The organism is Providencia sp. PROV252, from assembly GCF_033676005.1.
GTDB classification, from domain to species: domain Bacteria; phylum Pseudomonadota; class Gammaproteobacteria; order Enterobacterales; family Enterobacteriaceae; genus Providencia; species Providencia vermicola.
The window spans coordinates 519043-576713 of sequence record NZ_CP096294.1; the positions used below are offsets into that span (position 1 = coordinate 519043).

A 57671-nucleotide genomic window follows, 5' to 3' on the forward strand; every position below is an offset into this window, starting at 1 on the left:
GAAGGCTGTGTTGTTTTATCGTCTTTGTCTATTCGATAGAGCCCGACCAGTGCGGTGCCAATACCAATGCCCATTTCTGGGGTATAAAATGGGCCAGGCAAAATGCCCCAATCAATCGTTTTGCTTTCATCAAAGTGGTTTTCGCCCCCAAGCTCATTTAGCCAGCCATCGATTTGCGGGCGTTCGGGGAAAATATCTGCTTTTGCAGGAAAGAGCATAAAAAGGCTAGCGAGTGCCAGCCCCTGTATAAGAGCCAATCGCTTCATTAAAAACGAAATTCTCCTGAGACAAAGAAAGTATTGCGATTATTAAAACCAAACTCAGTGAGAACGTTAAAGTTACGTGTAAATTCGACGCGCGCTCCAACCGTATTATTCCATTTATGGGCAAGATGTTGTTTAACATCGAATTTCATGCCAGGCTCATCCATGGAGTCAATAATACCTTGGAATTTAGCAGGTAGGTTAAGTTTACTAATATCACCTTTAAATCGTTGAGTAATATCTTGATACATCGCACCTGTCCATATTTGAACTTTAGTGTCCCCTTGTCCTTCAATGAGCGGATTGAAAGTAAAAGTATAACCAACACGTGGAGAAATAATAAGTGCTTTGATATCCCCATCAATAATATCAAGATCGGTTTTTGTATAGTTTAAATCTAACGTGGTGAAAAAGTCGTTATAGCCGCCAGCTAAAGTAAAACCAGCACCGTAGGTTTTCCCTTTAAAATCTAAATCAAAAGGTTCACCTTTGAGGATAGGATCTAATGGGATAACAAAACCACCGCCAAAGTCCATACTCCCACCTTTTAGTGTGGTATGCGATTTACCTTTTGTGTGACCATATAAACCATAGATGTTTAGAAATGGGAACACCCATGAATCAAGCTTTAATGTGTGAGTTTCACTTTTTTGTCGAGTGTGGCCAGCTTCAATATGCAATGCATCTGAAAAACCAGGGTTTTCTGGGGTAATAAAACCGATTCTATCTACGACAATGTCTTGACGCATATTCATATACCCATAACTCACCCCAAAAGGTTCAGGTAAGTCATAACCTCTGGCACGGGCTTCATCCCCCCAAATAGGCAATACTCGTGACTCTGAGGAAGAAGAACGAGTAATACCCCCTTGGCCATTATTTTGAGGGACACCAGACTCACTCATGGTGACTGAAAATAAAGGGCGGTCACTGTCGGCAAAACTGGTAGAAATGCTTATAAAGGATGAAAGGATCAGCGCAGTGCTGAGTTGAATGCGTTTCATAAAGTTAACTCAATATTTAGGGAATCATGAAGTGTATAAAGCGGTTTATTGATAATCTCACAATATTAGTCGGAATTTTATCATTGATGTTGATTGTTCGGGTGGCGCTTAATGCTTTTTAAACCACGAAGTCAAGTTAACCCAAGTATGTTGAAGGAATATTTAAGATGGTTATTCTGTTGTAAAGAATAAGGCCGATATGAACCATATCGGCTTAAATAAAAAATGGGTTTATGGCTTATTTTGTTGGTGAAAACGGACACGCTCATGGAAATAGGCTTTTAGGTGATCTTCCATCTGATGGATTTTTTGCTCTAACGCATTTACAAATACATCGTCATTATTCATATCGAAAACACGCTGCATCGCGAGGTCATCAACGTATTCTTTTTGTTCTTTTGTTAAGTCAGCCATATTTTCATCACCTATATTGGAATGGAGTTATTTACCCGTTATTTTAAGGGAAATAAAAGAAAGAGCACTATTGTGCCTTAGCCAATAGCGTATGAAAAGTAGAATAAATCATTGTCGAATAATGATAATTTATCTACTTAGATGAAATGTGAGGGATCAAATCACAATCTGAATTGGTTAAGAATATTCACAATATTCTTAATGAATATAAGCTGATATCCTCGCCTCAGTCACTTATTAACGGGTCTGAATAATGAACAATAAACAATACTACCTTGATACAGCTGCAGGTGAAGGTGAAAAAGAAGCCTCCATGATGGTTGCTATTCCTGCATCTGAATTAACCTCTGCATTACTTGAACAGCGTTTAGAAGAACAAACCTATTTCACTGAAGGTGAAATTGATTATATTCCTGATGAAGACGGTTTTTTCTTTAATTGTAAAAAAGGGGAAGAAGAGCTGCGTTTTTATGTGGCGTTAGTGGATAGCGACCCAGATTATACAATTAATCCTTATTTTGCGACTGACCCCATTACCCCTGAACTCTATGCCGAAGCGAGTGCTGCGGCACAAGCGGTTATTGTCGAGTGTGTTTTCCGTGATCAACCGTTGGTTAATTACTTGCAGCAATTAAAAATCATCCAAATTCTAGTGCCCGATTTATTATTAGGGCTGGATATTTCAGCGGCAGGGAAAGTCTTTACTCGTGAGTGGTTAAATTTCCAATTAATTGATGATTTAATGCCAAGTATTGATTCTTTATATGTTGTTCATGCGATTTATGACCAAGACGATAACGAAGATAAACCTGAAGAAGAACGCGCGCCGACTATGTACTGGTTCCATACCCATGGTTTAGCGCGTTGTGGGTTATCCGAAGCTGAAATTATTATCCCGCATCCGATTTCTTCTTATTATGGTATTCCCGAACTGTTTTGGAGTTTTGTGAATAACAGCATCACCCACGGTAAAATTGTCTTTAATGAGCCAATTTTTATTGGGCAAACACAATCAGGTTATGAATACTTGGTGGCATTACCTTTTGAGGAAGGATTGTTGCACGTGGGTAAATCAACGCCAGTGGATGATTTAAAACCGCTGGAAGAGATGAATTTCGAATTTGGTGATGAAACATCTGAACGTTTTATGGGGGATTGGCATGATAGAGACGAGTCTCACCAGCACCCGTCCGCCATGTTATTTCGCGTAACGCAAGAAAACCCAACGCTGGAAAGTTTCTTTGAAGGGTTTGAAGAGCAAAATGCGATGATGTTTATGCGCACAGATGAAGAAACGGCGGATATGTCCCGTAAAGCGAAGCTGCGTTGGGAATATTTCACCCATATGTTGGATAACTATGGCCCGAAACCCGCGGTGCAGAAAAAAGGTTTCTTCGCTAAGTTCCTCGGTAAAAATGATGAAGAACAAGGGTCAGAATGGCGTTTCTTAGTGAAGTGTGGCATTGGTTATCACGATGCGGAAGAGGACTTTGATGGCCATGAACACATGTGGTTCGAGCCTGTCTCATGGAATGGGGATCAATTTGAAGGGCGCTTAATCAACCATCCTTTCTATGTGCAAACAATGCAAGAAGGGGAGGTTTATCCATTAACCCGTGATGACATTACGGATTGGACAATTTATTTCCAAGACGGCAGCTACACCCCTGACACGATTTACAAGTTGCTTAGTGGCGCACAAGTTCATTAGTCGCGTTTGGCATGATAGACTGGGCGCGCAATGCGCCCAATTGACAGTTAAAAGCTTAATTTGATGAATGAATCTGATCTTTACCAATACGCCCTGTTTATGCTTTCACGCCGTGATTATGGAAAAGCTGAGTTATTTGCTCGGATGAAACGGCGTATGTACGAAAAAAATGACGGCATCATTGATGAAACAGTGATTGAACAGGTGTTGGATAGATTAAGCGAGCAACATTTTCTCGATGATAACCGTGTGGTTGCTCTATTACTGCAAGGCTATGTACGTAAAGGTTACGGGCCGCTACGTATCAAACAAGAAATGCGCCAAAAGGGGTTTTCTCAAACACTTGTCGACCAACACCTTGCCAATATTGAGGTGGATTGGTTTGAAAAAGCAGCTGAAGTGCGCAACAAAAAATTTGGTGATGTATTGCCCGATGATTTTAAAGAGAAAAGTAAGCAAATTCGTTATCTACAATATCGCGGTTTTTTTGGTGATATGATTTACGAACTCTTTAATGGGTAAATTTACGTATTTAATTAGCGATGATAAACAGACATGTTGTTAAGTTGGCCTATCACGCTCATCATTTCCTTATGAATAAAAGCCTTATCCTCCAGTGTTCAAATAATAATCGATAAAATTATCTGCAAAGTAAGTTAGTAAAAAGATTTATTATTTATTTCTCTTGTATTTTTACTCATTTCTATATTAAAAAACATCTGCTGACATGATCATCGTCAGTGAATTTTGCTTAACTATTAGGCAGAGTAATTTTTTTTATAATTACAAAATAAGACAGGCAGGAGAAACAAATGATTGAGCTCTTAATCGGCGTCATTGTCGCCATTGGAGTTGGGCGTTATATCATCAAAGGGTATTCGGCAACAGGCGTGTTAATGACAGGCGGTATTTTACTGCTGATTATTACCGCTATTATGGGAAAAAGTATTTTACCTGGTTCTGTTCCAACGACGGGGTGGCGTGTAACAGACATTCTGGAATACATTAAATTCCTCCTAATGAGCCGAGGTGGTGACCTTGGTATGATGATCATGGTGCTTTGTGGGTTTGCGTCGTATATGACACACATTGGTGCCAACGATGTCGTGGTAAAAATCGCGTCGAAACCACTGAAAATGATCAACTCACCGTATTTATTAATGGTAGCGGCTTATATTGTAGCATGCTTGATGTCACTGGCGGTTTCATCGGCAACTGGCTTAGGGGTGCTATTAATGGCAACCTTATTCCCCGTGATGGTAAACGTTGGGATCAGCCGCGGTGCAGCTGCTGCAATTTGTGCTTCACCTGCTGCAATTATTTTGGCTCCAACATCGGGTGACGTGATCTTGGCGGCACAAGCTGCAGAAATGCCATTAATTGATTTTGCCTTTAAAACCACATTACCGATTTCCATCGCTGCGATTGTTGCGATGTCGATTGCACATTTCTTCTGGCAACGTTATCTCGATAAAAAAGAGCACGTTAAAACAGAAATGTTAGATGTGAATGAAATCAAAACTCATGCGCCTTCTTTCTATGCCATCTTACCTTTCACACCCATTATTGGCGTGTTAGTGTTTGACGGAAAATGGGCACCTGAATTGCACATTGTTACGATTATTGTTGGCTGTATTATTTTAGCTGCAATTATTGAATTTTTACGCAGTTTCAGTGCTAAACACGTCTATGGTGGTTTGGAAGTTTGCTATAAAGGCATGGCGGATGCATTTGCAACGGTGGTCATGCTGTTAGTGGCTGCTGGGGTATTTGCGCAAGGTCTAAGCACAATTGGCTTTATTTCAGGGTTGATTAACCTTGCACAATCTTTTGGGTCAGGCGCTATTGTGATGATGATTGCATTAGTGATTATCACCATGCTAGCGGCGATGACTACGGGTTCAGGTAATGCGCCATTCTATGCTTTTGTGGAATTAATCCCACACTTAGCAAAACAAATGGGAGTTAACCCTGCTTACTTGGTTATTCCAATGCTACAAGCATCTAACTTGGGACGTACTTTGTCCCCAGTTTCAGGGGTTGTGGTTGCAGTTTCTGGTATGGCAAAAATTTCACCGTTTGAAGTAGTGAAAAGAACTTCAGTTCCAGTCTTAGTGGGCTTGGTTGTTGTGGTTATTGCTACTGAAATTTTAGTCCCTATTCATCTGTAAATTTTTAATGATTGCCATAAATGGCTGGGTTAACTTTACCCAGCCATTTTTTTTGTTTGCATGAAATTAAATGCTTTATATATAAAAAATACTATTTTAATAACGTAGGAAAATATTTTTTAGCAGAACAATGACAACTCATTTTTTTGTTTAACGTTATTAACGAGATCTACGCCAAAAAGTTGAGTGAAATAACGCGATTAAATTAGGTACTGGTACGCATTTAATGCAAAATCGGCTCATCTTTTTTTAATAACGTTAATGATGAAAAATACACTATGAGCACAATTGAAAAAGCAGTGGTTGCTACGGATAAGCCAGTAAGTAAATGGACGTATAAGGATTTTACGTGGGTACTTTCTTTATTCGGTACCGCAGTTGGGGCAGGCGTTTTATTTTTACCTATCAAAGCGGGAGCGGGGGGGTTTTGGCCATTAGTCGTGTTGGCATTGATTGCAACGCCAATGATTTGGTTAGCGCATAAAGGGCTTGCACGTTTTGTTTTATCATCTAAAAATCCAAATGCAGATATTACCGATACCGTTGAAGAGCATTTCGGTAAAACAGGCGCAAATATTATTACTTTTGCCTATTTCTTTGCGATTTACCCAATTGTATTAATTTATGGTGTTGGGATAACAAATACGGTCGATTCTTTCCTCGTGAATCAAATCGGTATGGACCCGCTTCCACGTTGGTTATTATCGGGTGTTTTGATTGCAGCAATGACAGCAGGCGTGGTTTTTGGCCGTGATTTAATGTTAAAGCTGACCTCGCTTATGGTCTACCCGCTGGTATTTATTTTATTAGCACTATCTTTGTATTTAATTCCTGAATGGAATATGTCAATGCTAGAAGTCGCACCAGACTGGGGTTCAATGCCAGTTGTGGTGTGGATGGCGATCCCATTGATCGTATTCTCATTTAACCACAGCCCAATCATTAGCCAATTTACCAAAGACCAACGTCAACAATTTGGTGATAAGGCAATTATCAAAACTGATATGATCACTGGTGGCGCAGCTCTGATGCTCACGGGTTTTGTGATGTTCTTCGTTTTCTCTGTGGTGCTATCGTTGAGCCCAGCAGAACTGGCTATTGCCAAAGAACAAAATATCAGTGTGTTATCGCATATTGCGAATATTAATCCATCCCCGATTCTGTCTTATTTAGGCCCAATTGTTGCCTTCGCCGCAATCGTATCAAGTTATTTTGGGCACTTTTTAGGGGCTCATGAAGGCTTAGTGGGTTTAATCAAATCACGTTCTTCTTTCTCACTAAAGAAAATTGAAATGGTATCGATGCTGTTTATCGTGATTACTACATGGATTGTCACCATTCGTAACCCAAGTATTTTAGGCATGATTGAAACGATGGGGGCACCAATGATTGCTGCTATCCTGTTCATTTTGCCTGTAGTATCGATGAATATTATTCCTGCAATGAAGAAATTTAGCACATCAAAACTGGCGCAAATTTTTACCTTTATCTGCGGATTAGCTTCTATTACATCGGTTATTTACGGCGCGTTTCAGTAAATATCTGAGAAAATAACGTACAGAGAAAGCCACTGCCTTACGGGGCGTGGCTTTTTTTATATCAAGATGCAATAGGTTATAAGCATCGACATTGATATAACCTGATGGTTAAGATGAAGAGGATGAAAATCACGCACAGTTATAACAAAATGAACTAACTCATATGAAATAATTTCAAGTTCAGATAGTTGTCTATCAAAGAGTCTTAGGTAATATCTAGTGTTAACACAGCATCGAACCTCTTACTCGATACCTAATCTGGCAGTGTTTTTCCAGTGCATCATAACAAGGATAACAAATGAAATTAGAAACATTATCGATTCACGCCGGCTACTCTCCAGACCCGACAACGAAGTCTGTCGCCGTTCCGATTTACCAAACCACCTCTTATGCTTTTGATGATACGCAACATGGTGCGGATCTGTTCGATTTAAAAGTTGCGGGTAATATTTACACGCGAATTATGAACCCGACTAATGATGTGCTGGAAAAACGTGTTGCTGCACTGGAAGGCGGTGTCGCTGGGCTGGCGGTTGCCTCTGGGATGGCGGCGATTACCTACGCGATTCAAACTATTGCTCAAGCTGGGGATAACATAGTTTCTGTTGCAAAGCTGTATGGCGGAACTTATAACTTATTAGCTCATGCTTTGCCTCGCTTAGGGATTGAAACTCGTTTCGCAGAACACGATGATTTAGCGGCATTAGAAGCGCTGATTGATGAAAAAACCCGTGCAGTTTTTTGTGAGTCTATTTCGAACCCCGCTGGGTTTATTGTCGATATTGCTGCGCTGGCGGAAGTTGCACATCGTCATGGCGTACCACTCATTGTGGACAATACGGTCGCAACGCCGTATTTATGCCGACCTTTTGAACATGGCGCGGATATTGTTGTTCACTCATTGACTAAGTATATTGGCGGTCATGGTACATCACTGGGCGGTATGGTCGTTGACTCTGGGAAATTCCCATGGACACAATATCCAAATCGTTTCTCACTACTGATTGAGCCCGATGTGGCTTACCACGGAGTCAGTTATACTGAACACTTTGGTGCAGCAGCCTTTATTGCTCGTTGCCGTGTTGCCCCTTTACGTGGAACGGGGGCTGCATTATCCCCATTTAATTCATTCTTGATTTTACAAGGTTTAGAAACCTTGGCATTAAGAATGGACAGACACACAGAAAATGCGCTAAAAGTGGCTAATTTTCTTGAAAAACACCCTCAAGTAGAGTGGGTTAAATATGCGGGATTACCCAGTAATCCCGAGCACGCGTTAGCGCAGAAATATATGAACGGTAAGCCTGCGAGCATTATGTCGTTCGGTATTAAAGGCGGACAAGAAGCAGGGGCTCGTTTTATTGATGCACTGCAACTGATTGTTCGGCTGGTGAATATTGGTGATGCCAAGTCACTGGCGTGTCACCCTGCATCCACAACTCATCGTCAGTTAAATGATGCAGAGCTCGCCCAAGCAGGTGTTTCACGAGATATGATCCGTTTATCTATCGGGATTGAACATATTGACGATATTCTTGCAGACCTTGAGCAAGCCTTAGTCGCTGCAAAATAGTTGTTAGTTGTTATCAAGAAAAACCAGTTATGGGTAATACCATGACTGTTTTTTTTGTTTGAGCGTAAATAAAAAGGTTTTTATTTTAATTTTAAACATTAAGAATTAATTAATTTTTAAATATTAATAGAATCCCCCTTCGTGAATGAACTATTTTTTATATAACGAGTCTTAACACTCGATTCTTATCTCTTTTTTAAGATGAATAAAATGTGGTATTCATTCATTTATTGATTGTTTATAAATATCAATGTGAAAAACAGGGTAATCATTGATTTGTTTATGCGGGGTTTAATTGTCTCAATGATAATAACCTAATAGAAAATGGCAAGCGTTGCTTTCACGCTAACAGCTTAAAAGTATTAAATATTAATAACAAGAATGGTTGAGATGAGATGATTATGGCAAATAATAAAATTGCCTGCCTTAAGTGGTGTCTACTATTTGTATTTATTGTTGCAACCTATTTTTTGCCGTTAAACGGGCGGCTGTTATGGCAGCCTGACGAGCTCCGTTATGCTGAAATTAGTCGTGAACTAATCATCAGTTATAATTGGAGTGTGCCAGAACTGCTGGATGTTCGTTATTTCGAAAAACCCATTTTTGGTTATTGGGTTGGTGCTATTTTTCAAATGTTATTTGGTGAAAATAATGTTTCTGTTCGCCTTGGTGTTGTATTTAGTACACTAATCAGTGGGTTATTTGTTTACCTTAGCGCTAAAATGGCGTGGAAAAACCCACGTATCGCGTTTAATGCCACGTTTATTTACCTTTCCATGTTGATGGTGTTTACCATTGGCACTTATAACATTCTTGACCCTATCGTTACCGCATTTATCACGATGGTGATTTTCTTTTTCCAATGGGGGTTGACCACTAAACGATTTTCCCACCAGCTCTTGGCCTATATTTTACTGGGGGTGGCCTGTGGTTTAGGGGTATTAACGAAGGGGTTCTTAGTTTTAGTTTTGCCAGTGTTAGTGTGTTCAGTCGCTGGAATTTATTTTAAAAAATTTAAAGACGTTTTTGTTTTTTCATTTGTGTCGATTTTTACGGCCTTTGTGGTTTGCTTGCCATGGGCATTTGTGATTGCCAGCCGTGAACCTGATTTTTGGCGTTATTTCTTCTGGGTCGAACATATTCAGCGGTTTATGGCTGATAACGCTCAAAACAAATCCCCATTTTGGTTTTATATTCCTATCATGATGGCGGCAGTTTTGCCGTGGTTAGGTTACTTATTTGGTGCTTTGCGCCAAGCATGGCAGCAAAAAGGGATGCATTTTTATTTCTTATTATGGTTCCTTGCGCCGTTTATTTTTTTTAGCATCACTAAAGGTAAGCTACTCACGTATATTTTGCCGTGTATTGCACCCATCGCGATCTTAATGGCTGCGTATATTGAAAAAATGCTAACAGAGAAAAAAACACTCGCCATCCGTGCAAACGCGGTGATTAATATGGTGATTGGCGGGCTGGCTGCGGGCGTAATCATTGCATCACCATATATACCTAAAATTAATATTTATCAGGCAGATGAAAGCTATAAATTAGGGTTGGCGGCAGGGGCCTTTATTTTTTGGCTAGTGGTTGCTTTTATTTCAATGAAGCCGCGGTTTTGGTATTTAGCCGCTGTATGTACGGTAGCGATTAGTTTAAGTGTGGGCCATGTGATCCCAAATTATGTGGCAAGTAACAATACCCCTCAGAAGTTAGTCGCCAAGTATTCGCATCAACTGGAAAATAAATCGGTATTATTGACCAACAATGTGGGTTTAGGCACGGCACTAGCTTGGGTGCTAAAACGCAGTGATATTACGATGTTGCATCAAACGGGGGAATTAGGCTACGGGCTGCAATATCCTGATGCTGCAAACCGTTTTTATCGCTTGAGTCAATTACCTGCATTGTTAGAAAGCCATCAATACAAAAATGTAGCTGTCGTTGTGGAAGGCTCACAACATGAATTGGTTGATGCGCTTCCTGGTAATCCAATAATTATTCGAGAGGGCAATTTGATATTTGCCTTTTACGAAGGGTAGTGATGAAAAACCGCATAACTCATAATGAATTATGCGGTTTGGTTTGAAAAGGCTAATTAACGAGTTGGTTTAGTCGTCATTATTTCATTATCTGCAATGCTGGCCTTGCCTGTGTTAGTCGCTACCCCGTGGTAAATTAACAGCATTGCCATACTGTTACTCATCGTATTCATCTCTACAGTATGGGGCGTTTGGCGAAGGTTTTGCTTGTTACTTGCTGTATTTCTCATTGTGAAGTCTCCTGAGTTTCTTTGATCAGGCGATTGGCTTCAGCAAGCTCATAACGCCTAGGTGTCAATGTGGTAGCACTGTGATTGCGTGCTAATACTGAATAAATGGTTGGTAGAACAAATAACGTAAATAGCGTCCCAACTAACATCCCTGTGACAATGACTAACCCGAGGCCAAAGCGGCTGTTAGCACCCGCACCCGTGGCGAATAACAACGGCACCAAGCCAATCACCATGGCCGCTGTTGTCATTAAAATTGGGCGTAAACGAATTTGCGCGGCTTTTAAAATGGCATGACGGCGGTCTAATCCTTCATTAGCCTGTAATTCATTGGCAAATTCCACCATCAATATTCCATGCTTACTGATTAAACCAATCAAGGTCACAAGGCCGATTTGGGTATAAATATTTAGTGTGGCATAGCCCAAGGCTAGTGGGATTAGTGCACCACAAATCGATAATGGTACAGTGATAAGAATGATCAGCGGGTCGACCAAGCTTTCATATTGCGCTGCGAGTACTAAATAAATAATGATAAGCGCCGCCATAAAGGCGAAGGCGAGGGTGTTACCTTCTTGTTTATATTGGCGCGAATCGGATTGCCAGTCATGGCTAAAGCCAGCTGGAAGTTCATTGGCAATTTCATCAAGGTAAGCAACTGCCTGTCCTAAAGTAACACCAGGAGCAGGAATGGCTTGGAATATTGCCGCATTTTGTTGGTTAAATTGCGTGAGTTTGTTCGGCTCAACTTGCGTATGAATATCCACTACCGTAGATAACGGTATCATTGAGCCCGTTTCTGCTTTGACATAGTGGCGTGAAAGTGCTTCTGGCGTCAGGCGTTGGTTGCGCATACTTTGTGGGATCACATCGTAAGAACGGCCATCCATCCCAAAACGGTTAATATAGTTTTCGCCGACTAATAAAGTCAGGGATTCACCAATATCTTGCATGCGAATGCCTAAACTGTTGGCTTTAGAGCGGTTAATGCGTACTTCTACCACAGGGTTGTTATAGTCGAGGTCACTGTCCACGACCATAAATAAACCACTTTCCCGCGCTTGTTGTTTGATTTCTTCCATGGTTTTATATAGCACCGAGTAATCTTGTGGGCTTCTTAACACCATTTGAATCGGCAATCCGCCTGTTGAACCAGGTAAGGCTGGTAATTGGAAAACAAAAATACTGTTTCCTTCCACATCGCCAACGCGCCCCTGTAAATCCGTTTGAATAGCAGAAGCCGGTCTATCCCGTTCTTCCCAAGAAGACAAGTTGGTACCTCCAAAACTTGCGGAAGGGCCATCAGTTCCGTTAATAATCCACGTACTTTCGGTTTCAGGTAGTTCCGTGAAAACATCATGTAATTTACGAGAAAACCGTTCGACATACTCAAGGTTGGCATGTTGTGGGGACTTAATCGCGGTTAATACGCTCGATTGGTCTTCAACAGGGGCTAATTCGCGCGGTGCGGATTGGTAAAGCATTGGCAAGCTGATGAATACCGCCACGGCAATCACACCCGTTATCCAACGGTTTTTTAACGAAAAATTCAATAAAATGGTGTAATAGTGCGCCAGTGTGGTGAAGAATTTTTCTGCCATCCGTGCCATGCGGCCTTCATTCTGTTTTGAGTTCAGCATAAAGGAGCTCATGACAGGGGAAAGGGTCAATGCCACGATACCAGAAACAATCACCGCACCTGCAAGCGTTAGGGCGAATTCTTTAAATAACGCGCCCGTTAGGCCAGACATCAAGCCAATAGGCGCATAAACGGCGGCTAAGGTAATGGTCATCGCAATGACGGGCCCTGCCACTTCTCGGGCACCAATTAAGGCAGCTAATACAGGGGATTTCCCTTCTTCAATATGGCGATGGACGTTTTCTACCACCACGATGGCATCATCGACCACCAGTCCAATCGCTAAAACCATTGCTAGTAAGGTTAATAAGTTGATACTAAAGCCAAAAGCCATCATAAGAGCCGCAGCACCCAGCATGGATAAAGGAATGGCTAAGATAGGAATAATCACGCTGCGAATTGAGCCTAAACATAGGTAAATTACGGCAATAACGATCAGCAAAGCTTCGACTAACGTATTGATAACTTGGTCGATAGAGGCCTTAATAAACCGTGAAGTTTCAAAGGCCATTTCCACTTTCACTTCTGGTGGCAAAGTTTTATCAATATCTGGCATCAATTTATTCATGCCATCAACGATGACAAGTGGGTTGCCTGTTGGGGTTGCAAACAAACCGAGGTAAATTGCGGGTTCACCATTCATTAAGCCACTCGTTTCTGTCGAGGCGGCTCCGAGTTCAATGGTGCCAACATCTTTTAAGCGAACTAATCCATTACCATCATTGCGGATCACTAAGTCACGGAATTCATCCACATTAGTTAAGTCGGTATTCACATAGACATTAGAAATGACATATTCGCCTTTGACTTTACCTGGTGCAGCTTGGTAGTTATTTTGGCGAACGGCTTGTGCAACATCAGCAGCAGAAAGCCCGCGGCCAGCCAGTTTATCGGCATCAAGCCATAAGCGCATGGCAAGTTGTTGCCCACCAAATACCTGTACTTTCGCGACGCCTTCAATAGATGAATACATCGGCTCGACCACACGAGAAATATAGTCGGTTAGCGCAGGAATGGACAACTCGGTACTTGAAAACCCAATATAGGCAACCGCGGTTGATTCGCCAGAAGATAACTCGATGACTGGGTCATAAGCTTCTTTCGGCAACTTGTAGCGCACTTGGTTAACTTTCGCCATCACTTGCGCAAGGGCTTGAGTTGAGTCGCGGTTTAATTCCATACGCACGGTGACAAGGCTGCTACCTTGTACAGAAGATGAAGATAAATAATCGACGCCTTCAACTGAAGAAACGGCTTGGGCGATAGGCTGGGTGACAAACCCCTGCATCAGTTTTGCTGATGCGCCAGGATATTGTGTCGTAATCGTCACTGTGGCACTTTCTAGCTGTGGGTATTGGCGAATGGGTAATTTGCTCAGAGCAAATAAGCCAATTAACACGATTAACGCACTGACCACTAAGGCTAAAACAGGACGGCGTACAAAAATATCAGTAAATTTCATCACGCCTCCTTATGAACCTTGCTGAGTGTGTGCGGTGGGTTCAGACAAGGTATCTTGCGCAACTGGCGTAACTGCAGAACCATTATTGAGGCGTAATTGGCCTGATGTGACCACTTTATCGTTAGCGCTTAACCCATGTTCAACTTCAATTTTGCCATCCCAACGTTGGCCTGTTTTGACGGAAACGCGTTTGACCGTCATGGCATCACCTTCACCCTCTGTAATAAAGACTGTATCCCCGTAAGCGGTATAAGTGACAGCTGTTTCTGGGATAGTAAGTACCTGATTATTGGCTTGGCGAACCACATTCACGTTGGCGTACATACCTGCTTTGAGCGTGCCATCGCTATTTTCTAATGTCGCTTGTAGCGCAATAGTGCGTGATTTACCAATGAGAGGATCAATCGCAGTAATGCGAGCAGGGAAGGTTTTATTTGGGTAGGCGTCTACCGTAACATCAACCACTTGCCCTTGATGTAATTCAGGGGATGCTTGCTCGTCTAATGAAAAATTCAGCTTTAACGTTTTGGTATCAACCAAACTTGCGATGGTTTCACCAGGTGTTAGATACTGTCCTTCATGCACTTGACGAATACCAATCGTGCCATCAAAAGGTGCGCGAATGGTTTTTTGCGCAATTAACGCTTGAGTTTGACGAATGAGCCCTTGAGCAATATCGCGCTCTGCTCGAGTACTATCCACTTGGGCTTCAGCTACTAAATGTTGCGCAGATAACGAACTGGTTCTTTGATATAAGCGTGCTGCATTACGCATCTGTGCTTGATAGCGAGATAAATCCGCTTGCTCTACGGCATCATTGAGCTGCACTAAAACTTGGCCTTTTTTGACTTGTTGTCCAGATTCAAAGATTATTTTAGTAATGCGGCCATTCGTTTCTGCCGCAACTTGCACTTGGCTGCCAGCTTCTAATTCGCCCACACCATAAAACGTTCGTGGTGCCGTATCTAGAGTGACCGTAGCGAGTGCAACCTTGGTTGGCGGGTATTGGTATGCCGCTTTTTTGTCGCCCTCATTTTGTGCGTAGGTGGAATAAATGGCGCTACCGCCCCCTGCTGCGATTAAAATAGTACATAGTGTGATTATTGTTTTTTTACTCATTTAATTTTCCTTCTATTTCTGCATTTTCAGCGAGAAATAAAGACCTCGAAAATGCCCTGCAATCGCGATGGCAATTAACCCACCAATGACAGCAATATGTTCAATAGCCCAAAACATGGCGATTTGTGCTTGTTCTCCCGTATAACTCCAAAAAGTGTGCACAATCACAATGGTGAGGAACAAAAAGGTGGCAAGTGCCCCTGTTGCAAGCCATAACAAACGGTTAAGTAATACGAAAACTGAGCCAATCAGCATCACAGCGGCAGAGGCTATATTGAAGAACCAGTCTGGATGCAGACCAGCAGCACGCATTTCAGCGAGACTACTTTCATAGTTAAGTACTTTGGCTAACCCTGATGAAATAAATAAAACCAAGACAAGTAAGCGAGCAATAAACCATAAGCTATTGCTTTCTAACATTTTGGTGATAACCAATGGCATGAACCTATCCCCTTTCAAAAAATAACGTCAATTGACAAAGTCACAGGGTCGCACTATAAAACCTTAAGTTAAGTTGAGGTCAAGCAAAGGTAAGCAAAAATGGCAAGTAAAGACACGAAAGCGATAAAACCCCAAAAAAATGGCGGAATAAACATCGATCCTACAAGGGCACTAACGGTTGGTGAGGTCGCTAAACGTTCAGGTGTTCCTGTTTCTACTGTGCATTTTTATGAATCAAAAGGATTAATACAAAGTACTCGAACACACGGCAACCAACGGCGATTCCATTCAGTCGTATTGCGCTATATTGCCATTATTAAAGTTGCGCAAAGTACAGGTATTCCATTGCAAGAAATACAGGATGCATTAGGCCGTTTTCCTGCAAATAGTGCACTTACGTCGGAGCAGTGGAAGGAAATGTCCACACAATGGCGTGTTTCGTTGGATAAACGTATTCGGCAGCTCACGCGTTTACGTAATGAATTGGATAATTGCATTGGTTGTGGTTGTTTATCATTAAGTGATTGCCCGTTGCGTAACCCTGATGACGTATTAGGGAAAAGAGGTCCTGGCGCACGTATTTTAGAGCGGCCTTAAATAACGATAGAATTATGTCCTGCTATTAATCACACTTTTCATTTTTTGGATAGCTGCTGCGAAAAGTGGCTATTTCCCTTCATATATCATCGCTTTGTTGACTAAATTGCCGCACTGGGTGGATATTTTTTGCGCCCAGCGGCTACAGCTTTTCGCTCATTCTGCGTAATTATTAGTTATGTTAATTTTTTGTAAATTCATTGTAATAAGATGAGAGCGAAAAGAGGGCGTCAACGATGAAAGGTTTGAATAGCAAAATTGCAATTGTGACTGGGGGCGCGACCAAAATTGGCGCAACAGTGGCAAAAGTGCTGAGCAGTTATGGTGTTAAAGTCACTATTTTTGATATTGACGCAGTCAATGGTGAAAAAGTCGCACAAAGTGAGCCAAATATTGATTTCTTGCCTGTGGATATCACTGACGATCAACAACTTAAACAGGGCATTGATCGTGTTGCTCAAAAGTATGGGCAACTCGATTTTTTGGTTAATCTGGCCGCGACTTATCTTGACGAAGGCCAGCTATCTTCACGACAAGATTGGTTAACTGCATTAAATATCAATGTGGTCAGTGCCGTTATGGCGGCGCAATTTGCCAAAGCACACTTTGTGAAAGCAGGTAAAGGTGCCATCGTCAACTTTACCAGTATTTCGTCTTCTGTTGCTCAAACAGGCCGTTGGCTCTACCCCGCATCAAAAGCAACGATGCTGGAAGTGACTCGCAGCCAAGCGATGGATTATGCCGATAACGGTATTCGTGTGAATTCGGTTTCCCCTGGCTGGACATGGTCCCGTGTGATGGATGAAATTACGGGGGGCGACCGCAAAAAAACCGACCGTGTTGCGGCGGATTATCACTTATTAAAACGCGTGGGTGACCCTGAAGAGGTGGCTCAAGTTGTTGCGTTCCTACTTTCTGATCTGGCGAGTTTCGTGACTGGCGCAGATTACGCCGTTGATGGCGGTTACTCCGCTATGGGCCCTGAACAGGCTAAACCTGCAATTCCCCGTCTTGCACAATAAGACACCATTTAAACTTTGCTGAGGAAAATACTATGCGTCGTATTGCTATCGTAGGTGGTGGTCAAGCGGGGATGCCGTTGGCTTTAGGTTTGTTAGATAAAGGCTATTTCGTTACTGTTGCGACAAACCGCACACCAGAGGATGTTAAAAATGGCCGTGTGATGTCGAGTCAATGCATGTTTGATATTTCGCTGCAATTTGAGCGTGATTTGGGGATTAACTTTTGGGAAGACAAATGCCCTCCTGTTGAAGGCATCGGTTTTACTGTTCCTCATCCTGAAAAAACAGGTGAAAAAGCCATTTCTTGGCGCTCGCGCTTAGACAACTATGCACAAGCCGTCGATCAGCGTATTAAAATGCCTTATTGGATGGAGTTGTTTGCAGCACGTGGCGGCAATTTACGTATTGAAGATGTTGGCGTTGCAGAGCTGGAGCGTTTGGCAGAAACCCATGACCTCGTTGTGTTGGCGGGGGGGAAAGGGGAAATTGTTAAACTGCTTGAACGTGATGAAACGCGCTCGCCATATGATAAACCCCAACGTGCCTTGGCACTCACTTATGTGCACGGCATGTTGCCAACGTCTGAATACTCTCAAGTGTCGTTTAACTTGATCCCTGGTGTTGGTGAGTACTTTGTGTTTCCATCCCTGACCAATAGCGGTGATTGCCACATTATGGTCTTTGAAGGTATCCCTGGTGGCCCAATGGATCAGTGGGGTGAGGCGCGTACACCGCAAGAACATTTGGCGTACAGTAAAAAAATCCTTAACACCTATTTACCTTGGGAAGCCGATCGCTGTCGTAATATCGAATTGACGGATGATAACGGCATCTTAGCTGGGCGCTTTGCACCGACGGTGCGCAAGCCTGTATTAACGTTGCCATCGGGTAAGATTGTGTTTGGTTTAGGGGATGCGTTAGTGACGAACGATCCATTAACAGGCCAAGGCTCGAATAACGCGACTAAGGCTTGTAAAGTCTACTATGACGCGATCTTAGCGCACGGTGATAAGCCCTATACTGCACAGTGGATGAACGACACCTTCGAACAGTTCTGGAAATATGGTCGCCATGTTGTGGAGTGGACAAACTCATTATTAGCGCCACCAGAGCCACATATTTTGCATCTGTTAGGTGCTGCCCAGCAATTACCATCCCTCGCACACACTATTGCAAATGCTTTTAACTACCCGCCAGTTCTGTTCCCTTGGTGGAAAGATGGGGCGGCATGTGAGGCCTACATTCAATCACAAATGATGGAAGAAGCCCGCGCTTAACGGGGAGGATTGGCTATGTCTATGATTGCAGAGGATACATTTATGTGCGAAAGGGAATGGGGTCATACCGAATTTGAGTCGAAAACCTTGCGCAATTTGCTCGGGTGCTACCCAACAGGGGTCGCAATCGTGACAACACGAACCGCAGATGGCCGTGATGTGGGGCTAACCATTAACTCATTTGCCTCGTTATCACTCGACCCACCATTAGTTTTATGGAGCTTAGTGAATCATTCACCAAACTTAGCGGTATTTCGTGATTGCTCACATTTCACCATCAATATCTTAGGCCACGGGCACCAAGAACTTGCTATGCGCTTTGCGAATCCACGCATTGAAAACAAGTTTGAAGAGGTGGCTATCCATCTAACCCCTGAAGGCGTGCCTGCTTTGCACGGCGCGATTGCGACGCTGGTTTGTGAAAACCACAAGCAAGACACTCTAGGTGACCATTTATTGATGGTGGGGCATGTGCGCCGTATCGGTAGTGAAACGGGTAAGCCGTTAGTTTTCCACGGCGGTGGCTTTACCGCTTTACATGAATCGCCATTGGCGTAGGAGAAACACCATGAATCAGCAAGCATTGATGACATTCGCTAAAGAATTACAGCAAGGCAATATTCAGGTTGTCGATCTAACACAAACCTTATCGCCATCATTCCCTGCACTGCAATTACCTGAGCAGTTTGGGCAGGTGTGGTCGTTCAGTATGGAGCAAATCTCCCGTTACGATGATAATGGCCCTGCTTGGTATTGGAATAACTTTAGTTGTGGCGAACATACAGGCACGCACTTTGATGCACCTATTCACTGGATCAGTGGTAAAGACCAAGCGAATAACACGGTCGATACCATCCCTGTTGAAAATTTTGTTGCCCCTGCCGTGGTGGTTGATGCAAGCAAAGAAGTGGCTGAAAATTCAGACTGGGTGTTAACGGTCGAGTTTTTGCAAAAATGGGAAGAAAAGCATGGCAAAATTCCCAAAGCGGCTTGGGTACTTTTTAGAACGGATTGGTCGAAAAAAGCGGATGATCCTGCGGCTTATGTGAGTATGCGTGAAGATGGGGCTCACACACCAGGGCCTTCCCAAGAAGCGGTTGAATGGCTCATTCACGAGCGTGACGTAAAAGGGTTTGGTGTTGAGACCATCAATACTGATGCAGGGCAGTCCTACAGTTGGCCTGTACCTTACCCATGCCACACCTTAATGCATGGCAATAATAAATATGGCCTACAGTGCTTGAAAAACCTCGATAAATTACCGCCAACAGGCGTGGTAATTGTTGCGGCTCCGCTGAAAATCGAAGGGGGATCAGGTAGCCCATTACGCGTCTTGGCACTAGTGGGGTGAGGTATGGCAACACTTTCTAACCCACAAGTGATCGTCGTTGGTAGCGGGATGAATTCCTTGATGTGCGCGGCTTTGCTGGCGGTGCGCGGAAAATCGGTGTTGGTGTTAGAACGAAACGATCGCTTAGGCGGTTGTATTCGGACTGAAAATTTATTTGAAGGGTATACCCATGATCTGCTTTCTTGTTGGTATTCACTGTTTGTTGGTAGCCCCGGCTATCAAGAATTAGAACCCCATCTGAAAAAGTATGGATTAGAGTTTGCCCAATGCGACTATTCAACAGGGTTAGTCCAACCCGATGGGAAGTCTATTGCACTGAAGCGGGATGTTGCTGAGGCCGCGAAACAGCTCGATCTCATTGCGCCTGGTGATGGGCTAGCATTTCGTAAAATGGCAGACAAATTATTCACCCAAGATGCGGCGCTCACATTTGGTTTATTAGGGCAAAACCCTTATAGCGGCGGTATGTTAAAGCTATTGTTTTCTGAATGGCGTAAACGGGGTGTCGATGGGTTGTTGGATTTTGCTAAATCAGGTGTGGAAAGCTTTCGTCGTTGGTCAGAACGTGAATTACAGCACGATTTTAGCCGCGCATTGATGGCGCCATGGGTACTTCACACAGGGTTAGGGCCTGATGAAGCGAGTTCGGCGCTAATTGGTAAATTAACCTTCGCTGCCGTTGTTGCTGGTGGGATGCCTGTCGTCAAAGGCGGCAGTTATCGCATCGTTGAGGCATTTGCGAAAGTGATTGAAGCCCATGGTGGCGAGCTTAAAACGGGAATGCACGTTGAGAAAATAGTGACTCAAGGTGAGGGGAAAAATAGCCGCGCAACAGGCGTTATCGTTAATGGGCAAATGATTAATACTACCGAAAGTGTGGTGTGCAACGTGACCCCAACGCAGCTATATGGCTCATTACTCGATAATGTATCGCCTCAGGTGATGGAAAGGGCAAAAGGCTACCGCTATGGCCGCGCAGGGATGCAAATTCATTTTGCATTAAGTGCGCCACCACCTTGGTGTAATCCCGAATTATTAAATGTGCCACTTGTTCATTTCACCGAAAGTATGGAGCAAGTCTGTTTGTCGGTCACTCAAGCTAATAATGGTTATCTACCTGAAAAACCAACGTTTGGCATTGGGCAACCTACTACGTTAGATCCCAGCCGTGCGCCAGATGGCGGATGGATTTTATGGATCCAAATGCAAGAATTGCCAAGGCGCCTAAAAGGTGATTCCGCAGGAGAAATTCGCATCCCTGAAGATGGGAGGTGGGATGAAGACGTACGAGAGGCGGTCGCGGATAGAATTCAGCAACGTTTAGAGTTAGTCATGCCTGGTTTTTCTTCGTTGATCGTGGGGCGCCACGCAATTTCTCCTGCAGATTTAGAAAGTTATAACTGCAATCTTGTCGGTGGCGATCCCTATTCAGGTACTTGTTCCCCCGACCAATTTTTCTGGTTACGGCCTTTTGCAGCATCAGGTCAAACAAAAACACACAAAACAGCGGTTAAAAACCTTTTTCATATTGGCGCATCAACACATCCAGGCCCTGGTCTTAGCGGTGGTTCAGGTTACCTTGTAGCGCAAAAATTGACGAAAAAATAGGACATAAATAAAACGCAAGGGAACTGCGAGATAACAGGCAAAGCACACACAGTAAGAAAACCCACTATGGCAGGAAACATGATGAATAAAAAAATAATCAGTCAGCTTGTTGCAGGTTCGTGTCTCAGCATACTTTCGTTTGGTACCCTCGCGACGGAAGGGGGTGGGCTAGGGATCTATCCCGATGGTCTCGAAAACTTTATGTCAGGTGCATTACCTCCGCAAGGTGTACATGTGCTGATGTATGGTGGAAATGCCCATTATGACAGTATTCGCGATAATAAAGGGGATAAAATTCCTGTGCCAGGTTTTAGCGTGAATGTGAATGTATTGGCTCCTCGCTTAATTTGGGTAACGGATCAAAAAATACTGGGTGGTGACTTAGCCTTCCATACCATCGTGCCATTATTGGATGTGACTGCAAAAGCGGCAGGTAAAAAAGAGACGAGTCGTGGGCTAGGCGATGTAACGTTTGGACCTGCACTAGGCTTCCACCCTTCGGCAGATTTACATTATGTGGTTGGGTTAGATGCCTATGCACCGACAGGAAAATACAGTAAAACAGACCCTTCTAGTTTAGGTAAAAATTATTGGGCGTTACAACCCGTGTGGGCAATTAGCTATATTCCCCCTGTGGGCGTGAATGCGGATTTAAAAATGATGTATGACTTCAATTTTCGCAATAACGATACGAAAACTCGCTCAGGGCAAGCCTTTCATGCAGATTATGGTTTAGGTTGGGGATTTGGTAATGGGTGGGTAGCAGGGATTGGCGGCTATGCTTTTTGGCAAACAACAGATGACAGTGGCCCGAATTCGGCCCAAGGAAAAGCGCGTGCTTACTCCATAGGCCCTTCAATTCGCTACGCGAATCCACAAGGCTGGTTGTTTACTGCTAAATGGGAAAAAGATTTTGAAGTCAGAAACCGCCCAGAAGGTTCTCAAATTTATTTAAAAGCCTCTATTCCTTTCTAACTATTTAATTTTATTGATTTGAATGCACAGCATAATAAAAACCATGCTGTGCTTTTTTATTTATACTGTAAATATATAAATGATATTCTTTGTGAATAAAAAGATAAAAATGTATCTTTATATTTAAATGAAGGTTTAATGGATTTTAACTTCCATTTTATTGGTGTAAGTTAAATTAACTAATTTATCCTTAATATTGAAAATAGAGTTGACTTAATGTTTTAAGTGTATATTATTTCGCTCGGTTTTTAGTTGTAATATAAACTAGCATTAAATTTCTATATTAAGATATTCTTATTGCATTGATTTTTATTTATTTTTTTAGTGTTTTAATCATTTAAAAATATAACATTTTTGCTTTAACGTAAAAATTTATATGAATGCTTTATGGTCTTATTTTTGAATTTTTATGTGTGAGTTAAAAATTAATTGAAAATCTGAATAACGTATTTTTCATTTTTGTCTCTATATTAGATACCCCTCTATACTTTAGAGTAAAGAGGGGTTTTTTTTCTTATATTTTAATATCATATTATATACAATAGCTTAATAAATATAATAATTATTGTTATTAAGCTTTTTTTATACTTTGACTTGGTGATTCACCATAGCGTTGTTTATATTCAGCACTAAAACGGCCCATATGTGCAAATCCCCAACGCAGTGCAACCCCAGTGACATTGGTGGCTTCACCTGATAACAATTCTGCACGTACGCGCTCCATACGCAAATCACGTAAATATTGCATGGGGCTAATATCTAAAAACTCTTTAAACCCTGCATATAAGCTACGTAAACTGACACCTGCAATATGTGCTAATTGCTCCACTGTAATTGGCTCATGGGCATGAGCTTCTAAGTATTCCTGCACGCGGCGAACATGACGGGGACGGATTGTCGCTCGGCGTAAGCCCGAATCTTCAGTATAGTTATGGGCGTGCGTAGAAAGTAGCGTGACAGAGACTAATTGCTCCACTTGCGTGGCAATTAACTTATGTTGCAGAAGATCAGGGGTTCTTGTAGCGCATTCAATCAGGTAATTCATCAACGTGCGCCATTCAATACAAGATTGCCATGCAAAGCCTAATTCAAACACGAGTGGTTTATCCAGCGTATGGCCAAGTTGGCCTACTAATGATCTCTCTAATAATGATCGAGAAATTCTTAACATGCATTGGTCGTTATCACTATTCCAACGCATGGTTGTTGACTCTTCAGGGCTTAATAAAGAAGCCATTTGCGGTGTAGATTCTAGACGTTTTCCACCACTTTCAATGATAGCACTGCCTGCAAGTGGCATTTGTAAAAGAAAAAAATCCTCTAATTTTCCTGGTGCAATTGTCACATCCGCACCATAGCGTAAGCGGCTTAAGGAAATATCACCCATAGGAATATAATGCATACGTGCATCAAGGCGTTGATGGGGATTGAGTTGATGAAATTGGTGCGGTTTCATCACTCGACCCACCATTGATTTTATTTCTTCAGGATCAGCGGATGTAAATAACAAACGTTCTGACGAACAGATCTGATTTTCAATCTGAGGCGCAGATGAATGGGACCACGAGTTGCTCAACATCGAAGGTACCTCCAAAATGAGTCGCCAACCCCTCAGTGACTGACTTAAGTAGTGGCTTGGCTATTTTTGCTTATTATAGGTTTTCTCAATGAATTCAATTAATTATTTTATTTAAGGCAAAAGTGCTTTAGGTTTTTTATTCAACATACTTTATTTTATTTATTATGATGATTAACCTTTTTGTTATTAACATTTCGTTAAAATATTTTTAACCAATTGTCAGTTGAACATATCATAAACAATTTTTCTTACCTAGCTAAATATGTGCAAAAACTATCCAGAAAGTGCAAGAAATCAGAAACAGTGTGGTTATTGTGATAGCCATAACAATATAAAAAATAAAGTTATTTTAATTTTGTTTTAGTAAAATATACATGATTAATCATATTGTTCGTTCTATTTGTATTTTAATTTAACTTTCTATTGGTTTTATTATCTGAAAATCAATTTTTTAGTGGTTTAAAATGCCAAGGCTTTTTTATTGTAGGGGTAATTGACTGTTACTTAATGATTTAACGCCTTTTTTATACATTATCTTTTGTTCTTCTTTATGGGCTATTTCTTGTCGTAAATCTCTCTTTTTCTCTTGTTTTTAAAGGTGATCTGTCCCTTATCTGCAGGGCTTATCCACTCTCTGCATAAATTCAATTTACATGATTAATCATGGATTGACCTTTAATTAACAAAAGAGATACAACTAAGAAACACAAAAAAGATAAAAAACGTTCTGACGTTGACTGGTGAGGTTAAAATGGCTGAGCGCTCGTTTGTTCAAGAAGTTCAAAAGTTACGACAAGGGCAAGGTGATGTTTTCAGTGGTGAAGGCATTCTTGCAGTGACAAAAGCCTTATTAGAATCTGGTGTTTCCTATGTTGCAGGGTATCAGGGGGCGCCAATTTCACATCTCATGGATGTTCTGGCAGATGCACAGGATATTCTGTCTGAATATGGTATTCGTTTCGAAAATAGTGCAAGCGAAGCGACTGCTGCTGCAACGTTAGCGGCTTCTGTTAATTATCCTTTGCGCGGCGCGGTAACATTTAAAGCAACTGTTGGAACAAACGTTGCTTCCGACGCTCTGGCAAACCTTGCGTCAGGCGGTGTATTAGGTGGCGCACTGATTATTGTTGGGGAAGATTATGGCGAAGGTTCCTCAATTATGCAGGAGCGCAGTCATGCATTTGCGATGAAATCACAAATGTGGTTACTTGACCCTCGACCAAATTTACCTTCGATTGTTCAAGCTGTTAAAGATGGTTTTGATTTATCTGAGGCCAGTAATACACCCGTTATGCTGCAAATGCGTATTCGTTCATGTCATGTGCATGGGCAATTTGTTTGTGCAGATAACCAACATCCAAAATTTACAGTTAAAGATGCACTTGAAAACCCAACTCGCGATGTGAGCCGCATTGTGTTGCCTCCTGCGAGCTTTTTGCATGAAAAAGAGAAAATCGAAGCACGTTGGCCAGCAGCTGTTAAGTTTATTCAACAACGTGAATTAAATGAGTTTTTTGCTGAGGATGCTGATGATGTTGGCATCGCGTTACAAGGGGGGTGCTATAACACATTGATCCGCGCGCTCAACCAAATTGGTTTAGCCGATGTGTTTGGTAATAGCAAAATTCCATTATATGTCATGAATGTTGCTTACCCATTAATTGATGAAGAGTTTGAACGTTTTTGTCGTAATAAAAAAGCGATTTTAGTGTTGGAAGAAGGACAACCGAATTTTGTTGAGCAGAATGTTGCTAGCATTTTACGTCAGCGAAACATCGATATTGAATTACATGGTAAAGATATGCTGCCAATGGCGGGAGAGTATAACACCGCGACGGTACTTGCAGGTCTGCGTTCTTTTTTTGAACGATACGGAAAAATAGAACCTCAAGTCAAAGCGGCTGCGAAACAAATTCGTATTCCAACAATTAACATTGCTGCTGGGCAAACCGAAGAATTATTGCCTGAATATGTCAATGCAGCAGAGCCAACACTCGATGACACTGTGCATGCGCGCCCACCAGGGTTTTGTACAGGTTGCCCTGAAAGACCTATTTTTACAGCAATGAAACTGGTTGAGCGTGAACTTGGCGAGCACCATGTCAGTGCTGATATCGGCTGCCATTTATTCTCTATTCTTCCACCATTCAACCTCGGTAATACAACAATGGGGTATGGCTTGGGTGGTGCAGGAGCAGCGGCATTAAATGCCAAAGCAGGGAAACGCGCGATTTCAGTCATGGGGGATGGCGGTTTTTGGCATAACGGCTTAACCAGTGGTATCGCTAATAGCGTATTTAACCGTAGTGATAACTTAACCATTGTTATTGATAACAGTTATACATCAGCAACAGGTGGGCAAGACATCTTGTCATCAACAGCACTTAACCCAACCCGCAGCACAGGCCATGAAATCGAAAAAGCAGTTAAAGGGGTTGGTGTGAATTGGGTGAAAACCATCAAGCGCACTTATGACTTAAAAACAATGACTAATACATTGCGTGAAGCACTGACTACCGATGAGAAAGGCCCTAAAGTACTGATTGCGCAAAGTGAATGCATGTTAAATCTACAGCGTCGCGAAAAGAAAAAAGTTCGTAGTGATGTTGCTGCAGGAAAACGCGTTGTCCGTGAGCGCTTTGGTGTTGACCCTGACACCTGTACGGGGGACCACTCCTGTATTCGCCTTTCGGGTTGCCCATCGTTATCGATAAAACCAAATCCAGATCCATTAAGAACAGATCCTGTGGCGACAGTGATGGACAGTTGTGTGGGATGTGGTTTATGCGGCGAGGTTTCACACGCTGCCGTTCTATGCCCTTCGTTTTTTAAAGCACAAATTATTACCAATCCAAATCGCTGGGACAAATTACGCCACCGTGTCCGCGGTTGGTTTATTGGCTATTTACAACGTCGTGATGCACGTCGTCGTGAAGAACTCAGTTTCTAAGGGGGAATAAATGCTTTCATCTCCATCATCAATCGCATTACAGCCCATTAAAATCGCCATTTTAGCCATGGGGGGTGAGGGCGGCGGCGTCCTCGCGGACTGGATTGTTAATTTAGGCGAAGAAAACGGTTATTTTGCACAAACCACCTCTGTACCAGGCGTTGCTCAACGTACAGGAGCAACGATTTATTACGTTGAATTGTTTCCTGGCGCGGATAATCCAGAAACGCCAGCACCTGTTTTGGCATTGATGCCAATGCCAGGCGATGTGGATGTTGTCCTTGCCTCTGAACTTATGGAGGCCGGTCGCTCTGTTCAACGTGGTTTTGTTACGCCAGAACGCACGACGTTAATTAGCTCTACACACCGTGTTTACTCTATTGCTGAGAAATCAGCCATGGGTGACGGTCGGGTTGATAGCCAAGCATTGATCCGCCACGCGGGGCTTGCAGCTCGTCAATTCATTCACTTTGATATGGCGCAAGCCGCTCAAGAAAGCGGTAGCGTGATCAGCGCAGTATTATTTGGCGCTTTATTTGGTTCAGGCGTTTTACCTTTTAGCCGCACACAATTTGAAGAAACCATCGTGCGCGGTGGTGTCGGGGTAAAACCCAGCCTGCGTGCATTTGCGCTTGGTGCTGAAAAAGCTGCGCAACCCGAAGAGGCATACCAAGCTCAATCAGCTCAAACAGTTTCGTTACCCCCTAAAAATAAACAAATTTCTGCGCTATTAGCGCGTATTGATCATGAATTTGCTCCTCATGTTCATTATTTAGTGACAGAAGGTGTTCGCCGGTTAATTGATTACCAAGACCCTGCTTATGCTGCGTTGTATTTAGACCGCCTTAACAACCTATTTGCGCAAGAAGGTGGCCAAGATGAGCGTTTACAACGAGCACTTGTTCGCCACTTAGCATTATGGATGTCTTATGAAGACACTATTCGCGTGGCTGACCTCAAAATTCGTGATAGCCGATTCACTCGAGTACGTAATGAAGTTCACGCTAAAGATGACCAATTATTGGATATCAATGAATTTATGCATCCACGTATTGAAGAGATTTGCGAAACGCTTCCCAAGAATTTAGGTAATTGGTTGATGAAGCCACATTGGTTTCACAAAGCGCTTCGCAAACTTACGCAACGAGGGCGAACAATCACTACCAGTTCTTTGTGGGGGTTTTTACAGTTATATGTGCTCGCCGCTTGGAGAAAAGGTAGACGCTCAACTTTACGCTATCAATTAGAAAATCAGCGAATTGAAAAATGGCTCACAGCAGTGGTTGATGCCGCACGGACAAACCCCGCTTTGGCAACTGAAATTGCGCAATGCCAGCGGGTAGTAAAAGGGTATAGCGATACTCATGCGAGAGGTTTGCGTAATTTTCAGGTTTTGATGGATATCGTGACGCGGCAAGGTAGCAAATTAGCGCCGATTAGCTTACGCGAATTACGTGAAGCTGCGCTTGCTGATGAATATGGCCATGAATTAAAGAAATGTCGCCAACGTTTGGCTATGGATTAAGGATAACATCATGAGTTTATTGAAATTTACTAAACCTTATAAGATCCATTTCTCTGAGTGTGATCCTGCAGGGATCGTGTTTTACCCACAATATTTCGTGATGTTCAATAATCTCCTTGAACGTTGGATTGATGCGCTGATCCCCCAAGGGTTTGCTGGATACATCCTCGAACAACGTTTCGGGTTACCTACTGTGCACCTAGAGGCTGAGTTTAAAGCCATTAGTCGCATGGGGGATGACGTCATCTTAGAGCTGGTAGTTGAGCGAATTGGGCGCAAGTCATTCACGCTGCGCCAACGTTGTATCAGTGTGACGGGGGAGCTGCGTATGCAAGTGACACAAACCTACGTTACAACTTCGTTGATTACACACCAAGCCATTCCTATTCCAGAGGCTTTACATCAGGCACTCACGGCTCAGTCAGCGGTATAAACAAAGGGGTACTTTCATGAATATAGTGTGTATTGGCGGGGGACCCGCTGGGCTGTACTTTGGGCTACTGATGAAACTGCAAAACCCACAGAACCGCGTAGTGGTCGTTGAGCGCAATCGCCCGTTTGACACGTTTGGTTGGGGTGTCGTGTTCTCTGATGCGACGCTCAACAACTTACGTCACGCTGACCCTGTGTCTGCGCAGACCATTTCTGCAGAGTTTAGTCACTGGGACGATATCGACATTCACTTTAATGGTGCCTGTAATCGCAGCGGTGGGCACGGGTTTATTGGGATTGGCCGTAAAAAGCTATTGAATATCTTACAAGATCGTTGTCTTGAGCTGGGGGTGGAGCTGGTATTTGAAACCCAAGTAACGGATGACCAAGCCATTGCACGTGAGTACAACGCGGACTTACTGATTGCCTCTGACGGGATTAACAGCGCGGTACGTACCCGCTATGAAAATGTCTTTAAGCCCGACATAGACCCACGTCGTTGCCGCTTTGTCTGGTTAGGCACCAAAAAGATTTTCGATGCCTTTACCTTCCTATTTGCCAAAAATGAACACGGTTGGTTCCAAGTTCACGCGTACCAGTTCCAAGAGGGGTTATCGACCTTTATCGTTGAAACCACCGAAGAAACATGGCTCAAAGCGGGTATCGATCAGATGTCCCAAGAAGATGGCATTGCGTATTGTGAAAAACTGTTTGCCCCGTGGTTAGATGGGGAGAAATTGATTGCCAATGCAGCGCATTTGCGCGGTGCAGCAATTTGGATCCGTTTCCCACGGGTGATTTGTGATAACTGGGTGCATTGGACACAGCCTTCACCAGGTAAAGACGTACCTGTGGTGCTGATGGGGGATGCGGCGCACACCGCCCACTTCTCTATTGGGTCAGGCACCAAACTGGCTTTAGAAGATGCGATTGAACTGTGTGAAAGCTTGAAAACCACAGAAGGGGATTTGCGTAAAGGACTTGAACATTACCAAGAGGTACGCAGCGTGGAAGTGCTAAAAATTCAAAATGCAGCGCGTAACTCGACTGAGTGGTTTGAAAATGTTCGTCGCTATGAAAACCTTGCCCCTGAGCAGTTTGCCTACTCACTGCTAACACGTTCTCAGCGCATCTCCCATGAAAATTTACGCGTTCGCGATGCGGCGTGGCTGGATAACTATGAGCAGTGGTTTGCTACGCAAGCAGGCGCAACAGGGCATGTTCCTCCAATGCTTACACCATTTCAGGTGCGAGATATTACGTTGAACAACCGCGTTGTGGCCTCGCCGACTTTGTTATACAGCGCCACTGATGGTGTGGTGGGTGATTTTCACACAGTGCATTTGGGAAGCCGTGCCCTAGGTGGTGTGGGATTAGTGATGACCGAAATGACGGCTATTGCCCCAGATGCTCGTATGACATTGGGATGCCCAGGGTTATGGAATGATGAGCAGGCGATGGCGTGGCAACGTGTGACAAAATTTGTGCATCAACACAGTACGGCCAAAATCGGCATTCAGTTGGGGCATGCAGGGCGCCGTGGCTCAACCCAGCGGGGGTGGGAGCAGGAAAACTACCCATTGCAGAGCGGGAATTGGCCGCTCGTATCTGCTTCTGCCTTGCCGTATTTACCGAACGTGTCCCAAACGCCAGCGGCTTTAACAGAAGCGCAAATGGCGACGGTGATTGACCAATTTGTAGCAGCAGCTAAACGGGCAGACCATGCGGGGTTTGATTGGTTAGAGTTACAAGCAGGGCACGGCTATTTATTGTCGAGCTTCTTATCGCCACTGACGAATAAGCGCACTGATAACTTCGGGGGTAACCTTGAAAACCGCCTGCGTTTCCCACTGGCGGTGATCCAGGCGGTACGCCACGTGTGGGGGAAACCGTTGGCGGTACGTATTTCGACCACCGATTGGGTTGAGGGTGGTACCACCGTGGACGAGGCCGTATTGATGGCCAAGGCGATGAAACAAGTGGGTGCTGACCTTATCGATTGTTCATCAGGGGAAGTGTCCCCTGAACAAAAACCCGTATACGGGCGTATGTTCCAAACACCGATGGCAGACCGCGTGCGCAATGAGGCGGGAGTCCCTGTGATAGCGGTGGGGGCAATTACAGATGCTGACCAAGTCAACAGCATTATTGCCGCGGGGCGTGCTGACCTTTGTGCTCTATCACGCCCGTTATTATCGAACCCTGCGTGGCTGCTGCACGAATGTGCCCGTCACGGTTGGGAGGTCACGTGGCCTGCGCCGTATGAATATGGGCGTCAACAGCTGTTGCAGCAAGTCAAATCCAACGGGCGTTAATCGCCCCGTGAATGAGGAGAACGAGCCGATGAACATGAAATCCCATGACCAATACCGTGAAAGCGTGGCAGGCCGCGCAGATGTAGCAGATACCCCTGAGCTTGTAGCGTATTACCAAGAGTTAGCCGACCTGAAAACGGGGGCCTTGTGGACGGTAGCAAACAAGATTGAGCCATGGCAGCCGCAGTCGTCGTCAGTCCCTGTGTTATGGCGTTACCGTGATTTGCGTGAACATGTATTGCGCTCAGTGGAGCTGGTGACCCCTGAAAAAGCGGGGAGGCGAGTGGTTTATCTCAATAACCCAGGTCGTCAAGACGTGGCGGCAGCCGTGGGCTGGTTGTACTCTGGCTTGCAAGTGATGCACCCAGGGGAAGCAGCATCTGCCCATGCCCACTCCTCTTCAGCACTACGTTTTATTATGGAAGGGCGCGGAGCGTACACCATCGTGGAAGGGCAAAAGATGATGCTTGAAGCGAATGATTTTGTACTAACCCCGAATGGGACGTGGCACGAACACGGTGTCGCGGAAGATGGCTTGCCGTGCATTTGGCAGGATGGACTGGACATTCCGCTGGTCAATGCGATGGAAGCGGGTTTTTACAAAGTCCATCCAGACTTACACCAAGCACACACGCGCCCTATTGATTACCCTGTGGGGATGTGGGGCGGTACTGCCTTACGCCCACACGATATCGGCTGGGATAAACCCTATTCGCCATTATTTAAATATCAATGGGGGCCAACCTATGAGGCACTGTGCCGAGCCGCAAACGTGGCCGACGGTTCGCTATTTGATGATGTGCTAATGCATTACACCAACCCTGTAACGGGTGGTCACGTGATGCCCACCATCGGTGCGAGTATGCAATTGCTGCGCCCAGGGTTTGTTGGCAAAGCCCATCGTCACACGGGGAGCTTCATTTACCAAGTGGCGAAAGGCCAGGGGTATTCGATTATTAATGGACAGCGCTTTGATTGGCAAGAACGGGATATTTTCTGTGTGCCATCGTGGATGTTCCATGAGCATGTGAACACCTCACAGACTGATGATGCGTGCCTGTTCTGTTTTAACGACTTACCCGTGATGCAGTCATTGGGGTTGTATTACGAAGAGGCATTAGTGGACAACGATGGCCATCAAAAAATGACGGGCTAGGTGGTGGAGTAAGGGGCAAGATTCACGTCCTAACCTCGATGAAATTATTTATTCAATTGATTTTGTTAGTTTATTTTTTATTTATATTTGATTAACCGATTTTACCTGAAATAGGCAGATGGCGAAACGCCGTATGCTGAGGAGAAAACACCATGCGCTTAATTACTTACCGTTCTGATATCACTGCTGCGGCCCGTTTGGGTGCGATTGTTGACCACCAAGTCGTCGACTTGGCGTGCTTGGCAGAAGAGCAAGGGCTGTACTTACCCGATAACATGCTGGACTTTATTGATTTAGGCCCGCAAGGGATACGTGTGGGGACCGAGTTGCTGAACACATACCAAGGGAAATTTCCTGTAGGAACGGCTTGGCCAGTGCAAAACGTGAAAATCTTGGCACCGATCCCACGTCCCCGCAAAAACATCTTTGGGATTGGGCTCAATTATGTTGAGCACGTGGCGGAATCCAGTCGTACCTTAGACACATCGAAAGAGCTTCCTAAAGAGCCCGTGATTTTCTCTAAGCCACCGACCACAGTGATTGGCCCAGGAGATGCAATTGAACATAACGCTCAAATTACCCAACAACTGGATTGGGAAGTGGAACTGGCGGTGATTATGGGTACGCGAGCCAAAGGGGTGGCAGCGAAAGATGCGCTGAATTATGTGTTTGGTTATAGCCTAATGATTGACATGAGCGCCCGTGATTGCCGTCGCGCTGGGCAATGGATTTACTCAAAAGGGCAAGATACCTACGCACCATTTGGCCCATGTATTGTTACTGCGGATGAAATTCCAGACCCACACACTTTGGACTTAAGCTTAAAAGTTAATGGCGTGACCAAGCAATCATCCAACACTCGTCATATGTTGTTTAACGTGAACGCGTTAATTGAAGATATCAGCAAGGGGATTACTCTTGAGCCAGGGGACATTATTGCCACGGGTACCCCTGAAGGTGTGGGGGCAGGACGCTCACCGCAAGAGTGGGTGTGGCCAGGGGATGTGATTGAGGCATATGTACAAGGCATTGGTGAGCTGCGCCATCCTGTAGTGGCGGTGTAAAAAAGGAGCCAAAGCATGTTGAACTTAGCGCAATTTAAAGCCGCAGCGGTGCAAGCGGCCCCCGTGTTTTTGGACACGAATGCCACTGTGGATAAAGCCTGTCAGCTGATTGAAGAGGCGGCGGATAACGGTGCCAAATTAGTAGCGTTTCCTGAAGTGTTTATATCGGGTTACCCGTATTGGAGTTGGGTGATGAACCCGATTGACGGCAGCCCGTGGTTTGAAAAACTGTGCAAATCGGCCATTGAAGTCCCAGGGCCAGAAATCCAAAAAATCGCTCAAGCTGCGGCACGTCACCGTATCAATGTGGTGATTGGCGCCAATGAGCGTAACCCGCACGGTATTGCTACCTTGTATAACACGTTAGTGACCATTTCTGATGAGGGTAAAATTCTGGGTCGTCACCGCAAATTGGTGCCGACATGGGCGGAAAAACTGACATGGGCAAATGGCGATGCGTCCTCGTTAAAAGTGCACCAAACCAGCGTCGGGCCACTGGGTGCCTTGGCGTGCGGGGAAAATACCAATACCTTGGCGCGCTTTGCGTTATTGGCACAAGGGGAATTAGTGCACATTGCCAGCTATATTGCACTGCCTGTGGCTCCGAAAGATTATGACATGGCTGAGGCCATCCGCCTGCGTGCGTCGGCACATTGTTTTGAGGGAAAAGTGTTCACCATCGTTTCCTGCTCGACGGTGTCGACGGAGATTATCGATGCGATGTCAGCGAGCCACCCTGAAGCGCGTGATTTGTTGGCTCGCCCAAACAGTGCATTTTCGGGCATTATCGGCCCCGATGGTCGTGTGGTGGGGGAACCACTGATTGATAAAGAAGGGATTGTGTACGGTGATATTGATTTAAACCGCTGTATTCAACCGCGGCAAATGCACGATATCACGGGGCACTATAACCGCTTTGATATCTTCGATTTACAGGTAAATCGCCGTCCATTGAGTGCTGCCCGCTTTTATGGCGAGGGGCAAAGTGTGGATGAATTAAATCCCATGACTGATAGCGATGAACCGTTTGGGGAGAAAAAATGATGAGTCTGGCACGCACATTTCGGATTGGGCAGATTGTTCCGTCCTCGAACACCACCATGGAAACGGAAATTCCCGCCATTTTACGAGCACGGGAAGCGCAGTTTGCGGAGCGTTTTACCTTTCATTCCAGTCGTATGCGGATGAAAAAAGTGACCAAAGAGGAGCTGGCTCAAATGGATTCTGACAGCGACCGCTGCGCTCTTGAGCTATCGGATGCGGCGGTGGATGTCCTGGGGTATGCCTGCTTGGTTGCCATCATGAGCATGGGGAAAGGTTACCACCGCGTGTCGGAAAGCCGTTTACATCAACGTACGGTGGATAACGGCCACCCCGCACCGATTGTGACCAGTGCGGGGGCGTTAGTGGATGGGCTACATGCCATTGGTGCAAAAAAAGTGTCTATTTTGACGCCATACATGAAGCCGTTGACGCAATTAGTGATTGAGTATATTGAAAGCGAAGGTATTGAAGTGGTGGACAGCATTTCGTTGGAAATCCCTGATAACTTAGCAGTGGGTAGGCAAGACCCGCTGGCGCCAGTGGAAATCACTAAGAGACTCAACTCCAACGTGGATGCGATAGTCGCATCGGCTTGCGTGCAAATGCCATCATTGCCATCGGTGCAATTAATTGAAGACCGAGTGGGTTTACCTGTGCTGTCTTCTTCAGTGGCGACAACCTATATGATGTTGAAAAAGCTTGGCTTAGAGACACGGGCTGATGGATTTGGGTCTTTACTCAGTGGAAAGTTTTAGCTGAATTATCGTCTCCTTCTGCTACTCTTGAGGGGCTAGATTAAATGCAATTATGCATAGCGCGTATCGAGAGGGACAGATGTCAGACTCAAAGGTTTTTGTTGATAATTACTTGCCTGCCCTATTAGGGCAGGCATGGATGTTAGTTTCATCTGAATTTCATGCAATTGTTGAAAAAAAAGGGTTATCGGTATTGGAGTGGCGGGTGCTATCAACATTAGCGGGTAATGGCTCGATGGGGATCACTGAACTATCGCAAAAAACAGTTAGTAAACAACCGACAATTACTCGTGTTTTACAACGCTTAGAACAGCAAGGGCATGTGCTCCGTCACAATAATCATAGTGGGAGTGATAAGCGAATTACATTGGTGAGTGTTACCTCCAGTGGGATGGCATTAGTCGATGGGCTATTAGTTGAAGCACAACAACATGAAGAGGTGGTACTCGCTCCACTAGGTCTGCGTAAGAGTAAGATGCTTAAAGAAGTCTTACAGGAGTTAATTGAGCGCCATAGCTTAGAGAACGTAAGTGAGACAGGAAACACGGAGAAAAAAGCAACCAGCAAAAAACAATTAAAAAATAAAAATAACACTAAAAATTTAATTGAATAATCAATTAATGATAACTTAGAGAGCTATCTTATCTTAGATGAATGATTTTTGTATTACGGATGTTTTTATTGTTAATTATCAAGTTGATAGGTAAATTTCTCACACTTGGTGACACTATTGGGGTAAATGATAACCTAATGATAGATAGGTAATTTCTGAATTTTGTTTTTTTTTGTATCTGTTAATTAATTGCTACTTTACATTGATTCAATTTATCTATTAACTTCATTACTGATAATTAATGATTAGCTAAATATGGAGCAATCAATGTCAGTTGTGACACTTGTACTCGTTTTTTTACTTGCGGTTATTGTGAGTGTATTTATCTCGCGATTGCTCAAAGATATTATTCCATTACCCCTTATTCAGATAGCGCTGGGAGCTGGGCTGTCTCTGTATGGTTTTACGGTTGAATTTGAGCCTCATTTATTCCTCTTCTTATTTATTCCACCATTGCTGTTTCTTGATGGCTGGCGTATTCCAAAAGAAGCCTTATTCCAAGAAATTAAACCGATTATGTCATTAGCGATAGGCCTTGTTGTGGTTACTGTTATTGGCATGGGGTTCTTTATTCATTGGTTAATTCCTGCCATTTCATTGGCCGTTGCCTTTGCGCTTGCCGCGATTTTGTCGCCGACCGACCCCGTTTCAGTTTCTGCGATGACAGTAAACTCTCCATTACCATCGAGGATGGCGCACATACTGGAAGGCGAGTCACTGCTCAACGATGCAACAGGTTTAGTCTGCTTTAGTTTTGCCGTAGTGGCCGCGTTAACGGGGACATTTTCCCTTGCTTCAGCGGCGGGAGAATTCGTCTTTGTCGCATTCGGTGGAATTTTAATTGGCTTAGTGGTCGCTTGGGCAATTGGTTGGTTAAACCAATTTTTGGTTAAGCGTACAGGTGAGGAACCTGCTATCCAAATCATGATCAGCCTGCTAATGCCGTTTACGGCTTATTTACTTGCAGAGCACTTGCATGTGTCTGGTATTTTAGCCGCGGTTGTTGCGGGTATTGCTATGCACTATGAGAAAATTGCAGGGCGTATGCAGGCAGCGACACGGATGCAAAGTAAAGCCGTTTGGGACACTGTTCAAACGGCATTGAATGGGATGATCTTTATTTTGTTGGGTGAGCAATTACCAGGTATGTGGACAAACATGCCAGAAGTTGCGGCCGCCGCAGGGGCAAGCCATCCTTGGATGTTATTTGTTTACGTTGCAATTATTACGGTGGCGCTGGCAATCTTACGTTTTAGTTGGGTTTGGATCTCAATGACCTTGACCGTATTCCATAACCGTCGCCGTGGTAAAGAAGCGGATGTGGTGCATATTCGTATGATGGCGATTATGGCGACGGCAGGTGTACGAGGTGCAATTACATTGGCAGGTATTTTAACACTGCCATTATTGATGCCGGACGGTTCTTTATTCCCAAATCGTGATGTGGCGATTTTCTTGGCAATGGGCGTTATCCTGTGTTCATTATTGATAGCCAGTATTGCATTACCGATTTTAACAAAAGGTTTAGTCCAAGACTTGCCATATGACAATGATGAAATTCGTGCTCGGTTAGCGCTAAATGAAGCGGCTATGGCCCACTTACGTGAGCTAATGAACCACCCTTCAGAGGATATGGATGAAATCGCTATGCGTACCGAGGTTGGGGCACAATTGTTAGAAATTTATGGCAGACGACTCGATAACACCGATGAAACAGAATCTGATGTATATGATTTACATCGAATGATTGAGATGGAACGTCAAATGTCTAACTCTGCATTGAAAGCAAAACGTGAAGCGCTATATCTCATGCGGAAAAATAAAAACATTAATGAGCGGGTTTATCACCGTTTACGCGATGAATTGGATCTGAAAGAAGAAACGCTGAATCACCATAAAAATGGTAAACACTAGTTTATGAAATTAAAGGCCTGAATTTATTCAGGCCTGAGGTTGTTGACAAAGCAGGATAAAAGCGTGGTTTTTCCTGCTTTGTGTTATCAGCCGAAAATCAATAAATTGATTTTCCTCGTTTATTTTCAAAACTATCCAACCTGCAGCCAAACCTAATCGGTTTGTCAGCAGTCTGAGGCCTGAATTTATTCAGGCCTTTTTCTGAACAATATAAATGAGAGTGAAAACCGTATTTGACTAATCGTATTGATGGCTGATAAGTTAGCGTTAACTCTATTTAGGAAAAAAATATGTCACAGGTTGTCGCACGTTTAAGCATGATTATTACCATCACTTAGTGGTGGGGATAAGCGACAACCGAAACCCGCCAGGCAAGGCGGGTTTTTTGTTCTTGTCTGGTCAAATCATCAGCAAGGAAACATATATGAATTTAACTGGAACACCACAACTCTCTGATAACAAAGTTCGTTTGCATTTTCTCTGTGGGAAAATTGCGTCTGGGAAGTCAACTCTCGCCAAACAGTTAGCTAAGCAGCCTCGAACGGTTTTATTGAGTGAAGATGAATGGCTTTCGACGTTGTACCCTAATGAAGTCACTGAGCTCACCCACTATATCGCCAAAAGTACGTTGGTGAAAAAGGTGTTAGAAAAGCATATCAAACAATTGATGGATGCAGGTAATACGGTTGTGATGGACTTCCCCGCGAATACGCCGAATCAGCGACAATGGCTAAAGTCACTCGCTCAATTATCGAATGTACCGTATGTTTTTCACGTTTTGCAGGTTGATAATGATGAGTGCAAAGCACGCCTTGCAGCGCGTAATTTAACAGGTGAAAACCCTTTTCACACCTCAGACACACAGTTTGATTTAATCACCGCACATTTTTCTTACCCTGCGCCAGATGAACAATTAAATTGCCAGTTTTATCCTGAATAGGTGATATTTTCAGCGGTCTAACTTGTTCGCAGACTGCTGAAAATATTGATTATTTTGGACGGTACATCTTCACATTTTGTTGTTGTTCAATCCAATAGTAATCTGCGGGGCCACCTGCACGTAGCAATGGTTTTTGCACTGCACAATCATAAAGCCCATCAGTTAAGGTGGATTCATCAATATGCACCATGACAACCTCTCCCATGACCATCCACGTATCCAGTAATTGGCCATCAGCGCGTTTAAGTTGCTGATACTGAGTGACCACACATTCCATCGAGACGGGAGTTTGTGCTATGCGTGGTGGCGAAATCAATGTTGAAGGTAGGGTGGAAAGTTGTGTTAAAGCAAACTCACTTTCCCCTCGCTCAAGGGTGGCACTGCTCATATTAACTTGCTCACCAAGGCTTAGTGTCGCAAGGTTATAGACAAATTCCCCTGTTTCGATGGCATTGGTGACAGAGTCTTTTTTACCCACGCTGGAAAAGGCCAAAATGGGGGGAGAATAGTTAAAAATATTGAAAAAGCTATAAGGAGCAAGGTTGGTTCGGCCTTGGCTGTCACAGGTTGAGATCCAACCAATAGGACGTGGGCCGATTAAAGATGGAATAGGATCATGGGGAAGTCCATGCCCTTTAGTTGGTTGATAACTATAGAATTTGGTTGTCATTGCAAGCTCCTTTTTTGTTTTATCCTAACGGATAATAGGGGCTGGCGTAAGGTTAAAAAATGAAAAATGCAATGAACGCATAAAGTTAGCAGTCAGCGGATAGCAATGAGTGAATAATAGGCTGATATTACTCACCAATGCGCTGGATAAAACTAGAAGGGCTTTGTCCCAGCCACTTTTTAAACATGGTGGAAAAAGACCCGACACTGCTGTAACCCAAGTCAAAAGCCACTTCGGTAATCGATTTTCCTGCGGAAATATGAGTGATGGCACTGAGCAAACAAGCTTGCTGGCGCCAATCTGAGAAAGACAATCCCGTTTGTGCTCCGAAAAAGCGGCTAAAAGAACGCTCACTTTTATGGAGTTTCGCTGCCCACTCTTGGGGAAGAGAGGTGATCTGAGGCGCCTTTAAAAATTCACGACACATATGGGCGAGGTGCTCATCCCGTGGGATCGGCGCATAAAATGGTAAAGGCTCCGCACGCTCAATTTCGTGCAAGATCAATTGGATCATGGCGCCATCACGGCCATGAAGGTCATATTCGATAGGCGTATCGACAGCTTCCAGTAATAACTGGCGAAGTAATGGTGAAACGCGGAGCACTTCGCATTTATTCCCTTTGCGTGGTGCCGCTGCGGGTTCGATATACAAGCTGCGCGTACTCACATTTAGCATGCGGGTTTCATGGGGCGTATTGCAGGGGATCCACACACCGCTATCTGGAGGAATAACCCACTCGCCATCATCTGTGCTCACTTCAATCAAACCTGTTGCACCATATAAAAATTGTGCGCGGCGGTGAACATGAGAGTCCAGTAACACATTCGGTAAGTAATCAGTTCCGATCGCGAGAACATCACGTGGAACCGAGTCAACGGTTTTAAGGGGGATATTTCTCATGGAAATTCCTCTTGGCTGAAATACAAACATAATGATTTTTTTTTCGAATATAGGCAATTTTTATTGATATAACCACATGTTTTCCATGGTTGGCTGAAATTCCGATCTCTTTGGCTGTTTTTCGAAAGTTGGTAAAACGGAAAATGATTACCCTAGCGCGGAAACCCAATGTATGCCTGAGGTAGAGTTATCATGGAAAATTACAACAATCAGAATGATGAGCAAGTCGGCCTGATTGAACCTTTAACCCGTCGTCGGTTTATTCAGGGCAGCTCTGCACTCATGGCTGTCCCTTTTTTAGCCGCAAATACGGTTGCTTCAACGCCAGAAAACCCAGATATCATTCCAACAAAAACGATTAATAATGAAGGGGAACGCGTCGTTTCCACTTGCAGTAGTTTTGACTGTGGTGGGAAATGCGATATTCGTGCGCATGTTAAAGAAGGTGTTGTCACGCGTATTAGCACTCGACCTGATGCTGATCTTGATGAAGAGATGCCAATCATGCGTGCATGCGTGCGTGGTCGTAGTTATCGGAAATTTGTTTACCACCCTAACCGGCTGAAATACCCAATGAAACGTGTTGGTAAACGTGGAGAAGGGCGTTTTGAGCGGATCAGTTGGGAGGAAGCCACCACGCTGATCGCAAGTAACATGCAACGAATCAATGAACAATATGGCCCCGCTTCACGCTTTGTTAGCTTAAGTACTGGGGTTACTGGGGGGATTTTTTCTGGTGCGAACATGTTACGCCGTTTATTCAATATCACAGGCGGTTTTTTAGAGAATTACCACTCGGTCAGTAATGGCAACACCATGGCGGTAACACCTTATACCTATGGAACTTCCGCGAGTGGCAGTACTTTGGATACGTTGGAAAATACTCCATTGGTGATTTTATGGGGGCATAACCCCAATGAAACTATTTTTGGGCATTCCAATCATTATTTCCAAAAAATGAAGAAAAATGGCACCAAATTTATTGTTGTCGACCCACGCTATTCTGATACTGCGTCGTCATTAGCTGACCAATGGATCCCCATTTTACCAACTACGGATAACGCGATGATGGACGCGATGATGTATGTGATCATCAGTGAAAATCGCCATGACCAAGCCTTTATTGATAAATATACAGTCGGTTTTGATGAGCACCAGATGCCTGATGGTGTGCCTGAAAATGAGTCATTGGTGGCTTATTTAATGGGCAAAAAAGATGGGGTAGTGAAAACCCCTGAATGGGCGGAACCCATAACCAAAGTTCCCGCAGATACCATCCGCCAGTTAGCACGTGAATATGCAGGTACTAAACCTGCAGCATTGATGCAAGGTTGGGGGCCTCAACGCCATATTTGCGGCGAGCGCTCAGCGCGTGGTGCAACGTTATTAGCGACTATCACGGGTAATGTAGGTGTGAAAGGGGGTTGGGCTGCGGGGTATGGTATGGCCGTTACCCCAGATTTACGCAAAACGTTGGCGGGTCCAAGCTTATTCGAAAACCCAGTTAAGGCGAAAATCAACATTACCAATTGGGTTCAAGCCTGTGAAGATAAAAGCCTTGTCACACCAAATAACGGCCTGAAAAATGCCGAAAAGCTCGATACCGAGATAAAAATGATTTTCTCGTTAGCGGGTAATTATATGACCAACCAAAATCCCGATATATTGCACGCCGCCAAAGTACTGGAGGATGAAAGTAAGGTGGAATTTATCGTCTATAGCGACTTATATATGACACCGAGTGCCAAATATGCCGATATTTTATTGCCCGAAACCAGTTTTTTAGAGCGCTGGAATGTGGGGGGAACTTGGGGAACGGGTAACTACATTATTTTATCTGAAAAAGTCATTGAGCCAGAGTTTGAACGCCGCAGTGATTATGAATGGTTGTGTGAAGTAGCTGAAAAGCTCGGTGTTGGCGAGAAATTTAGTGAAGGCCGTACAGAAAAACAGTGGATTGAACATCTCGTTAACGATGCCCACCAAAAACGCCCTGAGGATGGAATTCCTACCTTTGATGAGCTGTTGGTAAAACGTCGTCATTTACTGAAACACAAACCGCATATCGGGCATGTGGCGTTTGAAAAAAACATTAATGATATTGAAAAACACCCATTTGAAACGCCATCTGGGAAAATTGAGATTTTCTCGAAGCGTTTGTATGAGCGTCATGATGTTGATATTCCTGCGTTATCTCATTATGTCCCAGCGATTGAAGGGCCAGAAGATGCATTAACGACACGTTTCCCGCTGCAGCTTATTACGTGGAAAGGCCGAAATCGCGCCAACTCAACGCAATTTGCTAACCCATGGCTGCAAGAAGTCCAGCGCCAAGAGCTATGGATTAATCCAATTGATGCTAAGCGCCGAAACATTGTTGAAGGTGATTATGCCAAAGTGAACAATGACCGTGGGGTAACGCAAGTGCCAGTAAAAATCACTCAGCGCATTATGCCAGGGGTCGTTGCACTGCAAGCAGGTGCATGGTGGCAGCCTGATGAAAATGGTATTGACCAAGGTGGGTGCGCCAACGTATTAACATCAGCGCGTAGCACGGCAATGGCTCACGGAAATGCCCATCAAACATTATTGGTGGAGGTAACAAAAGCATGAGTAAATTCCACGTTTATCCCGCAGTTAGTGACAAACAACTCGGGTTTTATATCGATTCGGCACGCTGCTCTGGCTGTAAAGCGTGTCAGGTGTCCTGTAAAGATAAAAACAACCTCGACGTCGGGCGCAAATACCGCCGTGTTTACGAAGTAACTGGCGGTGAGTTTATCGAAAACGGCACAGGGGGGCTGGTGAATAATGTCTTTGCCTATACGTTATCTATTTCATGCAACCACTGTGCCGACCCTATGTGTGTCAAAAATTGCCCGACCACCGCGATGCATAAGCGCGAAGGTGACGGCATTGTGATGGTTAATACGGACAAGTGCGTTGGATGCGGCACCTGTGCATGGTCTTGTCCGTATGGCGCGCCGCAGATGAACCCTGAGACACAACAAATGTCAAAATGCGATTTTTGCATTGACCTGCAGCTCAAAGGTGAGCAACCCGTTTGTGTGGCAACCTGCCCATTAGGTGCAATTCAGTTTGGCTCAATTGACGAGCTCAGAAAACGTTATGGTGAATTGGCGGATGTACGAGGGTTACCAGATTCCTCGATTACACACCCTAACCTTGTTATTCACCCACACCAAGGTTCTGGTCGTCAGTCTCAAGACACACAAGGAGAAACCAAATGAACGAATGGCCATTATTGTTATTCACCTTTTTGATGCAGTTATCTATTGGGTTAAGCATTATGTTAGGCGTTTCTGCAAAGAAACTGTCTTCGGTGTTTGCAGGTAAAATTAATTCGCAATTTTTCTTGTGGTATTTATTTGTGGCCTGTGTCTTTGCGGGGGTAGGATTATTATCTTCGATTACCCACTTAGGTGTGCCACTCAATGCACCTAATTCGTTGCTAAATCTTTTTTCCTCTTGGCTAAGTCGAGAAGTGGTTCTTACTGCCACCTACTTTACATTTTTAGGACTCACTTTTTTATGGCTTTGGTTTAAAAAAGAATTGTCTTATCTGCTACTGGGGATGGCGATTATTGCAGGGCTGTGTGATGTATATGCTATGGCGTCAATCTATCGTTATACATCAATGTTAACGTGGATGAATGATAATACTTATCTGATGTTCTACGGCACGATGCTAACGGCTGGCGCTGCGGGTTATTATTTATTAATCAGTTTATTACTGCGTTTTAAAGCAGGTAGCGCTGGGGTACAAATTCCGACCCGCGGGCTGTGGATATTATGGGCAGTTATAGGGGTGAGCTTATTTATTCGCCTGGTTTATCAACCCGCTTATGAAAGTTACCTTGTCCACACGAGTTATAACAATGAGTCGATAACCTTTCCTATCGATTCTATTCATGCTTATCAAGCGATTTGGTCATTACGTATGACCAGCTGGGTGGTAGGAATGTTAGCGGTGATAGTTTTAGGCGTTGGTATATTCCGTCGTATGCGCACAGCGTCAAGTGAGGTATTAACTTCAAACGGTCAGGGCTATTTAGTGCTGGGGTGTACCTGTGCGATTGTTGCTGAGTTTATGCTGCGTTATTGCTTTTACTCTATTCATATTTAAGGCAATTGTGATTCATTTTTTAGGAAGTCTTGGTCATTATGATCCACTTTTCACATTACGCAGCGGCTTTTAATATTTTGGGGACTTGCTATTTGTTTTCGCCCAATGATGATGCAAGTCACTATGCATTAAGCTTTTTTAAATTGGATGATTTTTCTGAACAATGGCCTTGTAAAATAAGTCCTCAATTGAGCCATCAAATCACGCAGTTTTTAAATATTGAACGGCAACAATTACATAAGCAATGGGCTGATTTGTTTATTGGCCCCAATACATTACCCGCTCCACCTTGGGGCTCGGTGTATCTCGACCCTGAGGGGGTATTGCAAGGTTCTTCAACGCAAGCGTTAAGTGCATTTTTACAACGCGAGCGGTTAAAAGTGCAAACACGTTACCCAGAACCTTCAGACCATGTTGGTTTAATGTTATTTCAGGCAGCGGTATTAGCGTCAGAGGTGAGAGAGCGTGCATTAAAAGAATTACTTGTTGACCATTTGGAAAGTTGGTTACCACAGTTTTACCATCAACTAAATAGAACAATGCCAAATTCTTTTTATTCGCCATTAACTGAGTTAGCGCTAGTCACAGTTAAATCATGCCGCTAGTCTTTTATCAATGTGACTTTTAATTCAGTATATTTGAATGTTAAATGGTTAATTAAACGTAATATTTGAATGAGGAAATAGTTAACAATTTATAATTAAATGAAAATTGATTTAGTTATAAGAAATGCAAATTAAAATGATTCCCACTTTAATTTTCTAAGCCATAATACATTTTTACGTCATACTACTTAATGATAGGTATTTACAGCGAAGGGGGTATAAAGTGGTCAATCTATTTAATCGGCTGTTGTCCCATGAAGATGCGGGAAAATTACTGTTACGTCTTTCTGTGGGCGGGCTAATGCTGTTCCATGGAATGAGCAAGTTAATGACAGGTGCTAGTGGTATCAAGGCGTTACTGGCTTCTTACGGTCTACCTGAATTTATCGCTTACGGCACTATTCTAGGCGAAGTCGTTGCCCCTATTTTTATTATTTTAGGGATATTAACTCGTCCATCTGCATTGTTAGTGGCGTTTACCATGGTTGTTGCATGGCTGATGATTGGTTTAGATAAAACCTTCGTTCTGGATAAAACAGGGGCATGGGCGATTGAAAGTATTGTGTATTTCTTCTTAAGTGCCATTGCATTGGCATTTATGGGCTCAGGACGATTTTCAGTGATGCGCAATGCATGCTGGCGATAAATAAATTTTAGTTAAGTGTTTTGACATTGCTTTGAGAAAAGACCATCAAGATTTTCTGATGGTCTTATTTTTTGTCTAACGTACTGGGAATTCAAGGTGAGCGATACTTTTGCATTATTGGTAATTTAAGCCATTTTAGCTATAATGACTAAACAAGCCATTTTATCCTGTAGGTGATGTATGGAAACGATCTCCGCACAAGTTGCTAAAAATCAATTTGGTGATTTATTGATGAAAGTTCAACGTGCGCCTGTTGAAATAAGTAAACATGGGAAGCGTGTTGCTGTTGTTATCTCTTCTGATGAATATGACCAGTTAATGCAGTTAAAATTACAGAACTTAAAAGCGGTTTTGGCTGAATCTATTTCGCAAGCAGAGCGCGGGGAATTTCATAGTATTGATGATGTATTTGCTCCATTAACTAGGGATGAACTTGATAATAAGGCTTAAGGATGAGCGTTAGGTTTACTCAGAAAGCGAAAGGCCATATCCGCTCAATTAGGCTTTATTCTATGCGTAGATGGGGGGCTAATGTTGCAGAGGCTTATGCTAACTCATTACGAGTGACAATGACCGACATACTCGCGAGCCAGCCATCTCTTGGGCGTGATCGCAGTGAAGATTTGTATTTGGGGATTTTCAGCTTCCCTGTCGAAAGTCATATTATTTATTATCGAAAAGCGCCTGAAGGTATTGAGGTGCTGGCAGTATTACATCATACGCAAGATCCCCATTCTCATTTATAAAAATTCGTTTTTGCGATAAGTCAATTTTCATTAGGTATTTGATATTGCTTTTGAAAGAAGACCATCAAGATTTTCTGATGGTCTTCTTTTTTGAACAATAACCTGTTGAATTAGTCATTTTTCAACACAGTTTCGCGGAAAAATAGGTCTAACAAGCTGCTGTCTCGACATGCAGGTTCAGGAAAATCCAAACGCTCAGCGCGTTCAACGGTCTCCATCACTAGTGCATCTATCGCAGGGCGCCTTGCACCATAATGGCTTTCGTCGACATTCGACTTTATTACTAACAGTGCTTCAATTTCTGCCAACACAGATTTATTGGTAACGGTTGCAGTCACTAATTCTGAAAAAGCCATCGGTGGCATACTTTTATGCATTTCTATCCAACGCAGTGCTAAAACGGCTCTAAGCAGATAAAAATACTTTTTAAGTTTGACTTCTTTACCTTTAAAATCCGTATGTAAGTTACGCTTACTAATTGATAAATAATGATATCTAGACTTTAATGGTGAATAAAATCTTGCAGCAAGTTGCTCTAGCTCAGCAAAAAAATCATTGTCTTTAAAGTAGACAATAGGGGAATGTAGCCATTCTATTAATGCGGGGTTTGAATTACGCATTAATTTTAAAGCCTTGGATAATTCCCAGCCAGAAACGTCCAGCTCATCATCTATCGGTTTCTCTATGACATCCCGCTTGGGGTCTAGCGTTAAGTACCAGTCTAATTTATGAACATAGATAAATCGCACATCATAGTCGCTGTCGCGGGAGGCAAAGCCCCAACCGCGACTGCCTGATTCACAAGCAAAAAGAACTTTAACGTGGTGACTTTCTTCTATGTCTTTTAAGGTACGGTATATCCGTTCTTTCATTAGCACGGATACGCTTCCACGGTTGGTTTCCATGCTTTCTCCTTTTTTAACCTTTCACACACACCACTTGGCGTAGGGTATGCACGATTTCAACTAATGATGATTGCGCTGCCATTACGGCATCAATGTCTTTATATGCCATTGGAATTTCATCAATCACATCGCTATCTTTTCGGCACTCAACGTGCGCAGTTGCCATTTTTTGGTCGCTGACTGAAAAACGCTTTTTAGCCTCAGTTCGGCTCATCACACGGCCTGCACCGTGACTGCAAGAGCAAAAACTTTCTTCATCGCCCAGTCCGCGCACAATAAAGCTTTTCGCTCCCATTGACCCTGGAATGATCCCCATTTGGCCTTTTCGAGCAGACACTGCGCCTTTTCGTGTCACCAAAATTTCTTCACCAAAATGTTGCTCTTTTTGCACATAATTATGGTGGCAATTTACCGCTTCTTGTTGGGTGGTAAACGGTTTTGGAATTTCACGTGAAAGTGCTTCCAACACACGGTGCATCATCACTTCGCGGTTATGGCGGGCGAAATCCTGCGCCCAACCCACGGCTTCCATATAGTCATTAAAATGCACGCTGCCTTCTTCAAAGTACGCTAAATCCCTATCTGGCAAATTAGCGATATGTTGCTGCATATCCTTTTGTGCCAATGAAATGAATAGGTTACCTATCGCATTTCCTACTCCGCGTGACCCGCTATGTAACATCACCCATACACGATTTTGCTCATCCAAACACAGTTCAATAAAGTGGTTCCCCGTTCCCAGCGTTCCTAAGTGGTTATAATGGTTAGTCCCACGTAGTTTTGGGTACTTATCGCAAATACGTTTAAAGTCCTCATCCAAATGCGCCCAATGGGTATCCACAATATCTGGTGTACGGTGCCATGCGCCTTTATCACGTCCGTGTCGATGAGTCGTTCGTCCGTGCGGCACAGCGGCTTCGATAGCAAAACGAATATTCTGTAAGCTATCAGGCAAATCAGACGCGGTTAGGGATGTACGCACTGCAATCATTCCACAACCGATATCGACTCCCACTGCGGCAGGGATAATCGCCCCTTTGGTTGGGATCACACTCCCGATGGTTGATCCTTTCCCTACGTGTACATCTGGCATTACTGCTAAGTGTTTAAAAATAAAGGGCATCTTGGCGGTATTTTGCAATTGTGTTACCGCTTTCGGATCAACAGGAACGCCGTTAGTCCACATTTTTACAGGTACGCCAGTTTCTTGAATTAATTGATTGAAATTATTATGACTCATTGTTATTCCTTAATTTTTACCAATCCGTTTAATACTTGGTCTAATCCACCGTAAACGGAAATTTGGTCGATTCGATGTGCGATGCTTTCTAAGGTTTCGAGCTCTTTTAAGCGCAGCGCAACAGGGTTGTTTTCCATCACTTTGGCAGTATTTAACAGCGAACGCGTGGCGGCCGTTTCTTCGCGGCGGCGGATCACGTTAGCTTGTGCTGATTTTTCAGCTTCAACCACTTGGGACAATATAGTGCGCATTTCGCCCGGTAAAATAATGTCTTTTACACCAATGCTGTCGACCTCTAAGCCAAACTCCGCAATACTTTGCACCACTTGCATTAGCATGAGTTCATCGATTAACTGCTTGTTTTCTAATAGTTCATCCAGTGTGCGGGTGCCCACGATCTCCCTTAATGAAAACTGTAATTCACGGTATAAATGTTCTACTGGCTGACTCAATTGAGAAAATGCATGTAGCACATCGGCATAGCGCCAGTTAGCCGATAAATTAATGCGCAACGTCACTTTATCTTTGGTTAAGATTTCTTGCCCGCTGACTTCCAGTGATTGTAAACGCGTATCAATAATGTCAATTTCAGGCGTGTGTTCTACACGCCAGTAACCGTGCGTACCTGCTTCAAGTAAACCCGTGATTTCACCATCAATTTTTAACACGCCAATATGCCAAGCGGGTATTTGAGCGACAAGGCACAGCTCGCTGCCTTTGATACGTTTTTTCGCGGCTAAGCGCTGTGTTAAGGCTTCTGGTAACACTAAATGCCCCACTTTTTGTTTTTCGACGCGCAGTGTATTGCCAGATTTCCAGTACAGACGGCGCGTTGCTGGCGATAAAATTTCAACCAAGTTATTGTGTGAATATAAAAAACCAATCTCATCATCTAATAAATCAATATCAACGCCATAGGAGGCTACCCAATTTGGGTGATATTGGCGAATTTGCTCAGCAAGCACAGAATCAATTGGTTTATCAATGGACTGTGAGCAAACATCAATGATTTGAATCTCAGGCTTCTGTTTAACTGACCAAAAACCGTAATTTCCCGCTTCTAACAGGCTTTTTATTTCACCATCCACTTTGAGCAGGCCAATTTGCCCCGCAAAAATTTGCGCCATTACACATAAATCACGGCCTTTAACCCCTTTTTTGTGCACTAAATGATCCGTTAATTCATTGGTCATGGCTAATTGGGTCACGTTATGTTTTTCGATACGTAAATCATCGTTGGTTTTCCAGTATAAACGGCGTGTTTGTGGCGCGATAATTTCAACTAAATGATGATGTAAGTATAAAAAAGCGACTTCATCATCGGATAAATTAATATCAACACAATACGTATTTACCCAATCCATATGGAATTGGCGCAAATGATTTGCCAGTTTTTCTTCAATCGGTTCATTGTTTAATGTGAAAAATGAAACCGTCAGTTTATTAAACCAATCTTGTACGCGGTGCTCGCCTGCCACTAACAGTTGTTTGAAATCACCATTTTTTGACGTTAGTGCAATAAGTCCTTGAGCAACATTTATTTTTTTCATTATTTTTCCTTTTATTTATGTGTCTGGCGCTGAAGAACAAAACGAAGTTATGAGGGGAAAGAAAGAGCGCCAGATCGGCTGTCTAAATTTCTGCTCATCACTCGGTGAGGCTCTCGAGTGCCAGTTGTTAGCTAAACTTCAGCTAGGTTTTATTTACGTTTGGAATCGTATTTTAAGTTCAGGAGTCGAACCTGATAGCTAGGCTATTACCAAGGTATCTTACCGACGGCGGCATACAGACCATGTAGTGACAACAGCCACCATGTCTGCACCGGTTGAACGCGAAGTTCAGACATTTTCCGGCAGTGGATAAATTTATAATTGCCAGAAGCGTGCCAACTTTTTAAATGAGGTGAAAAATATTTTTATCTTAATGAAAAATAAAGATTAATTATTTTTTGGCTAAATGTTGCTTACAATGAGAGAGAAAATGAATTAGGCTATTTATTATCTTTTTATATCGTATTTTATAAATTTATATAAATCATGAACGAGAAACGCAAGGTTGTGATAGGGGTGCTTGGCACGGTATTAGACAGGCGAGGTAAAAAAGCCAATCGCTGGACCAAATGGCGTCCAACTGTGGGGCTATGCCAACAGCCGAATATCAATATTGGTCGCTTTGAATTGATTCATCAGGTCAATGACTACTCGATGGCGCAGCGTGTTAAAGAGGATATCGAGCAAGCCTCACCGCAAACGGAGGTCGTATTGCATGAGGTGGATATTGCAGATCCGTGGGATTTCGAGGAGGTGTATACCTCGCTGCTCGATTTTTCTGCGAGTTACCCCTTTGATACGGATAACGAAGAGTACCTTGTGCACATCACTACAGGGACGCACGTGGTACAAATTTGTTGGTTTTTATTAACTGAAGCGCATTATTTGCCCGCTAAACTTATTCAAACATCACCCAGTGAAAAGGGCAGGGAAAAAGACCCGATGGGTATTCACACGGTGATTGACCTTGATTTAAGCCGTTACACCCATATCACTAGTCGCTTCCAAAAAGAGCAACAGCAGCAAGTTTCGTTTTTAAAATCAGGTATTGCCACGCGTAACAGCGCGTTTAATACCATGATTGAGCAAATTGAACGGGTGGCGCTACGCTCAAAAGCCCCTATTTTATTGAATGGCCCGACAGGTGCGGGGAAATCATTTCTGGCTCGACGAATTTACCAATTGCGTGAAAGTCGTCACCAAGTGAAAGGGCGGTTTGTGGAAGTGAACTGCGCCACGTTACGCGGTGATAATGCCATGTCGACGTTGTTTGGCCATGTGAAAGGGGCATTTACGGGGGCGTTAAACTCCCGAAAAGGGTTGTTAAAAGAAGCGGATAGCGGCATTTTATTTCTCGATGAAATCGCTGAGCTCGGCCTTGATGAGCAAGCGATGCTGCTTAAAGCCATCGAAGAAAAACGTTTTTTCCCTTATGGTGCCGATGAAGAAATTCACAGTGATTTTCAATTGATTGCGGGAACCCATCGCAACTTGGTGCAACAGGTTGAAGAGGGGAAATTTCGTGAAGATTTATTCGCCCGCATCAATATGTGGACGTTTGCTTTACCTGGTTTGCGCGATCGCCGTGAAGATATTGAGCCGAATATCGATTATGAGCTTGTGAAGTTCAGCCAAGATGCGCAAAACCAAATCCGTTTTGATAGCGAAGCGCGCAACGTGTATGTGAAATTTGCGTGCTCAGAACAGGCGTTATGGCGCGGTAACTTCCGCGAACTGGGGGCATCGATTAGCCGAATGGCAACATTTGCTGAAAAAGGGCGGGTCACCAAGTCGATAGCTGAAGAGGAAATTGAGCGTTTGCAATCCCAGTGGCAAGTTAAATCAAGCAATCCATTACCTAAACACGTGGGTGAAATTGATTTATTCGACCAACAACAGTTAGCCACAGTACTGGATGTGTGCCGCCGTTCTTCATCCCTTTCAGAGGCGGGGCGTGCACTATTTGCGGTATCTCGGCAACAGAAAAAACAACCCAATGATGCAGATAGACTACGAAAATATTTGGCGAAATTTGGGTTAGATTGGGATAGTGTGAAAGCTGACGGTTAAGAGGCTTTATATTGCTAAATTGCAGAAATAAATCTCCCCGCTGAGGCTGAGATTTATGGTTTGGTAGATACGGTTTGTTGTGTTCGTTACTTTCTAACCTGAGGCTCCCTGAAATGGTTTTTCAGGGAGATAGCCATTAATTGCCGAGATTAAAGTTTTTGAGCCCTCTCAAATTGATCACCGCTGTTATGACAATATGGCCCATAATGCTTTTTTTATTTTTTCTACCTGTTCAGTTTGATTTTTTCGACTTGATTGGATAGGACTGACGACTAAGGTTGTGTCAGTTGAGTATTTACCATTCACACTCGCGTTAATATTGTGATTGCCTGCTTTTAGCTCAGGTAATGTCACATGATAAATACCCGTTTTTCCTTCTTTCGCCGGACGTGTATAGGCTTGCCCATCAATATTGACGGTAATTTCAGTTTCACTGGTCACCAAATTGCCATATTTATCGATTAGCTCGATAATCGCAATGCTATCTGTGCCAGACACCCGCTTTTCTATGTTAGTGATTTTCACCTTATCAACATGGGATGTTCCTGCTGCGTTATTAACCTGTACTGCAGTGAGAGGGCTACGGGTACTATTGATGAAGGTCGTTAAATCATTGCTCCCAACGTCTGTTAATGTCAAAGTAGTGGTGTAAGACCCATCGTTATTATCCATCCAGTTTAAGGTATTACCTTTGTGTTTACCGATATCGATATTCTCTGTATTTAAGCCCGCTAAGCCATTACCAAAGGTATCAGTCACCGTTACCGTGATATCAAGAGGATTACCAGATTGAAAACGGTGACTGTGATCAAGCGTGATAGCCACTTTGTCAATAACGCCTTTCCTGCCTTGTTGACCCATTTCGTTTGAGTTATTCAGTGGCTGCTCAATCGGTGCGCTTTTCTTGATTGATGCAATACCACTTGCACTCGCATGGACATCATCTATTGCATCGCTTTGGCTATATTCAGTAATAAACTGCCCTACCTTGTTATCATCTGTTAGTACGGGAATATTCACCAGTGTTAGCAGGTCATCAGAAGTTAGCATTTTTGCATGGCTAGCCATAACGAGTATGATGGCTGAAGACCATATTGTCGTAAAGAGGACAAAACCATTTGAAATCTTGTGTCTCAGTGTGGATTTTATCGTTGACGTAGCGGGGTTCATTCAATTTATTCCTGGTTTTATATTAACTCAGTTATTGTTGAATTTTTATATAGGTAAGAGCTTGTGAATTACTCTGACTTAAACAGAAGAGGAATTTCCAAAATGGAAAGACGTGGAGTGGAAGGCTTTTACTGGCAATGTTAAAAGAAACAATACTGTGCATATATCCAATAAATCCATCAACTGGCGAGTTGAATTAAAAAATGTTAAGAACCAAATTTTGCCTCTGAGAGAGCAAATAAATTAAACTTATTTTATCGCAAGTAGTGTTATCCAATTTTTTGAAATAGTTCCCTTAATAAACTTAACGATGTATGTCTGTTTTGCTCATTTATTGAGGGCTTGAAAAGACTCTCTGTGCTTGGTTGAATATATGAGGTAGGTGCATACTTTAGAAAATTCACTTGTATTGTTCTACTATCGCCATTCAAGGTAGCAATGATATCTATAGAACCTTCAACTAAGCTGCTGATCTCTAATTCCGTATTTCCATACTCATCAGTCAGGTGAGCTGGTGAGATAATGCCATTTGAGGCTTCAAAGTGAACAAGTGCACCAGCAATGCTTTGTCGGCTATTATTTATAATACGCAGTTTGATTTTGTTTTTACTGATCCCATCTGCCGCTACATTGTTTCGAATGATATCAATACTACTAATAAATGACTGACTAATATCGGGTTTAAAGTGATACATTTCATTAATTTCTGGGCCATACTCAGTGTTTGCTTTTACTACATAACTTCCTGATATAAAAGTAGTAAATTGTATAGATGCCTCGCCTTTATCATTGGCGATAATGTTATATTTTTGCTCAGAAACCGCTTTTTTAGCTTTGGCTTTCCACATAAAATGATTAAGTAATGAATAATATCCCGTATTTTTTTGGTCAATAGATCTAAGATTTGCAGGCAATACGAAGTTGACTTTCGCATTGGGGACAGGGTGACCAAGAGGATCTTTAATTACGATGGCGAATGTATTTGCGTCCTTACCATCAGCGATACCATTATTTCTTTTCTTGGTATTTTCATGAGTGATAGTGAGCGCGCCTGTGCCAGTTACTTCAATTAACGTTTCCACTTGTGGTGAAACATTGCCTTTCGTGTCATAAACCGTCACGGTTAAGCGATAGAGGTTGAGCTGTTGGTTTTTAAATGCGTTGTTGGTAATTTTGTAAGACGGCAATTTTACTGAACTATCTATTCCATTAAGGTGGAGTCTTCCCCCAGCCGCTATTAATTCAGGGGCATCTACAACTATTTTTTCTAGAGGATATTTAGTGGTTAAGTTGCGGATAATAGAGCGTTCTTCTCCTGTCACGCCCTGAATAACTTTCGGTAATGATAACGAAATTAAGGTTTTCTTCTGGTACTCCAACACAATATTGTTATTACGATTAACAAAGTCATAGCGATTGTTGGGAATATGACGATTAGCCTCTATTACTGAAGTATCAAGGTGCTGCTCTAAGCTTCTCCCTAACAACCAGTTGAACGCAATTTTTGCACCTGTTTCATTTGCTCCATTATTACCTATTCTATGTTCTACATTTAGAGCAAGGAGGGGGAATGGAGACCAGTTGACACCGACGGTAGCAGCCATTGGGTTTTTCTGGCGTTCATTTGTACCAAATAAAGCTACGTCATCACCGTAATATTGTTCAAGTTTTAGGTTAGCACCTAAATTAGAATAAGCGGGTAGCCAACCTTCAAGTTGAATATCCCAGCCGTTGGCTGGGCGTGCATAATAATCATAGGCTAATTCGGATGCACTACGCCAAGTCGATAGCCCTAAATAGCTATTCGTACTCACCCTAGCGTAATCTTGAGCATACTCCAAACCAAGTCCTAAGCGCGAATGGTAATGGGATAAATCATGGTCAAAGAAAGCATTTATCCCGACCATGCTATTTTGATGAAAATGACGTAATCCAATACCATTATTACTTTGCAGACGACCATCAGTACGATGAATACTGTGCTGAGAAAATAGTAAAAAGTCATGTTGGTCATACCAAGGTACTAGCCAATCTAATTGAGAGGTTTTAATTGATAACTTTTCATTAAGGTTAATATTTAGCCTAGTATTACCTGCTTTAGATAACCAATGTGTTATTTCATCAGTAGCGATATTTGCGGCTTTATGGCGAGCGTAATCTTGTGCCATATCTGCAAGTTTTTTTTGTTTTTTTTCTTCAGATACAAAGTTTGCTGCATTTTGCCCATATTCTGCTAAAAAACGTTCAGTGCTATCTCCTGGTTGGGTTCCCTCAAATTGAAAGGCATTGCTACCTAGCGTAGGTAAATCGTCTAAATAGGCGATTTGGGCATAACTTGGCACTATTAGCCCAATAGCCGTGAACCAAATTACCGTAGAGAGTATTAAACTGCTCGGTAGTTTTGAGTTCAATTTTGACGAAGGGGAATTCATCGAACATATATCCTGATATCAATATTAATACTGTTATTTTCAGGGCAAATAGTGGTCTGTGCTTGTGAATTGATTGGATTTAAACGGAAAAGGGTATTCGTGTTGTGGAATCGTTCGAAATGTGCGTTGCTATCTTTTGATTAATAAAGTTTTTTTACTCCCCGCTCTAAAGTAGAGGGGGGAGTGTCTAAGACGCTAAGGTGTTACTGACACGGTAAGCTTAGGGCTTGAATGCCCATTGATTGAAGCAATAATGTTAGTGTCACCAGATGGTAATAGTGTTAAGTAGGTAGAATAATCTCCATCGCTTTCTTCATTCCAGTCTAATATATTGGCGTTATGGTGGCCAAGGTCGATATTGTTTGGGTTTACACCTTCAAGTGTGTTTCCAAAGGCATCGCTGAGAGTGACCGTAATGAGTACATCACCACCAACGGTAACATGATGAGTGGACGATGTTGATAGTTCAATGTTTTCGACGACACCTAACTGGCCTTTAGGACCGCTACCATCAGAATTAATCGCATTGATAGTTATTGGTGAATTCACAGTTAACGTATGTTTAGGTGATGTTTTTCCATTCAAAGAAACGGAAATGGTGTAATCACCAGCCATTTGTCCTGAAAGTAATCCATAATACTCACCTAGATTAACGAAACTTTCTGCGATCTTGACGGGAATTTGTTTATTGCCAATGTTGACCATTATGATCCCATCCGCACCAGATACTGGATTGCCATTCACATCGGTTAATTTGAGTGACATCGTTATCTCTTTCCCTGCATAGGTTGACTGAGTATTCAGGATCTCAATTTTTTTCAAAGTTCCACTGACAAAATAAACGGCAATGGTTTCTTTTTGGCCATTGATAGTTGCGGTAACTTCACTTGTTCCGCTTTTCATACTCGTCAAAGGCATTTTAATGATCCCCGCTTTATTAGTAATACCTTGAGCCGCAATATCCCCTAAAGTAGCGGTAAAATTGACGGTTTCACCTGCTATAGGATTGCCCTTAGCATCGGTAATACAAGCTGAGACCATATTCGCTGACTTCCCATCGGATAGAGCGCCTGTTTGGTCGATAGTGAAACTATGAATACGCGCCTGGCTAGTTGTTACGGTACTGATATTAGTGACTTCAATCAGAGTGTTACTTGTTGATGAGGCATTTCCGTTAATATCATAGGCAATAGCACTTAAATGATAACGATTCAATTTTTTACTTTCTGAGGGGGTTGATGCGGTTTTATAAGGCGGTAACTTTACGGTAGTATTTTGGCCAGAAGCATGAATAACACCGCCCGCAGCGAGTAGTTCAGGTGCATTCCAGACAATCTTTTTAAGTGGATATTGAGTTGTTATTGATTGTACGAGTGGTAACTCTTGTCCTGCCTCCCCTTGAACTTTTGCTACGAGTTTCAATTGAATTTCAGTTTTCTTTTGATAATCAAGAACAATATTATTATTGCGATTGACGAAGTCAAGGCGATTACTCGAAACATGCCGTGATTCACCGACTTTAGATGGGTCTATTTGTTCAATGAAATTCTTATCAAATGCCCAAGTAAATTGTACTTTGGCACTGGTATCTTGTAATCCACTGCTTATTTTGTGATCTGCACTAAAGGTGACAAGCGTAAAAGGAGTCCAACTTACGCCGAGAGTGGCTGCCATGGGATCTTTTTGCAGTTTATTTTTCCCCATTAAAGCCACATTATGACCGACATACTGTTCAAACTTAAGGCTTCCACCGAGCTGAGGGTAAGCGGGTAGCCAACCTTGTGCTTGTAAATCCCACCCACGAGCAGGACGTGCATTATAAGATTGAGGTAGCTTAGATGAGTTACGCCATGAAGAAACAGGGAAAT

48 protein-coding genes (2 of these 48 only partly in view) are annotated in these 57671 nt (G+C 43.3%); 32 read left to right on the top strand and 16 right to left on the bottom strand.

Annotation, left to right across the window (positions count from 1 at the left end; genetic code table 11):
- The 3 genes from M1F05_RS02240 to M1F05_RS02250 all read right to left on the bottom strand — a co-directional run.
- Positions 1 to 266, bottom strand: the beginning of a protein-coding gene (locus tag M1F05_RS02240) for a BamA/TamA family outer membrane protein (protein ID WP_206086258.1). Its footprint begins 880 nt before the window's first position; only the first 266 of its 1146 coding nucleotides appear in the window; the start codon lies at positions 264 to 266; its stop codon lies beyond the left edge, outside the window.
- A complete protein-coding gene (locus M1F05_RS02245) occupies positions 266 to 1267 on the bottom strand; it encodes a hypothetical protein (RefSeq protein WP_206086259.1) in 1002 nt (333 codons plus the stop codon). Before M1F05_RS02245 ends, M1F05_RS02240 begins: the two co-directional genes overlap by 1 nt.
- Before the next feature lie 231 nt (positions 1268 to 1498).
- Complete coding sequence (locus M1F05_RS02250; protein WP_206086260.1) at positions 1499 to 1681, bottom strand: hypothetical protein; 183 nt, start codon at positions 1679 to 1681, stop codon at positions 1499 to 1501.
- 253 nt (positions 1682 to 1934) lie between these two features.
- Here M1F05_RS02250 and M1F05_RS02255 point away from each other — a divergent pair, with 253 nt between their 5' ends.
- The 6 genes from M1F05_RS02255 to arnT all read left to right on the top strand — a co-directional run bounded on the left by M1F05_RS02255 (position 1935) and on the right by arnT (position 10713).
- Positions 1935 to 3392, top strand: coding sequence for a DUF4026 domain-containing protein (locus tag M1F05_RS02255; protein ID WP_206086261.1), 1458 nt, complete (start codon positions 1935 to 1937; stop codon positions 3390 to 3392).
- Between the two features lie 63 nt (positions 3393 to 3455).
- Positions 3456 to 3914, top strand: a complete 459-nt coding sequence (locus tag M1F05_RS02260; RefSeq protein ID WP_206086262.1) for a regulatory protein RecX — start codon at positions 3456 to 3458, stop codon at positions 3912 to 3914.
- A gap of 290 nt (positions 3915 to 4204) precedes the next feature.
- The gene (gene dcuC, locus M1F05_RS02265) at positions 4205 to 5563 is read left to right on the top strand and encodes an anaerobic C4-dicarboxylate transporter DcuC (RefSeq protein WP_206086263.1); all 1359 of its coding nucleotides are present in this window, start codon (positions 4205 to 4207) and stop codon (positions 5561 to 5563) included.
- A 278-nt stretch (positions 5564 to 5841) separates the two neighbouring features.
- Positions 5842 to 7101: an aromatic amino acid transport family protein gene (locus M1F05_RS02270; protein WP_206086264.1), complete on the top strand. Its 1260-nt coding sequence runs from the start codon at positions 5842 to 5844 to the stop codon at positions 7099 to 7101.
- A gap of 298 nt (positions 7102 to 7399) precedes the next feature.
- Positions 7400 to 8674 carry a bifunctional O-acetylhomoserine aminocarboxypropyltransferase/cysteine synthase gene (locus M1F05_RS02275; RefSeq protein WP_206086265.1) on the top strand — a complete coding sequence of 425 codons (1275 nt, stop codon included), beginning with the start codon at positions 7400 to 7402 and terminating at the stop codon, positions 8672 to 8674.
- Between the two features lie 395 nt (positions 8675 to 9069).
- Entirely contained in the window at positions 9070 to 10713 is a 1644-nt protein-coding gene (gene arnT, locus M1F05_RS02280) for a lipid IV(A) 4-amino-4-deoxy-L-arabinosyltransferase (RefSeq protein WP_206086266.1), read from the top strand.
- A 56-nt stretch (positions 10714 to 10769) separates the two neighbouring features.
- On the opposite strand, the gene M1F05_RS02285 is transcribed toward arnT, so the two are convergent.
- Genes M1F05_RS02285 through M1F05_RS02300 form a run of 4 tightly spaced genes read right to left on the bottom strand, consistent with a single transcriptional unit; the run spans position 10770 to position 15604 of the window.
- Positions 10770 to 10943 carry a hypothetical protein gene (locus M1F05_RS02285; protein ID WP_206086267.1) on the bottom strand — a complete coding sequence of 58 codons (174 nt, stop codon included), beginning with the start codon at positions 10941 to 10943 and terminating at the stop codon, positions 10770 to 10772.
- The gene (locus tag M1F05_RS02290) at positions 10940 to 14044 is read right to left on the bottom strand and encodes a MexW/MexI family multidrug efflux RND transporter permease subunit (protein ID WP_206086268.1); all 3105 of its coding nucleotides are present in this window, start codon (positions 14042 to 14044) and stop codon (positions 10940 to 10942) included. Before M1F05_RS02290 ends, M1F05_RS02285 begins: the two co-directional genes overlap by 4 nt.
- Before the next feature lie 9 nt (positions 14045 to 14053).
- A complete protein-coding gene (locus M1F05_RS02295; protein WP_206086269.1) occupies positions 14054 to 15163 on the bottom strand; it encodes an efflux RND transporter periplasmic adaptor subunit in 1110 nt (369 codons plus the stop codon).
- A gap of 12 nt (positions 15164 to 15175) precedes the next feature.
- The gene (locus M1F05_RS02300) at positions 15176 to 15604 is read right to left on the bottom strand and encodes a DoxX family protein (RefSeq protein WP_206086270.1); all 429 of its coding nucleotides are present in this window, start codon (positions 15602 to 15604) and stop codon (positions 15176 to 15178) included.
- A 99-nt stretch (positions 15605 to 15703) separates the two neighbouring features.
- On the opposite strand from M1F05_RS02300, the gene soxR reads away from it, so the two are divergent.
- From soxR to M1F05_RS02335, 7 genes are all read left to right on the top strand, one after another.
- On the top strand, positions 15704 to 16201 hold the full coding sequence (gene soxR / locus M1F05_RS02305) for a redox-sensitive transcriptional activator SoxR (RefSeq protein ID WP_225820685.1): 498 nt from the start codon (positions 15704 to 15706) through the stop codon (positions 16199 to 16201).
- 236 nt (positions 16202 to 16437) lie between these two features.
- Positions 16438 to 17223, top strand: coding sequence for an SDR family oxidoreductase (locus M1F05_RS02310; protein WP_206086271.1), 786 nt, complete (start codon positions 16438 to 16440; stop codon positions 17221 to 17223).
- A 32-nt stretch (positions 17224 to 17255) separates the two neighbouring features.
- The gene (locus tag M1F05_RS02315) at positions 17256 to 18500 is read left to right on the top strand and encodes a styrene monooxygenase/indole monooxygenase family protein (RefSeq protein ID WP_272516344.1); all 1245 of its coding nucleotides are present in this window, start codon (positions 17256 to 17258) and stop codon (positions 18498 to 18500) included.
- A gap of 15 nt (positions 18501 to 18515) precedes the next feature.
- Positions 18516 to 19058: a flavin reductase family protein gene (locus tag M1F05_RS02320; RefSeq protein ID WP_241016896.1), complete on the top strand. Its 543-nt coding sequence runs from the start codon at positions 18516 to 18518 to the stop codon at positions 19056 to 19058.
- A 10-nt stretch (positions 19059 to 19068) separates the two neighbouring features.
- Positions 19069 to 19851 (top strand): cyclase family protein, encoded by a 783-nt coding sequence (locus M1F05_RS02325; RefSeq protein WP_206086273.1) that lies wholly within the window; start codon positions 19069 to 19071, stop codon positions 19849 to 19851.
- Between the two features lie 3 nt (positions 19852 to 19854).
- Positions 19855 to 21459 carry a phytoene desaturase family protein gene (locus M1F05_RS02330; RefSeq protein WP_272516345.1) on the top strand — a complete coding sequence of 535 codons (1605 nt, stop codon included), beginning with the start codon at positions 19855 to 19857 and terminating at the stop codon, positions 21457 to 21459.
- 81 nt (positions 21460 to 21540) lie between these two features.
- Positions 21541 to 22434, top strand: a complete 894-nt coding sequence (locus M1F05_RS02335) for a transporter (protein WP_241016897.1) — start codon at positions 21541 to 21543, stop codon at positions 22432 to 22434.
- A 571-nt stretch (positions 22435 to 23005) separates the two neighbouring features.
- On the opposite strand, the gene M1F05_RS02340 is transcribed toward M1F05_RS02335, so the two are convergent.
- Positions 23006 to 24013, bottom strand: coding sequence for an AraC family transcriptional regulator (locus M1F05_RS02340; RefSeq protein WP_206086275.1), 1008 nt, complete (start codon positions 24011 to 24013; stop codon positions 23006 to 23008).
- Positions 24014 to 24764: 751 nt separating this feature from the next.
- Between M1F05_RS02340 and M1F05_RS02345 the strand changes: the two genes are divergently transcribed.
- From M1F05_RS02345 to M1F05_RS02395, 11 genes are all read left to right on the top strand, one after another.
- Positions 24765 to 26963: an indolepyruvate ferredoxin oxidoreductase subunit alpha gene (locus tag M1F05_RS02345; protein ID WP_206086276.1), complete on the top strand. Its 2199-nt coding sequence runs from the start codon at positions 24765 to 24767 to the stop codon at positions 26961 to 26963.
- 10 nt (positions 26964 to 26973) lie between these two features.
- A complete protein-coding gene (locus M1F05_RS02350; RefSeq protein WP_206086277.1) occupies positions 26974 to 28488 on the top strand; it encodes an indolepyruvate oxidoreductase subunit beta family protein in 1515 nt (504 codons plus the stop codon).
- 10 nt (positions 28489 to 28498) lie between these two features.
- On the top strand, positions 28499 to 28921 hold the full coding sequence (locus tag M1F05_RS02355; protein WP_206086278.1) for an acyl-CoA thioesterase: 423 nt from the start codon (positions 28499 to 28501) through the stop codon (positions 28919 to 28921).
- 16 nt (positions 28922 to 28937) lie between these two features.
- Entirely contained in the window at positions 28938 to 31235 is a 2298-nt protein-coding gene (locus M1F05_RS02360) for a bifunctional salicylyl-CoA 5-hydroxylase/oxidoreductase (RefSeq protein ID WP_206086279.1), read from the top strand.
- Between the two features lie 28 nt (positions 31236 to 31263).
- Positions 31264 to 32391 (top strand): cupin domain-containing protein, encoded by a 1128-nt coding sequence (locus tag M1F05_RS02365; RefSeq protein ID WP_206086280.1) that lies wholly within the window; start codon positions 31264 to 31266, stop codon positions 32389 to 32391.
- A 152-nt stretch (positions 32392 to 32543) separates the two neighbouring features.
- Positions 32544 to 33455, top strand: a complete 912-nt coding sequence (locus tag M1F05_RS02370; protein WP_206086281.1) for a fumarylacetoacetate hydrolase family protein — start codon at positions 32544 to 32546, stop codon at positions 33453 to 33455.
- A gap of 15 nt (positions 33456 to 33470) precedes the next feature.
- The gene (locus tag M1F05_RS02375) at positions 33471 to 34499 is read left to right on the top strand and encodes a carbon-nitrogen hydrolase family protein (RefSeq protein ID WP_206086282.1); all 1029 of its coding nucleotides are present in this window, start codon (positions 33471 to 33473) and stop codon (positions 34497 to 34499) included.
- The gene (locus M1F05_RS02380; protein ID WP_272516347.1) at positions 34499 to 35254 is read left to right on the top strand and encodes an Asp/Glu racemase; all 756 of its coding nucleotides are present in this window, start codon (positions 34499 to 34501) and stop codon (positions 35252 to 35254) included. Before M1F05_RS02375 ends, M1F05_RS02380 begins: the two co-directional genes overlap by 1 nt.
- Before the next feature lie 79 nt (positions 35255 to 35333).
- Positions 35334 to 35867, top strand: coding sequence for a MarR family winged helix-turn-helix transcriptional regulator (locus M1F05_RS02385; protein ID WP_241016898.1), 534 nt, complete (start codon positions 35334 to 35336; stop codon positions 35865 to 35867).
- A gap of 267 nt (positions 35868 to 36134) precedes the next feature.
- A complete protein-coding gene (locus M1F05_RS02390) occupies positions 36135 to 37781 on the top strand; it encodes a Na+/H+ antiporter (RefSeq protein WP_206086283.1) in 1647 nt (548 codons plus the stop codon).
- Positions 37782 to 38205: 424 nt separating this feature from the next.
- The gene (locus tag M1F05_RS02395; RefSeq protein ID WP_206086284.1) at positions 38206 to 38721 is read left to right on the top strand and encodes an AAA family ATPase; all 516 of its coding nucleotides are present in this window, start codon (positions 38206 to 38208) and stop codon (positions 38719 to 38721) included.
- 49 nt (positions 38722 to 38770) lie between these two features.
- Here M1F05_RS02395 and M1F05_RS02400 read toward each other — a convergent pair whose 3' ends face one another.
- Positions 38771 to 39391 (bottom strand): flavin reductase family protein, encoded by a 621-nt coding sequence (locus M1F05_RS02400; RefSeq protein WP_206086285.1) that lies wholly within the window; start codon positions 39389 to 39391, stop codon positions 38771 to 38773.
- A gap of 127 nt (positions 39392 to 39518) precedes the next feature.
- Positions 39519 to 40292, bottom strand: a complete 774-nt coding sequence (locus tag M1F05_RS02405) for an AraC family transcriptional regulator (RefSeq protein ID WP_272539594.1) — start codon at positions 40290 to 40292, stop codon at positions 39519 to 39521.
- A 192-nt stretch (positions 40293 to 40484) separates the two neighbouring features.
- Between M1F05_RS02405 and M1F05_RS02410 the strand changes: the two genes are divergently transcribed.
- From M1F05_RS02410 to M1F05_RS02440, 7 genes are all read left to right on the top strand, one after another.
- On the top strand, positions 40485 to 42905 hold the full coding sequence (locus M1F05_RS02410) for a DMSO/selenate family reductase complex A subunit (protein WP_206086287.1): 2421 nt from the start codon (positions 40485 to 40487) through the stop codon (positions 42903 to 42905).
- Positions 42902 to 43543: a DMSO/selenate family reductase complex B subunit gene (locus tag M1F05_RS02415; RefSeq protein WP_206086288.1), complete on the top strand. Its 642-nt coding sequence runs from the start codon at positions 42902 to 42904 to the stop codon at positions 43541 to 43543. The genes M1F05_RS02410 and M1F05_RS02415 overlap by 4 nt, the downstream gene beginning before the upstream one ends.
- Complete coding sequence (locus M1F05_RS02420) at positions 43540 to 44439, top strand: dimethyl sulfoxide reductase anchor subunit family protein (RefSeq protein WP_206086289.1); 900 nt, start codon at positions 43540 to 43542, stop codon at positions 44437 to 44439. The genes M1F05_RS02415 and M1F05_RS02420 overlap by 4 nt, the downstream gene beginning before the upstream one ends.
- A 38-nt stretch (positions 44440 to 44477) precedes the next feature.
- Positions 44478 to 45044 carry a molecular chaperone TorD family protein gene (locus M1F05_RS02425; RefSeq protein WP_206086290.1) on the top strand — a complete coding sequence of 189 codons (567 nt, stop codon included), beginning with the start codon at positions 44478 to 44480 and terminating at the stop codon, positions 45042 to 45044.
- Positions 45045 to 45267: 223 nt separating this feature from the next.
- Positions 45268 to 45690, top strand: coding sequence for a DoxX family protein (locus tag M1F05_RS02430; protein ID WP_206086291.1), 423 nt, complete (start codon positions 45268 to 45270; stop codon positions 45688 to 45690).
- 180 nt (positions 45691 to 45870) lie between these two features.
- Complete coding sequence (locus M1F05_RS02435; RefSeq protein WP_206086292.1) at positions 45871 to 46140, top strand: type II toxin-antitoxin system Phd/YefM family antitoxin; 270 nt, start codon at positions 45871 to 45873, stop codon at positions 46138 to 46140.
- 2 nt (positions 46141 to 46142) lie between these two features.
- Entirely contained in the window at positions 46143 to 46436 is a 294-nt protein-coding gene (locus M1F05_RS02440; protein ID WP_206086293.1) for a type II toxin-antitoxin system RelE/ParE family toxin, read from the top strand.
- Positions 46437 to 46546: 110 nt separating this feature from the next.
- Here M1F05_RS02440 and M1F05_RS02445 read toward each other — a convergent pair whose 3' ends face one another.
- Genes M1F05_RS02445 through M1F05_RS02455 form a run of 3 tightly spaced genes read right to left on the bottom strand, consistent with a single transcriptional unit; the run spans position 46547 to position 49708 of the window.
- Complete coding sequence (locus tag M1F05_RS02445; protein ID WP_206086294.1) at positions 46547 to 47341, bottom strand: DNA polymerase beta superfamily protein; 795 nt, start codon at positions 47339 to 47341, stop codon at positions 46547 to 46549.
- A 13-nt stretch (positions 47342 to 47354) separates the two neighbouring features.
- A complete protein-coding gene (locus M1F05_RS02450) occupies positions 47355 to 48581 on the bottom strand; it encodes an RtcB family protein (protein WP_206086295.1) in 1227 nt (408 codons plus the stop codon).
- A 2-nt stretch (positions 48582 to 48583) separates the two neighbouring features.
- On the bottom strand, positions 48584 to 49708 hold the full coding sequence (locus M1F05_RS02455; RefSeq protein ID WP_206086367.1) for a slipin family protein: 1125 nt from the start codon (positions 49706 to 49708) through the stop codon (positions 48584 to 48586).
- Between the two features lie 909 nt (positions 49709 to 50617).
- Here M1F05_RS02455 and rtcR point away from each other — a divergent pair.
- A complete protein-coding gene (gene rtcR, locus M1F05_RS02460) occupies positions 50618 to 52201 on the top strand; it encodes an RNA repair transcriptional activator RtcR (protein WP_206086296.1) in 1584 nt (527 codons plus the stop codon).
- Between the two features lie 186 nt (positions 52202 to 52387).
- Here the strand turns inward: rtcR and M1F05_RS02465 are convergent, their stop codons facing one another.
- From M1F05_RS02465 to M1F05_RS02475, 3 genes are all read right to left on the bottom strand, one after another.
- Positions 52388 to 53371, bottom strand: coding sequence for a hypothetical protein (locus M1F05_RS02465; protein WP_206086297.1), 984 nt, complete (start codon positions 53369 to 53371; stop codon positions 52388 to 52390).
- Positions 53372 to 53640: 269 nt separating this feature from the next.
- On the bottom strand, positions 53641 to 55713 hold the full coding sequence (locus tag M1F05_RS02470; RefSeq protein ID WP_206086298.1) for an inverse autotransporter beta domain-containing protein: 2073 nt from the start codon (positions 55711 to 55713) through the stop codon (positions 53641 to 53643).
- A 285-nt stretch (positions 55714 to 55998) separates the two neighbouring features.
- A protein-coding gene (locus tag M1F05_RS02475) for an inverse autotransporter beta domain-containing protein (protein ID WP_206086299.1) crosses the window boundary here: on the bottom strand, positions 55999 to 57671 show its 3' portion. It continues 610 nt past the right edge of the window; only the last 1673 of its 2283 coding nucleotides appear in the window; its start codon lies beyond the right edge, outside the window; it ends in the stop codon at positions 55999 to 56001.

Bases quoted from the DNA above. Each gene is read 5' to 3' on its own strand.
- M1F05_RS02390 (WP_206086283.1), top strand. From the start codon at position 36,135: ATGTCAGTTGTGACACTTGTACTCGTTTTTTTACTTGCGGTTATTGTG.
- M1F05_RS02350 (WP_206086277.1), top strand. From the start codon at position 26,974: ATGCTTTCATCTCCATCATCAATCGCATTACAGCCCATTAAAATCGCC.
- M1F05_RS02285 (WP_206086267.1), bottom strand. From the start codon at position 10,943: ATGAGAAATACAGCAAGTAACAAGCAAAACCTTCGCCAAACGCCCCAT.
- M1F05_RS02445 (WP_206086294.1), bottom strand. From the start codon at position 47,341: ATGGAAACCAACCGTGGAAGCGTATCCGTGCTAATGAAAGAACGGATA.
- M1F05_RS02410 (WP_206086287.1), top strand. From the start codon at position 40,485: ATGGAAAATTACAACAATCAGAATGATGAGCAAGTCGGCCTGATTGAA.
- M1F05_RS02375 (WP_206086282.1), top strand. From the start codon at position 33,471: ATGTTGAACTTAGCGCAATTTAAAGCCGCAGCGGTGCAAGCGGCCCCC.
- M1F05_RS02295 (WP_206086269.1), bottom strand. From the start codon at position 15,163: ATGAGTAAAAAAACAATAATCACACTATGTACTATTTTAATCGCAGCA.
- M1F05_RS02400 (WP_206086285.1), bottom strand. From the start codon at position 39,391: ATGACAACCAAATTCTATAGTTATCAACCAACTAAAGGGCATGGACTT.
- M1F05_RS02380 (WP_272516347.1), top strand. From the start codon at position 34,499: ATGAGTCTGGCACGCACATTTCGGATTGGGCAGATTGTTCCGTCCTCG.
- M1F05_RS02270 (WP_206086264.1), top strand. From the start codon at position 5,842: ATGAGCACAATTGAAAAAGCAGTGGTTGCTACGGATAAGCCAGTAAGT.
- arnT (WP_206086266.1), top strand. From the start codon at position 9,070: ATGATTATGGCAAATAATAAAATTGCCTGCCTTAAGTGGTGTCTACTA.
- dcuC (WP_206086263.1), top strand. From the start codon at position 4,205: ATGATTGAGCTCTTAATCGGCGTCATTGTCGCCATTGGAGTTGGGCGT.
- M1F05_RS02315 (WP_272516344.1), top strand. From the start codon at position 17,256: ATGCGTCGTATTGCTATCGTAGGTGGTGGTCAAGCGGGGATGCCGTTG.
- M1F05_RS02245 (WP_206086259.1), bottom strand. From the start codon at position 1,267: ATGAAACGCATTCAACTCAGCACTGCGCTGATCCTTTCATCCTTTATA.
- M1F05_RS02345 (WP_206086276.1), top strand. From the start codon at position 24,765: ATGGCTGAGCGCTCGTTTGTTCAAGAAGTTCAAAAGTTACGACAAGGG.
- M1F05_RS02355 (WP_206086278.1), top strand. From the start codon at position 28,499: ATGAGTTTATTGAAATTTACTAAACCTTATAAGATCCATTTCTCTGAG.
- M1F05_RS02335 (WP_241016897.1), top strand. From the start codon at position 21,541: ATGAATAAAAAAATAATCAGTCAGCTTGTTGCAGGTTCGTGTCTCAGC.
- M1F05_RS02250 (WP_206086260.1), bottom strand. From the start codon at position 1,681: ATGGCTGACTTAACAAAAGAACAAAAAGAATACGTTGATGACCTCGCG.
- M1F05_RS02465 (WP_206086297.1), bottom strand. From the start codon at position 53,371: ATGAACCCCGCTACGTCAACGATAAAATCCACACTGAGACACAAGATT.
- M1F05_RS02435 (WP_206086292.1), top strand. From the start codon at position 45,871: ATGGAAACGATCTCCGCACAAGTTGCTAAAAATCAATTTGGTGATTTA.
- M1F05_RS02425 (WP_206086290.1), top strand. From the start codon at position 44,478: ATGATCCACTTTTCACATTACGCAGCGGCTTTTAATATTTTGGGGACT.
- M1F05_RS02440 (WP_206086293.1), top strand. From the start codon at position 46,143: ATGAGCGTTAGGTTTACTCAGAAAGCGAAAGGCCATATCCGCTCAATT.
- M1F05_RS02420 (WP_206086289.1), top strand. From the start codon at position 43,540: ATGAACGAATGGCCATTATTGTTATTCACCTTTTTGATGCAGTTATCT.
- M1F05_RS02340 (WP_206086275.1), bottom strand. From the start codon at position 24,013: ATGTTGAGCAACTCGTGGTCCCATTCATCTGCGCCTCAGATTGAAAAT.
- soxR (WP_225820685.1), top strand. From the start codon at position 15,704: ATGGCAAGTAAAGACACGAAAGCGATAAAACCCCAAAAAAATGGCGGA.
- M1F05_RS02300 (WP_206086270.1), bottom strand. From the start codon at position 15,604: ATGCCATTGGTTATCACCAAAATGTTAGAAAGCAATAGCTTATGGTTT.
- M1F05_RS02365 (WP_206086280.1), top strand. From the start codon at position 31,264: ATGAACATGAAATCCCATGACCAATACCGTGAAAGCGTGGCAGGCCGC.
- M1F05_RS02370 (WP_206086281.1), top strand. From the start codon at position 32,544: ATGCGCTTAATTACTTACCGTTCTGATATCACTGCTGCGGCCCGTTTG.
- M1F05_RS02405 (WP_272539594.1), bottom strand. From the start codon at position 40,292: ATGAGAAATATCCCCCTTAAAACCGTTGACTCGGTTCCACGTGATGTT.
- M1F05_RS02275 (WP_206086265.1), top strand. From the start codon at position 7,400: ATGAAATTAGAAACATTATCGATTCACGCCGGCTACTCTCCAGACCCG.
- rtcR (WP_206086296.1), top strand. From the start codon at position 50,618: ATGAACGAGAAACGCAAGGTTGTGATAGGGGTGCTTGGCACGGTATTA.
- M1F05_RS02395 (WP_206086284.1), top strand. From the start codon at position 38,206: ATGAATTTAACTGGAACACCACAACTCTCTGATAACAAAGTTCGTTTG.
- M1F05_RS02450 (WP_206086295.1), bottom strand. From the start codon at position 48,581: ATGAGTCATAATAATTTCAATCAATTAATTCAAGAAACTGGCGTACCT.
- M1F05_RS02385 (WP_241016898.1), top strand. From the start codon at position 35,334: ATGTCAGACTCAAAGGTTTTTGTTGATAATTACTTGCCTGCCCTATTA.
- M1F05_RS02310 (WP_206086271.1), top strand. From the start codon at position 16,438: ATGAAAGGTTTGAATAGCAAAATTGCAATTGTGACTGGGGGCGCGACC.
- M1F05_RS02415 (WP_206086288.1), top strand. From the start codon at position 42,902: ATGAGTAAATTCCACGTTTATCCCGCAGTTAGTGACAAACAACTCGGG.
- M1F05_RS02260 (WP_206086262.1), top strand. From the start codon at position 3,456: ATGAATGAATCTGATCTTTACCAATACGCCCTGTTTATGCTTTCACGC.
- M1F05_RS02325 (WP_206086273.1), top strand. From the start codon at position 19,069: ATGAATCAGCAAGCATTGATGACATTCGCTAAAGAATTACAGCAAGGC.
- M1F05_RS02330 (WP_272516345.1), top strand. From the start codon at position 19,855: ATGGCAACACTTTCTAACCCACAAGTGATCGTCGTTGGTAGCGGGATG.
- M1F05_RS02255 (WP_206086261.1), top strand. From the start codon at position 1,935: ATGAACAATAAACAATACTACCTTGATACAGCTGCAGGTGAAGGTGAA.
- M1F05_RS02360 (WP_206086279.1), top strand. From the start codon at position 28,938: ATGAATATAGTGTGTATTGGCGGGGGACCCGCTGGGCTGTACTTTGGG.
- M1F05_RS02290 (WP_206086268.1), bottom strand. From the start codon at position 14,044: ATGAAATTTACTGATATTTTTGTACGCCGTCCTGTTTTAGCCTTAGTG.
- M1F05_RS02320 (WP_241016896.1), top strand. From the start codon at position 18,516: ATGTCTATGATTGCAGAGGATACATTTATGTGCGAAAGGGAATGGGGT.
- M1F05_RS02455 (WP_206086367.1), bottom strand. From the start codon at position 49,708: ATGGCGCAAATTTTTGCGGGGCAAATTGGCCTGCTCAAAGTGGATGGT.